A 52,142-nucleotide genomic window follows, 5' to 3' on the forward strand; every position below is an offset into this window, starting at 1 on the left:
CCATCTTTATCGTCAATAAAGGTAATGCCATAGATACGACCGCTTTCGTTCTTTCGGATTATCACACGCAAGCCCTGTCCCTCCATCCGTTGCCGAAGTTTTTCCTCAGTATCGGGAGAAGTACGCATAACTTCCAATACCTTCCTTCTAACGGTTGGTATCAGTGGCTTGATGTTTTGCTTGGACTTCTGTATTCTGTTCTGTACGGCAGTATAGCCCACACCACGACCGATGTCGGAGGCATGGATGGGTGTGCCTGCCTTGTTGCCCTTGCCATCAGTTGGAACATAGACAAGTCCGTCGTATTTCCTTCCTCGAAACTCCGTCTTCACTTCTTCCACGGCAAGATTGTATGCGGAAAGGATGGCGTTCAGCTCTCCCAATGAACAGAAGCGATAATGCTTCAGAACCGTGCGAACAACGCTTGCTACCTGCTCCTTGATATTCCCTTTACCAATATCCACCTTGGGTGTTTCTTTCATCGCCTTGTCAGTAATTTTTGAACTTGGAATAAGACCAAATCTCTTTTCCAAGGCATCGGTAATCTTCTTGCTCCTTCGCTTTTCAAATTTGTCGTTGATTTTCTTTCCTTTGGCGTCCACTCGAAGCGACACAATGTGGATATGCTCACGGGCAATGTCACTATGCTTAAAGACGATGTAGGGTTGCTTGCCATAGCCAAGTGCCTCCATATACTCCTTGGCTATCTGCGTGAGTTGCTCATCGGAGTTTTTATCGTCCGGATGCGGATTGAGCGAGCAATGGAACACCATTTTCTTTGTCCGGCATTTCTCAGGGATAAGTGCTTGCATATCGGCAAACACCTCTGCCATCGTATAAGTTCCCTCTTTGTTTTGATACAAGCCTTGGGCAAGAAGAATGCTTGCTTCCTCTTTCTCTACCTTTTTGAAGTTATAGCCGAGTGATCCTCCAAGGTTCTCCGTTGCAGAAATCTTGGCAATCATCTTTTGCGGTAGTCAATGGTTAAACGGATAGCCTGTTCTTGCAAAGCTATGATTTGAGCCGACAGTTTCTCCAACTTTTCAAGCAGAATCTGTGCGGTCTTGACCGAATGATAGCTGTTGATGGCACGCACGGTTTGGTTATACAGCACGCCAATTTTATGGATTTGTGCCGTCAGTTCAGAGAGTTTTCTGTAATATTCCACGGCGGATTTATCCACCGTTATCACCTTGAAACTCTCCCCAAGAATACGTCCACGCACGAAATCCGACTTGGTTTCTGCGCCCGAACGCTGAAACAAATCTATAGCCCTTTGCTGGTCTTTGGGGTTAGGCAACCGTACATGCCAGTTGTCCCAGCGTGGCTTTTCTGACGTTTTCCGTTCTGGACGATGTTCCTCTTTCTTATTCATATCCATTCTGTTTTCTTAATTACGACTTTGGAGTAATTCATCTCCCCTTCGGGGCAAGGGTCTTTGTGGTACAAACTGCGGTTTGTGTTACAAAGACACACCTTGCCAATATCAAGAGATGATGCAATAGAAGCATCCACCTTTCAGAGTGTCCGCTTCGGGGAGATTAGCTCCATGTTCTCTATCTGCCTGCAAAGTTACGGCAGATTTTCAAATATCTCATTATCAGAGACATTCACTCTTTTTCCTTTCATTTCCCTGTACTTCATAGGTGTCATAAAATCAGCCGAAATATCATTTATTTTGCAGTCAGAACGAGCGAACAATGGTATGATGTCACAAGCAAAAGACATATAATATTACCGCCTGCTTGCACCAAAGATGATAAGAAGGAACAATACATATTCATAACAATTTATTGTCATGACAAACTATTGTCAGTACAACAGATTGTAAGAACTCGAAATCGTTCTTTAGGACTATCGTATGAACCAAATGTAATCAAAACAAACTGTCTGCTGACAACTCTTAAGAATAAAAGAACATCCAAACATCAAATAGACAAATAATATAAACTAAGAAATTATCATTATGGAGAACAAACAACAACACCCCCTCTTTCTGGGGTTCTCCTCGCAAAAGGGAGGAGTCGGGAAAAGTACGCTTGCCGAAATCATAAGTAGCATCCTTTTCTATGAGAAGGATGTCAATCTCTTCGTGGTGGACTGCGACTTGTCACAGGATTCCTTTTACAAGCTCAGGGAGCGAGAGAAGAGTGTCATTCAGAAAAGCGAGGAACTGTCAAGGTCGATGGAAGCGTATTTTCAGACATTCGGTAAACAAGCATACCGAATTTACAAGTCCGCCCCCCGTGATGCGGTCAAAACAGCCAGTAACCATATCGAGAGACTCCATGACGAGGAGTTTCAGGTGGTAGTGTTCGACTTCCCCGGTCATGCAGGAACCTCTGAGCTGATGGAGCTGTCCCTTCAGATGGACTATATTCTTTCTCCGCTTGAAGCCGACATCCAGTCCCTGGTCTCATGTCTGGCATACGCCAAGACTATCACGGACATTGGAGTTTCTATGTCCGATTCCCGGATAAAGGACATCATACTGTTTTGGAACAAGGTGGACAGAAGGGTAAGGAACGTCATCATCGATGAATATACTAAGTTCATCAACGAGCAGCAAATCACGCTCCTTCCCGGCTATGTATATGCCATGCACCGCTTCTCCCACGAACTTTCCACATACGGGCTACGAGGAGTGTTTCGCTCCACCTATCAGCCTCCCGCTAAGGGGTTGAGAAGAGGCACAGGAGTGGATGAACTCATATCAGATTTGATACAACGTCTCAAACTAAAAACGAAATCAGAAAATGGCAACGATTGAGGAAAGAAAGCAACAGCTGAAAAACAAGCTGAAGAAAATGGCAGAGGACAACGTCGTTGTGGAACCAGCAACGACTCCCAACTCCTTCGACCCGACCGATGAAGCTGCGCCTTTGCCTGAAACATCACGAGAGGAGGAAAGAACCCAGAAAGAGGCAAAGACGCTAAAAGAGAAATTTGCAGAAGAAACCGAGGAGGAAACTGGGAAGACAAGGGATAAGGAAACAAGAAGAGAAAGTAATCCGAGAATGGAAAAGCCCATCAGGCTATCCCTTTCCATCGAGGAGTACCGTTCCCTGTACTTTCGTCCCGTCCGTTCCCAAATGCGGACAGCCTTCTCCATTAATCTGGAAACGCTGCAGAACCTGCGCAACGTGTTGCAGGACTTGGGGGAGCGTGTTTCCATAGCCGCATATATAGACAACATTCTTAGGGAACACCTGCGTGAACATTTGGAATTGCTCAACAGTGCGGCAGCAAAACAAAGACGCAAGACAACAATAACACTATGATGGAAACAATACTTTTCAGTTTTATACTGATACTCATCATCATTTGGATAATGCTGGGTATCCTGTACTTCTATATGCGGTATGTATCTCCGTATGGCATCCTTATCAAGAAAAATAAAAAGGGCAATGAGCAGACTAAGGAGAATGAAGCGACGAAGAAAAAAGACGGACAAAAAGGAGAAGGAACAGAAGATCAAGCCGAGTTTGTACTGATTGGCAAAAGCCGTTCCACTTCCCCTATTATCCCACAAGTTCCCTCTGCTTCATCATTAGAAAATTCAAAGCAGAATAGTAATAATTTTGTACCGCAAAACTCCGAAAATAAAGATGACATAAGGGAAGAGGATAACGAGATGGAGGTTAACTACGAGATGGAAAGAGAGGACGAAAACGAGGTTGCTCGCGAGGAGCTGAGTCTGCCCATTGAGTCCGCATCTGAAGATGGTGAGGTATCCAGTCAATCTATCCTCGCACGTGACTTAGGTCGCATGAGAAAGTGGCGTAAGAACAGTGATGAGGTAGATGATGCCGAAGTCAAGGAAATTGTCGGTCAACTTAAAGGCACTGACTTTATGGAGAAATACAAGGAGTATGTCGCCAAAATGCAAGGTGAGCAGTCCATCCTGCTGGATAAAATCCGAAGAGCAGAGGAAGGAGAAGAGCAGACATATGAATTGTCCACTTTCGATGCCTCCAGAAAGAACTCTTCTGACAATATGATGACGGAAACTGACGATATGGGCGAGCGTCCACTTTCATACTATCTGTAAAACTATTGTTTTTGTTCATATTGTACAGTGTTCAAGGGGTGGCTCAAAAGTAAAACAATCTGCCAATATCTGTCATACGATAAAACCGAGCTACCCCTTGCCACTTTCACCCTAAAAAGAAAATAATTTGTTTAACAACTTAAAATAAAAACAGCAATGAACAACAAAAAGAAAATCACAATGCTGCTCCTGATGGCTGCCGCCACCGCAGGAGCTTATGCACAGGGCAATGGAATGGCGGGTATCAATGAAGCCACCAAGATGGTGACCAGTTATTTCGATCCCGGTACGAAACTTATCTATGCCATCGGTGCCGTGGTGGGCTTGATCGGAGGAATCAAGGTCTATAATAAGTTCAGTTCGGGTGACCCCGATACGAGCAAGACCGCAGCCTCTTGGTTCGGTGCGTGCATCTTCCTCATCGTGGCTGCCACCATCCTACGTTCTTTCTTCCTGTAACCACTATGGCGAGTTGGGAAATCAACAAAGGTGTAGGTCGGACGGTGGAGTTCAAGGGCTTGAAGGCGCAGTACCTCTTCCTCTTTACAGGAGGCTTGCTGGCTGTCTTCATCCTCGTGGTCGTGTTCTATCTCTGTGGCATCAGTCAGATAACCTGTCTGGTCATAGGCGTAGTGGGTGCCACCCTCGTGGTGTGGCAAACGTTCTCCATGAACCGAAAGTACGGGCAGTATGGGCTGATGAAGCAGGGAGCAGTTCGTATGCACCCACGCTACCTCTTGAACCGCCGGACGGTCTTTCACCTTATCCGTAACCTTCAACCCAAAAGAAAGAAGCAATGAGAAACAACAGTAAGATAACTACCTTGGAGTCGAAGTTCCCGCTGCTCTCCGTTGAGCAGGGGTGTATGGTGAGCAAGGACGCAGATATTACGGTCGCCTTCCGTTTGGAATTACCCGAACTCTTTACCGTTACCTCAACAGAATACGAGGCAATGCACTCAGCCTGGCATAAGGCAATCAAGGTGCTACCCAATTACAGCATCGTACACAAGCAGGACTGGTTTATTAAGGAGGACTATCAAGGAAATCTCTCCGATGGCGGACTGAGCTTCCTTGCCCGTTCCTCCGAAAGGCACTTCAACGAACGTCCGTATCTCCACCACTCGGTCTATCTCTTCCTTACCAAGACGAACAAGCAGCGTATGGCACAGCAGAGTAATTTCTCTTCACTCTGCCGTGGACACCTGCTGCCCAAGGAAATCACCAACAAAGATGAGGTGATGAAGTTTATGGAAGCCGTTGACCAGTTCGAGCGTATCATCAATGATACCGAGCAGCTAAGGATTGTCCGCATGACTGAAGATGAGTTAGTTGGCACAAATGAAAAGGGCGGACTACTCGACAGGTATTTCTCTCTATCTGAAGAAGGGCATGCGTCTTTGGAGGACATCCGTCTGGGCGCAGACCTTGTGCGTGTGGGCGACAATATGCTCTGCTTACATACATTAAGCGATACAGATGATTTGCCCACAAGTGTGAGCACGGACAGCCGATATGAACGGCTTTCCACTGACCGCTCCGATTGCAGGTTGTCCTTCGCCGCTCCCGTGGGTTTGATGCTGCCGTGTAACCACATCTATAACCAGTATATCTTCATAGAGGATAGCGATGCCAACTTGGAACGCTTCGAGAAGCAGGCAAGAAACATGCACTCGCTGGCACGCTACAGCCGTAGCAACCAAATCAACGAGGAATGGATACAGGAGTATCTCAATATTGCCCACTCACAGGGACTGACCTCCATTCGTGCCCACTTCAATGTGCTGGCATGGAGTAGTGATAAGGAAGAACTTCGCCAGATCAAGAATGACGTGGGCTCTGCACTTGCTCTTATGGAATGCCACCCTCGCCACAATACCATTGATGCGGCAACGCTCTACTGGGCGGGCATTCCCGGCAATGCGGCAGACTTTCCTGCAGAAGAGTCATTCTATACTTTTATCGAGCCTGCCCTCTGCTTCTTTACGGCAGAAACAAACTATAAGGATTCGCTCTCTCCCTTCGGCATCAAGATGGCTGACCGCCTTTCTGGAAAACCTATTCATCTGGATATATCGGATTTGCCAATGAAAAAGGGAGTCATCACCAACCGTAACAAGTTTATCTTGGGTCCTTCGGGTAGTGGTAAGTCTTTCTTTACCAACCACATGGTACGCCAGTATTACGAGCAGGGAGCGCATGTCCTCTTGGTTGATACGGGAAACTCATATCAAGGCTTGTGTGAACTTATCCACCGCAAGACCAAGGGAGAGGACGGCGTGTATTTCACCTATACCAATGAAAGTCCTATATCTTTCAACCCTTTTTATACGGATGATTACTTCTTCGATGTAGAGAAAAGGGAGAGTATCTGCACATTATTACTTACACTTTGGAAAAGTGCTGATGAACATATCACCAAGACCGAAGCAGGCGAACTCGGTTCTGCCGTCAATGCCTATATCGAACTTATCAGGACGGATCATACCATCGTTCCCTGCTTCAATTCCTTCTATGAGTATCTGCGGGACGTGTACCGCAAGGATATGGAAAAGCGTGACATCAAGGTAACACTCTCGGACTTCAACATCAACAACCTCTTAACGACATTGAAGCAATACTATAAAGGTGGTCGTTATGATTTCCTGCTGAACTCGGACAAGAACATCGACCTGCTAAGTAAACACTTCATCGTCTTTGAAATTGACCAAGTGAAGGACAACAAAGACCTCTTTCCTGTGGTAACGATTATCATCATGGAAGCCTTCATCAATAAGATGCGCCGATTAAAGGGTATCCGCAAGATGATACTCATTGAGGAAGCGTGGAAAGCCATTGCTTCGGCAAACATGGCGGACTACATCAAGTATCTCTATAAGACGGTGAGAAAGTATTTCGGAGAAGCCATTGTGGTAACGCAGGAGGTGGATGACATTATTCAGTCGCCCATTGTCAAGGAGAGTATCATCAACAACTCCGACTGCAAGATACTGCTCGATCAGCGCAAGTACATGACCAAGTTCGACGGTATACAGGCGATGCTCGGTCTTTCGGAAAAGGAAAAGAGCCAGATACTCTCCATCAACCAGAACAACGACCCGAACCGACTCTACAAAGAGGTGTGGATAGGTCTGGGCGGTATGCAGAGTGCTGTCTATGCTACGGAGGTGAGCATGGAGGAATATCTCACCTACACCACGGAGGAAACCGAGAAGGTGGAGGTCATGCAGCGTGCGGAACAACTCGGTGGCGATATAGAGACCGCTATCCGACAGCTTGCCATAGAGAAAAGAAACAATAAAAAGAAATAAGTAATAAACCATCAAAACTATAGTAACAATGAAAAAGTTTTTATTTATGGCTCTCTTAGGATTGAGCCTTTCAGTTTCCAAAGCACACGCACAGTGGACGGTCTATGACCCGGGTAACTTTGCCGGCAACATTGCCAATACGGTCAAGGAGATAGCCACCGCCTCGAAGACAGTAAAGAATACCCTTGACGGATTCAAGGAGGTGGAGAAACTCTACAACGACACCAAAAAGTATTACGATGCCCTCAAGAAGGTGAATAACCTTATTGGCGATGCTTATAAGGTCAAGGAGTGTATCCTGATGGTGGGCGACATCTCGGAGGTCTATGTCACTTCCTACAAGAAGATGCTCTCGGACAAGAACTTCCGCCCGACAGAACTCGCTGCGATGGCCTCGGGCTACACCAAGCTGCTCGAGCAGAGCGGTGAGAGCCTGAAAGAACTCAAGTCCATCGTCAAGAGTAATGTCTTCTCCATGAACGACCACGAGCGCATGCAGCAGATAGACCGTATCTATACCACACTACGTGAATACCGCTCCTTGGTGTCGTACTATACAAGGAAGAATATCTCCGTAAGCTACGTGCGTGCAAGGGAGAAGAACAACCTTGCCTCTGTTAAAGCGCTCTATGGTAATACGGCAAGCAGGTATTGGTAAATCCACAGACAAAAAAGAACTTGAACGAACTTTCATAAAAAACTTTTGCTTATGGATTTTGCCAGTTTACACGAGCTGCTACGCTCAACCTATGACGAGATGATGCCGCTCTGTGCCCAGATGACGGGCATTGCCAAGGGCATTGCAGGCTTGGGTGCACTCTTTTATATTGCCCTTCGGGTATGGGCTTCCATAGCCCGTGCCGAGGCGATAGATGTTTTTCCCTTGCTGCGCCCCTTCGTGCTGGGCTTTTGTATCATGTTCTTTCCAACAGTCGTATTGGGTACGATGAATGCCGTTCTCTCACCTGTGGTGCAAGGAACGGAGATGATGGTACACCAGCAGGAAGGCAATTTGGCGGAACTGACCGCAAAAAGGGATAAGTTGCAGGAGGAAGCCTACCTCAGAAATCCTGAAACGGCTTATCTTGTATCGAACGAGAAGTTTGACCAAAAGATAGAGGAAATGGGCATCATCGGTCCGGAGGATGCCGTGACAATTGCGGGGATGTATGCCGAGCGTGCCGCCTATCAGACCAAGCAATGGGTCATGAAACTTGTTCACGATTTTTTGGAATTGCTGTTCCATGCTTCGGGACTCATCATTGACACGCTTCGCACCTTTATTCTGATTGTCCTTTCGATACTCGGACCTATCGTGTTCGGCATAGCCGTATGGGATGGTCTAGCAGGCTCACTTACGGCATGGTTCTCACGCTATATCTCTGTCTACCTGTGGCTGCCTGTCAGCTCTATTCTTACGGCACTGCTTACCAAGATACAGGTGCTGATGATGCAGAAAGACATCGATGCACTCAGCGATCCGAACTATCTGCCTGATTCGGGAACGTGGTATTACATCGTCTTCTTCCTTATCGGTATTGTAGGCTACTTCTGTGTACCTACTGTGGCAGGTTGGATTATTGAAGCTGGAGGCGGTATCGGCTCATACGGACGCAATGTTAATCAGACTGCACAGCGTGGCGCACAAGGTGCATACACTGGTGGCAAGGCTGCTATGGCAGGCGCAGGTGCTGCTGTGGGAAATATCGGTGGACGCATCAAGGGAGCGCTGCTCAGAGGAAAATAGAAATGGAGCAACTATGCTTAATTAATCAACGGGTATAAAAGAAAAAAATGGAATTCAAATCACTTAATAATATCGAGACCTCATTCAGACAGATACGGCTCTATGCCTTTGTCTTTGCCATCGTATGTGTGGTAGTAAGCGGTTATGCTGTCTATGCCTCGTACAGCTTCGCCAAGGAGCAGAGGGAGAAAATCTATGTGCTTGACCAAGGAAAGTCGCTCATGCTGGCTCTCAGTCAGGATGCAAGTCGTAATCGTCCCGTAGAGGCAAGAGAACACGTGCGTCGTTTTCATGAGCTGTTCTTTACCATTGCGCCCGACAAGGACGCCATTGAGAGGAACATGGAGCGTGCCTTCCTGCTATGCGACAAGTCGGCTTTCAATTATTATAAGGACTTGGCGGAGAAAGGCTATTATAACCGTGCCATATCGGGTAATATCAATCAGCGCATAGAGGTGGACTCTATCCACTGCAACTTTAATACTTACCCTTATGTGGTAACGACCTATGCACGGGAGTTTATCGTCCGTCAGAGTAATATTACAGAGCGCAGTCTTGTTACGACCTGCACGCTGCAGAACTCTGTTCGTTCGGACAACAACCCGCAAGGCTTCCTGATGGAGAACTTCCTCGTCAAGGAGAACAGGGACATACAGACTTATAAACGATAAGGCTATGGCAAGAAAAGTAAACTATCTGCTCGCTCACCATTATCTGCGCTTTCACCTATGGCTCCGTCATTGGTGTGAAAGGCTCACGATAAGGCAGCGCAAGGCTATCGTCTATGGGCTGAGTTTTATCTATCTCATCTGTTCCCTTTGGATGATAGCGCAGTTTTTCCTTCCTCCAAAGAAGGAAAAACTACCCATTCCCACGGGAAAGCTGACGGACAGTCCGATACGGACAGACAGCACTTTACAAGAGTTACACGGCAATTTTTACCTACAACATCACCAAACAATCAAAGAAAATGGATAATAAACAGAAAGAACAAATGAAAAAAGGCTTGGTCTTCGGAGGTCTGGGACTGCTGTTTGCCCTTTCAATGTGGTTTATCTTCGCACCGTCGGGCAAGGATAAGACAGCTGCGGAGCAGGGACTCAATGACAGCATCCCGCAGGCAACGACTGAAAAGCTCACCGAGAACAAGCTCAAAGCCTACGAATTAGGCGACAAGGCACACGAGGAAGAGCAGAGCCGCGAGGAGATGGGCAAGCTGTCGGACTATTTCGCACAGAACACCGCTCCATCAGAGGCGCAGCGTGCAGAGACAGCTGCTTCTACGGCAAAGATAGAAAACTCTATGCATCGCTATGAGGAGAATAATCGCCTTTTGAACTCCTTTTACGCTCCCGATCCAAACGAGCAGGAGCGTGAAGCCTTGCGCTCGGAGATAGATAACCTTAAAAAGGAACTCTCTGCCAAAGACAGCAGGGAGGACAATGAAGAGAAAAGACAGCTTGCACTGATGGAAAAGAGCTATCAGATGGCAGCGAAGTATCTTCCTAAGACATCATCTGTTCCTCCGTCATTGGAGAATGCTTTTACGAATGATAAGGGAAACACACCCACAATCACCGATATTGGAACAGAAAAGGAACAGGGGCAAGCCAACACTCCTATAATGGAGGTCTTGGCGGAACGCAAACAGGTGGTGTCTTCGCTCGGTCAGCCGATGAGCGATGCAGATTTCATCAAGGAGTACGGCAAGAAGGCTCGCAACTTGGGCTTTCATTCGCTTGCCAGCAGTTCTCCTTCTTTGATGCGCAACACGCTCAAAGTGGTGGTGGACAGAACGACAACGCTTAAGGAGGGTGACAATGTCGTACTCCGTCTGCTTGAAACCGCCAAGGTGCAGGGTTTGCGTATTCCTCGGCAGAGCCGCTTGATAGCACAGGCGAAGATAGAGGGCAACCGTATGCACCTGCTTATCAAAAGCATTGAGGTGGACGGACATATCATATCCGTCAAACTCTCGGCATACGACATGGACGGACAGGAGGGTGTGTATATACCTGGTTCGGAGGATATCAATGCGCTTAAGGAAGTCGGGGCGAACATCAGTGGTTCAATGGGAACCTCCTTTACCTTCGCTTCCTCTGCCAAAGACCAGATTATCTCCGAGGCTGCCCGTGGGGTGATGCAGGGTGCAAGTCAGCTGCTTCAGAAGAAACTGCGCACCGTAAAGGTAACGCTCAAAGGGGGCTATCGCCTTTTCTTGGTGCAGACAAAATAAACAATCAAGAATAACAAGTAAAACAATAACATCAAATCAACAGCAACAATGAAGAAACTTATTTTATCAATGGCTTTGCTCGCAACGATGGGAGCGACAGCCACTGCACAAGACCTCAACAACGGCACATCGCTTATGCCTAACCGTCCTCTCTCTTCGGGCGAACTCTTTCAAGGGATGAGCCGTGCCATTCCTAATGGGCGTGTCGTCCTTCCCTACGGCTTGGACGTTACCTTCGACAAGACTGTGCATCTCATTTTCCCTGCTCCCATTCGCTATGTGGACTTGGGCAGCAATAACTTGATTGCAGGCAAGGCGGAGGATGCGGAGAACGTGCTGCGCGTGAAGGCTGCCGTGAAGGATTTTGAGACGGAAACCAACATGAGCGTGATTTGCGAAGACGGCTCTTTCTATGCTTTCAACGTAAAGTATGCCGATGAGCCGGAGAAGCTCAGCATAGAGATGAAGGACTTTTTGTCACCAACAGAGGGACGACTGCCAAGCAACCGCTCTGACATTTACTTTAAGGAACTTGGCAACGAGTCGCCCGTATTAGTAAAGCTGATGATGCAGACTATCTATCAGAATGACAAGCGTACCATCAAACATATCGGTGCACAGCAGTTCGGCATGAAGTTTCTGCTTCGTGGCTTATATGCCCATAATGGCTTGCTGTATTTCCACACTAGTATGGAAAACGGTACGAATATGCCGTACTCGGTGGATTTTATCACATTCAAGGTGGTTGATAAGAAGATGGCAAAGCGCACCGCTATACAAGAACAAGTATTGCAGCCGCTTCGTGCCTATCATCAGGTGATGCAGGTGCGTGGTATGGGTAGTGAACACACTGTGTTTGCGCTCGAGCAGTTTTCTCTTACAGAAGACAAGCAGCTTGAAGTGACGCTCTATGAGAGAAATGGCGGTCGCACATTGACCTTTTATGTAACGGCAGAAGACCTGCAGATAGCAAAGAAGATTGATAACCTCAAACTGAAATGGTAATGAAGAAGAACAATATCATTCTGACAGTATGCGTTGTGGTGGCTATGACTTTCAGTCTGCCATCGCAGGCACAGCGACTGATACCCAAGCAAAGGGGCATAGAGGTCGTAGGGGGTGTTCCGCTTATCAAGGGTGAAAAGTTCTTTGGCAAGGATAACTTCGGTCTTGACATATCGCTTACCCGTTACTTGAAACGAGAGAACTACTCCTTTGTAGGAGTTGAGTATGAACAGCAGATTATGCCGTATCGGGACTATGGCGTAAAACTCAAAGATGCGCTCCTGCACTTGGGCTATATGCACCCGATACTCTCCGACAATGGCAAGAACGTGCTTCTCTATGCTGGCATATCCGCATTGGGCGGTTACGAGGAATTGAATGAGGACAAGAAGCTGCTGCCCGATGGGGCTACGCTGCTCGACCGCCCACGCTTTGTCTATGGTGGTGCCGTACATGGCTCGGTGGAGGTGTTCCTCACGGATAGGCTTCTGTTTCTTGTCAAGGCACAAGGGCGGTTCCTCTTTGGAACGAACGTGCATCGTTTCCGTCCGGCTGTTTCTGTAGGGCTAAGGTTTAACTTTTAAGTAGAAGAAAAGATGAAGAAGATATTGAATACGATTTGGGTAATGGGTGTGCTGACCCTTGCCGTGTTTTGCCTATCTGCTTGTGATAGGGAACTGGATGTGCAGCAGGCTTATCCGTTCACTATCGAGACGATGCCTGTTCAGAAGGACATCACCAAGGGACAGACGGCAGAGATACGCTGCACGCTGAAGCGGGGCGGTGAGTTTGCTGACACTCGCTATACGATACGTTATTTCCAGCCTGATGGCAAAGGAACGCTGAAGATGGACGATGGTACGGTGTTCAAGCCCAACGACCGCTATCCGCTTACAAAAGATGTGTTCCGTCTGTATTACACCTCGCTCTCCACTGACCGCCAGACGATTGACGTGTATGTGGAGGATAGTTTTGGCAAAATGCAGCAACTGACTTTCAGCTTCAATAATGAGAAGGAGGAAGAAAAGGGAAAAACCACCGCAGTAGTAACCAGAGCCTTGAACGATGCGAACGGCTAAACGCTTTGCTTTATTCTGTATAATGTGCTTGCTCTGCCAGCCGATCCTTGCCCAGCGCAGGGTACGGTTGGCAGACTTGCCTCCTTTTGAGCGCGCCGTGGTGGTCGTGAAATACTTCGAGGGGCTACACGGAAAAGGTTGCTATCCGTATGTGGGCTATGGGCATCAGCTGCAATCTGGAGAGCATTCCTCTTCCAATATGACGGAATGGCAGGCGGACTCGCTGCTCCGTGCAGACCTTTGGAAATGCTTTGAACACTTCAAAGGCTATGGTAAGGATGCGCTGTTACTGACCTTACTTGCCTATAATGTGGGTGTGGGGCGATTGCTTGGTTATGGTAAGCAATCCAAGAGCCGATTGCTGAAAAAGATAGAGGCAGGGGACAGAAACTTCTATCGGGAGTATGTTTCGTTCTGCCGATATAAGGGAAAGGTCTTGAATGGATTGGTGAAACGGAGGCAAGTGGAGTTTGCCCTTTTTTATATCTTATATTAACGTGAGTTCAATGAATTATAGGTATCTGTAAATTTGGTGATTAGCGAAATTTATTGTAACTTTATAGTACTGATTTACAAAGAATTACAAACAAAAATCGCTATAATCACCGAGGATAAAGTTACTGAAATATTTTGTATGGCAGATGACTTCTGCAATTTTTTTGATGCTATGATGGCAAAATATATGGTAAAACCGGCTAATAAGAGAAAATATCATCGTGATTGCACGATGTCAAAGGCGGAAATCATGCTTATCATGATTCTTTTCTACGACTCCGGTTATCGCTGCCTGAAACATTTCTATCTTGAAAAGGTTTGTAAGCATCTGCATCATCTGTTTCCCAAGGTTGTCTCGTACAACCGTTTTGTGGAATTGGAAAGAGAGGCTGCCATCCCCTTGGCTTTGTCTATCAAGAAAGTCCTGCTGGGCAAATGCACGGGAATCAGCTTTGTTGACAGTACGCCACTTTGCGTCTACAGAAACCAGAGAATACACATTCACAAGGTATTCAAAGGCATAGCTCAAAGAGGAAAGTGCTCAATGGGTTGGTTCTTCGGATTCAAGCTACATCTGATTTGCAATGAGAAAGGAGAGCTTCTCAACTTCATGATAACACCTGGGGATATTGATGACCGTAAGCCTCTGGAATACAAAGCGTTTTTGGAATTTATATACGGGGAACTGGTTGGTGACAAGGGGTTTCTCGGCAAGAACCTCTTTCAAAAACTCTTCGGCGACGGAATACAGCTTATCACCAAGTTGAAAAGCAATATGAAAGGCGCGTTGATGAGCGTTTCTGACAAACTTCTTATCAGAAAGAGAGCTATCATCGAAACGGTAAACGATGAGTTGAAGAACATTGCACAAGTAGAACACTCCAGGCGTAGATGCTTTGACAATTTCATCGTCAATATATTGGGAACTGTTGCTGCATATTGCTTATTCCTAAAGAAGCCGTGCATCTATGTACAAAGGACATTCGATACAAAGCTCACTTTTTTCTAAATTCGTCGAACTCACGTTATATTAAGAGATCTCTGCAAAAGTTCCCCAATAGGAAACTTTAAAAAATATAACTTGTTGATAGTCAGATATCGTATTTCTGACATAAAGGAGTTTCGCAGAAGTTTCAGAACATAGATTAGCCAACCCAGATAATGTATATCTATGCGATTGGCTCTTAGGAGTACTTAAGTAAATATAAAAAGGTATAAGATAAAAATTCACAGGGCAGTAATCGCAAATTAATACTACCTACGAAAACATAGCATCAAGTTTAGAATGGGTTTCCGCAGGGACTGTTATATTGCTCATATCATAATAGAACTTAGCGTCCACATGCCTCATAACATCTTGGGTTATCCCCATATTGTTCATTACTTGAACTCTATCCGCAGTTCCTCCTGCATTGCGTTGAGCTTGTATGCCTTGATTAATCTTTTTCTTTATATCGTTCACCATCTGCGGCTTCACAATCATATCCCACAGGTAATGTCCCCGAGTAATCTTCCATATACTATGCTGATCATAACCAAGCATTGCCAATTTTTCCTTTATTTTTTCAGAAGACTCTTTGTGAGATTCTATTGCATTGTTCAGTTCTGTCCTATAAGCAGTTTTGAACTCTGTAAAATTAACACTGTTTGCACACTTCTGAACACCAAAATGCGTTATCAACTCCCCATAATGTTTTATCGGACGAAGTTCTTCTTTTGATTCTATTGTAGCGAGATAATATACATATAAATCCCATGATGCCAAAGAAAACTGTTCGACAAGATGGATATAGTCCGTATTTTGTAACAAAATGTTTTCTATAGAATGCCACGTTGTATTAACCACAAAGGGACAATTTCTCACCATATCAGTATATCTGGAGTATTCATCAATGATTAAGTCAAAATCTGCATCGACAGCTACCACCTTCTCTTTGCAAAGTCCCTCCATCGACAACAACATGGATTTTCCATTTCCCTTGTCTGGGTTGACAGTCTTGTTTGTGACGACTTTGATGTTATACTTCGTTTGGTATGGCTTAACTGCTTCTTTCCAAAACATAACGTCAACATTGCCCTCAACGTACATTTGGACAGGAATTCTCGAGGGAGAATGTCCAAATGCTGCTGTTGCCTTTATCCATTCGCTTGTTACATTCTTGCTTAAATCACTCATATCACTCAACTTTGGTCATTAGTGATGATATGTTAGTAACGAGTTGCTCCCATCCATCTATAATAACACCGGGGGAATGGGTTGCCAATATAATCTGACAATTAGGATTCAGTTTCTTCAGGTTGTTGAGAAGTTCTCGCTGCCAGTCAATATGCATTGAGATTTCCGGTTCATCCATTATCAGTATGCTCTCCTCCTTTCGTTGTAGCAATACGGTAAGCATTACAATAAGGAACTGCTTCTCACCCGATGATAATTTCTTGTTGTTGTCAAATATTTCTCCTTCCAGTTTAAACTGGAGTTTGCTCTGCTCTGTGTCAACAACCTTTTGCGTGTTTGCAAAAGCGTGATTTACGATTTCAATAAAAAGATTATTCTGAGCATAAATACGTCGCATATCTTCTATCTCAACCTTTCCAGCTGACTTAATGATATCACTCAACTGCTTGGAGAGATCGGAAAGATAATAGGCATATTCGCTCTCCAATTTTTCCAACTGCTGATCAAGTGCACTGCCTTTTTCTGTTTTAGTTGGAACATCGAAAGTTGCTATTAGGCTGTAGTTCCTATCTTGCTTAAACGTGCTTGTGGCTATCTTATTACCGTTCTTTCGTATTGCAATGATACTCGCATTTATTGTATGGTCAGCCAGACTTTTATCGTCTTGACCATTAATATCCGCACTTATTCTTGTTGCAAGTTCATTAAGTAACTCATCCGATTCTGATTCTTTTTTCAACCGCAAGAGGCTATCTCTGAAACTTCTATATTTGACGTTAACACCGTCATACATATTTGCAGAAGCACTTTTTACTCCAAAAACTTCCGGGATATAGTCGGGCTCACAGAGTGCTGCAATAATCTTCAGCAGGGTGGTCTTGTATGATCCGTTATCACCTGCTAATATATTTACATCTTCTCGAAGTATCCATTCAAAATTGTACTTATCATACAACCGTTCTATTTTAATGCTTTTGATTTTCATGACGATTGTCTCCTATTGTTAATCCTCCAAGTTATCAAATAACGTTGGCTGACTCTCATCTATTCTTTTCTTTTTTCCTTCTAATGTCTCAGTGTAATTGTCATCATAGCCGTGACCATATACAACTAAGACCTTGTATTCGTTGTGCAGAGGATTTTCGTTTTCATCAAATGTCTCCTCAAACTGAAGTTTGCAGTCTATATACGAACCTGTTCGGAAATCTATCTCTGCATTCTGAGCCTCCATCCGGAATTGACCTGCCATCATTTCAAAATTGACATCCTGCCCTTTATAGTTGCCTTTCCATTTGATTGACTTGCCCTTTACTATTACAGGACTCACGATATACATTCTGGCATGATCCTCTATTTTAGTCTCTGGCACAAATGATTCGATATAACTGGCAAATGAAGAGGATTCAATTCGAAAATCGGTTTTGTCAAGATTGTCAAAGTCGTTATGTTTAATACCGACAGCCTTGATTTCCTTGCAAGTAGACAACTGCCTAAAGTATTCTGTCCTAGCTTTTCTGAAATGCAAATGCGAATTAAGTCGGTCAAGCTGTTTGTCATTAATGTTTAGTTTTTGAATAACTACCTTTATCCTTTCAGACTCTTGCCCTGAAAGACCGTTTGTCAAATCCTCCATCCGAACTATTTTCTTTTCGAAGAATAACCTACGGAATATAAGAACAAGAATATAGCGAATCCATTTCGTATCTTTGCCCTCATCCATGATGAACCAGAACATTTTAATAACGCTACCACGTTTCAAAGAACCTGTCTGCAAGTTATTGCTAATGCCAATTACTTTAGAAACATAGTTAAAAGCCTTGATATAGCACAATGAGGATTCAGCCTCCACTTTTGCATTCATCGCGTAAGTAGAGTTGTCTTGCAGTTCGTAGTGAACCATCAACGAGTCATCTTCAATTCTTTGCATTTATTGGTAACATTTTATTTAGAAGAGCCACACATATTAATTATGAGACTGAATCCCTTGCAAAAGTAACAAATTATTTTTATATACGCATGGAGGGGAGTTTTTTTATATAAATGGTAGGGGGCATGGAACTCGTTGTAGAGTGAACTATCAATATTTTCAACTAATAGAAAGAGGAGTTGACATAACTCCTCGCTGCCAAATTTACTATCATTTGAAAAGTACAACAGCTACCATCAGTTTCAACTCTTTGGGAGAAACTGTTTTTGGGTGTAAAATTTATAGATGTATGCTAAACTTTGATGTCTTACACACATTTTCTGTGGAGGATATCAAAACTATCACTATGTAAATCACCTAATCATATTGACCATTTTCTTCCACTTGCTGAGACGAAAAGAAACTAACACCATTGAGTTTTACCATCTTTGACGACAGTGATTCTTTGTAAATGACGATGAGTTGTTAGAGGGCATGGTTTATGATAAACCCTATTGTTGATATCTGTAATACATTTAACCATATTTCTGCATCGCTATTATTTGATTATACAGTATGATATACACCTATCCTTTTAATTTGCAAAAAGCGAAAACACTTGTCTTTTGTAATTGAAATTCTATTTCCTGCGACTTTCTTTTGCTTCTTTGCTTTGGTCGCCTGCTCGTTCAAAGACAAAGAAAAGAAGCCACGCAATTTTTCAGTTTGCGTGGCTCTTGTTCTTATTCAAGATGCTATTTCTACACTTTCGTTATTCTATCTATTCTTTTATTGGGGTGCCTGTCAAATGCCCAGTTTATCTCATCATCGGGCAAAGTGCTGTGAATACTTCCACCCATTACCAATCCGCAATTTTGCAGGACTTTCTGCCGTGCTTCCTCCTTGCTCTCTGCTACAACATCGAATACACCGTCAAAAACATATTCCGTATAGACTAAAAATCTTTGTTTCTTCATAAATTCTAATCTTAAAATTCAACCTTTAATAATCTGTACTCCTTTGGCTTTCCATTAGATAATTTGCGTAATGTGAGCCAAAAGTGATGTGCGCCATAGCCGTATGCAAAGAACTTATCAAGTTCTGTTTCTTCGGCTATTGTGTTGATAGCCGACCTTAACTCCTCTTTGTTGTCGGATAGGGTTATTGCATTGATAACCCTAATGAGTATGTGCGGTATCTCGTTCGCCCAGTTGCATACAATACTTTCTATTTCTACTTTCATATCTATGATGTTTTGTTGTTTGTTTTGTTATAATGTCGCTCTCATTCTCTGTCTTATTAGTCTGCTGTTGGCATTGACAAGGTTTACTATCTGCTCATGGTATTCTGTGTTCTTGTTGCATACCCCACGACTTTGCACCACTTCCAAAGTTCTTAATGATACTTCAATGGTTTCTATCCGTTTGCCCTCAATGGTAGCCGACAGGATGAGCGAGTCTTCTCTGAGATAGTACTCGTTGGAAAATACGCAGTGGTGCATGGTTACTCCCTCCTCCAAATGCTCACGCACGCTCTCCAATACGTGGACTTGGATTGTGCCGTCCGTGAAATGGATACCGAAAAATTTGGATTTAAGTTCTTTGAAACGTTTTTCATCTTCCATTGCCTTCTTTTGTTTCTGTTCTATTTCCTCCCTTTCACGCAATCTGAGAAGTTCCTCGTGTCTGCGGTCGTGTTCGCCTTTAAGGTCTGTTGGGCATAAATATTTTGGATTATGAATATCCTTTCCTAATCTTCTAAGTGTATCTACATAATCACTCCAAAGGGAAATATCCACAATCTCATAGCCGTTACGGACTGCAACCTTGTAGGATTGCCATAGTTCTTCAAAAGTTCTCATGTTGGCAAGAAAGTAACGTAAGTGGTCTGTACGACCTGCCTTTAGCAATGTTTCCACTCGGCTGTCTGTGAGCAATGCAGGAATAAGCTGGGTAGGCACGATGCCATAGAAATTATCCTTAAAACCATTTCTGCGAAGTATGTCTGTAACCTTGAACTTCGGAAATATCGGTGAGTAGGCAATATGCTGATAGGCTTCATTATCGTTGCGTATTGCCATAGGACTATAATAGGAAAAGGTATCAACATAGTGTCCCAATACCCTCTGTATGGCAACCACAGCTTTTCGTCCCTGCATATTCCACCAATATTGCCCAATCTCTATTATGGAAGCCTGTGCTTTGTAACCTTTCTCCATACCCACAATAAGTAGGAACATACGCAATACTTGAAATTCTCCACAAGTAGTAAGTATGGTGAAATACTGTTTCTCCTGCAACTTGCGCTCGTATGTTTCCTTGACCTGCAACTTTGCCCTGCAATGAGGGCAAGTGCAAGTTTCTCTATGTTTGTCCATTACCCAACTATACCCACAATCCATACAAGTGGTGCGACCTTTTGGCAAGCGGTAGGCGAAGTGGTCAATGCACTCACGGAATGCTCACTTACTTTGTGTCTTGGTTATCGGGCGAAGATGCTTGCTTTGTTCCAAAACTGCCTTTTCAAATTTGTTTCTTGGTTTCATAGGCTTAAAAATCAAATAAAGATGGTTGTACTTGGGTTGCTATGTTCTCGGTCTTTTTCACTCGTGCGTTACGGCTCTGTAACTTGGCAAGTTCCTCACGCTGATATTGCTTAATGGCTTCCTGCCTTGCTTCAGCTTTTTCTTCCTCTGTGAGTTCTACAATGTGATTAACGGCTACTTGGCAGGAAACAGACTTACCTACTTCTATATCGTCCTCATCGTAGTAATGAACAGCCATAGAGAAGATTTCATCATCATCAAAGCCGTTGCAACCACTTTTCTGCACTTCATTAAGAATGTAGGTGATGCACTCCTCGATATTCTTGTTAGGTTTCATTAAGTTGGGGGCAAACAAGGGGTCTGTCATAGCACGCTGATTGAGATACTCGGCTATTGTCCGTGTGAAATGTTCTGTTCCTTTCATTGTCGTATATGTTTTGATGTTATTAATACTTGGGAATTTCTACTATTTGATTGATACGTCCATATAGGTAGGCTCTTAGGCTTGTTCTGTCGGGTGCGTAATACTCTGTCCATTGTCCATACTGATTGACAAGATATTTCTTCAGTACATCAAAGAAGTCAAAGCGATAGCCTTGCAGGGGTACGGCTGTGCGGAAATAGGTATTAGAGTTTACCGCTTCACATAGCCAATTCTTTTCTTCACGGCTCATCATTTCGCCACGATTGAGTTTCATACGTAGGAGATATATTTTGCTGTTACAAAGGCTCTCCAAAGGGGGAACGTCCCATTGTACAAACTTAATTGCCAACACTTGCTCACTTTTTTCAGCCACAGGGTTAATGCGGTAATGAGAGGAGGAGCTATATCCTTTGCTGTTCATCGAAGATGTTGTATTTACCTTTTGCTTATCCATAGCGACATTTTTTTTATGCGTCCAAAGATCGGAGTATGCTGATTCCTTTTTGTAGCAAAATCAAGGTAGCGGGGCGGGCTTGCACAAGGTTTTGTCGGAAAATACTACCCGTAGGTGTGGAGATTTTCCAGACAAACCAAGCGGCACAGACCTTTTGAAAGCCACAAGCCCCATACTACCTTTGCGGATAAAAAGAAATCAGCACCGACTTATGGCACATCAAAGTGGAATAGATGGACGTGAGAGCCAGTATGGAAAACAAAAAAGGTGGCTACCTCAAGCGAGATAACCACCCATATAAGATGCATAACTATCGTTAATGAGCTGACGAAAAAAAATTGAGTACGACTACTCCTACCAAGATTAATGTGACACCGAAGATAGTCATTAAATCAAAATGCTGTTTGAAGCAGATGATACTGATAGCATTAACAAGTACCAATCCAAGACCTGCCCATGTAGAATAGACTATACCGAGAGGAATTGTTTTTAACGAAAGAGATAAGAAATAGAAACATGCCATATAAGATACGCATGTCCCAAGAACAAGCCATGGCTTTGTAAAACCATCAGAGACCTTAATGCATACAGTCCCTATAGTTTCCAAAACTATGGACAACATAAGAAATAAATAAGCCATAATAATTGGATATGTAATTTAGGCGGACTTTAACGCTGCCACCTTTCTGCGTTTGACACTGCAAAAGTACTCATTTTTTAGCAATTTCGTACTTGGTAAATACATTTTTATGGAAAAAAGTTAGGAAACGAGCACCACGTATAGAATCAGATTATTAAGAACTTATCGAAAAAACTTCTTGTTAGAGCACACAGAGCAGGATTACCAAGATGACGGCAAGCCAGAACAGCCAACGCAGGATTATAAAGGTTACTTGCAGAATAACTTTAACAATGAAGCGTAGTGTCAGGAAACCGAGAATAACTGAAACGGCGGTTACGACTTGCGGCGTAACTATCTTTGAGATGAGGTAAACCGCACCGATAACGATGGAAAGCAGAACAGCGAGTTCGATGAAGCGTGTCCAAGCGAAGCGGCGGACTTGCTTGGGAGAAGTCGGCTGCTGCTTGTTCTTATCGGTTTTGTTCGATGCGTCTGCCTTGATGAAGGCAGGTGTGTGAACGATTTCGTTAAGCCGTGAGGACAATGGAAGCTCGCTTCTATTGTCTCGGCGAGAAATCGCACTTTTAAGAACGTCTTGATTCATGATGATTGTATTCATATCGGAGCTTTTTATAGTTTCAAGAGCAGTTACAAGATGCGCAGACTACACAAAGACAAGTGTTTGAAAAAACTCTTGGCGTGTGGAGTGGAGCGTTTATCTTGGCTCTTGACACTACAAAAGCTCCAGATGGTGCTACATCAAGTCATGTTCTCACCGCCTATCGTTGGCAGACCATTGACCTCGATGAGCAGAACTATTGTTCCTGTCAGTTCGGTGTAGAGTTTCTCATACTCTGGAGTTGCGCCAAAGTCGTCTGTCAGTTCATACTTATCGAAAACGCTTTGCACAGCCTTATTCTTCAGAAGCATTGGTGTTAGTCTTTCGGGGAGTGGAGAAGGAAGTTCTTTCTCGAACTCATTCTCTAAGACAGACACAAGTGTGTCGTACTTGGAAAAGTGAAGTCCTCGATACAAGACTTCACTTGCCATGGTCTCTGCTTCAAGATGTGAGAAACTTTGCGCCACTGCATCACAGTAGGTGGTAAGGGCTTCATCGGCTCTTGCCGTTATGAATTGGTTATCACTCAGCATTTCGGGGAAATGCTCACCGAGATAGTTCTCCAACTTCAGGCGGAAGTAAGATAGTTCTTTCTTGGTTTCCATAAATCTCTTATTTTAGAATTATACATTTTATTATATTATCAAATGCCCATTGCCTTATTGAACTTGCCGAGTTTGTCAGCAAGCTGTTCCATGTCATGCTCCACTTTCTTATTGGTTATGCGGGCATAAATCTGTGTTATTCTGATGTTCGTATGTCCGAGCATCTTAGACACAGACTCCATTGGAACCCCTTTGGATATAGACATAGTGGCGAAAGTATGTCTTGCCATGTGGAAGGTGAGATTCTTCTTGATTCCACAAAGGTCGGCAATTTCTTTCAAATATGAATTGATACGTTGATTGCTCATCATTGGAAATACCTTTCCACCTTTTCTGTTAATGTCATAATACTTTCTTATGATGGCAAGGGGAATATCCAGCAGCATGACATTTTCATCTACGCTTGTCTTATACCTCTTGGTGATAAGCCACTGTCTGTCTTCGACAGTAACAATCTTATCGTAGGTAAGATTATATACGTCAATGTAGGCTAATCCTGTAAAGCAGGAAAAAATAAAAATATTCTTTACTAACTCCAGCCGTTCTATGTCAAAGTGCTTCTTCATAATACGGAGTACCTCTTCTTCTGTGAGGTAGCCACGATCTACCAATTCATAGCGCAGCTTGTGATTCGCAAATGGATCATGCATGATAAGTCCTCTGTTCCTCGCATAGTTCACGACCGTTTTCAGGTTTCTCAATTTCTTGGTGGTTGTGTTATGTACACCACCTACAACGGATGTAAGGTATAATTCGAAGTCCTGAACAACGGCACTTGTCAGTTCTGTCAGTCCAATATCCTTACGATGATACTTTGCTTGTAGGAAGCTTTGAAAGTTCTGCCTCACCACCTTGTACTTATAAAACGTCCCCTTTGTCAGTGTCTTACCAACTTGTTGCGTAATGGCGTCAATATATTTATCAAAGATAGGGAGAAAAGTTGTAAATTCCTTATCTGTTCCAAGAAACACTGACCTGATAAGATCTAAGGACAAGCTTTCAGAGGTTTCATATTTCCTATAGATCTGCATCAAAGTTGTTGTCATTGCATCTATTGATGCATTGACGGAGAGAGCATCTGCCGTTCTACCAATCATTCTGCTGGTTTTGTTGCTCCATTTAGATTTGTCCACGAAAATTTTAGTGGATCCAAGATTAGCCATTTCGCCTCCGAGATAAATTCGGAGCATTACAGGCGATTTTCCTTCTTTGTTCTCGTAGTTGGAACGTAGGTAGTAGGACACCTTGAAAGTCGTTTTCATAACGCATCATTTTTAGTGTAGCTTTCTTGGCTACAAAGTTCGACATAAATTGTTGAAAACGAGATATTTGTATGCCGTCAATTTGGTAGTCATTTTCCATTCACTGCTACATTTTTTTGCGAGCCTGCTTTTGTGTAGCAGTTTCTGTAGCAGAAAATGACCGAATGATGACTATCAAAAGGTATGGTTTGGCAGTCAAACGAATATGGATAAAAAACAAAAAATCGCTGTAAAACCTTGATTTTACAGCGATTATCCTTGTTTTGAAGGCTAAAATGACGTGTTGTTTGACATCCTCTTGAAACCTCTTTGTGGACCAGCCTGGGCTTGAACCAGGGACCTCCAGATTATGAGTCTGTTGCTCTAACCAACTGAGCTACAAGTCCGACTTATTGCTATGATGCATGATAAGTTTGCGGATGCAAAGATAGAAAATAAAATTGATATTCGATAGCTTGGTGCCTAAAATTCTATCATTTTACACACTTTTTTGTGAAAAACTGCGGTATTTAGCGAAATAAATGGAATAAAGATTGTCTTATAAACGAAGAAAATCCCTTAACCGACAAGGCGCAATCCAACAAGCACCATTAAAATTCCAAGGAAGACACTGCCTGCAATATACAAAGCTCCGTATAAAACATGTCCGTTCTGTAAAAGTGACAGACTTTCGTTTGAAAAGGTTGAAAACGTGGTAAAACCTCCACAGACGCCTGTAATCCATAACAGTTTCATGTCACCTTGAATAGCTACATTTCGTTCTGCTAATCCACAAAAGATGCCAATGAGGAAGCAACCGAGAAGATTTATGATAAAGGTTGCGAAGGGAAATACCGACAAAACACTCGATGACACGAATTTAGAAAGTAGATATCGGGCTACAGACCCCATGGCTCCACCAACGGCAACATATAACAAACTGCGGAATATATTCATGTGGCAAAGGTATAAAGAATTATGATAAAAGAGATTTCTTCTTTTAATAAAAACTTTCGTTTGGTGATTTTTCTTAAAAAAATAGTATCTTTACCAAATCATATTTATTGGTTTTCAAATGATTTAGTTATGTGGAAAATTTATTACCGAACTTATACACAGGCACTTGTATGGCTTTCCTTAGCCTTGACAACATGGGCTTTGACTTCGTGTAAGGATACTTTTGAAGAGCCAGAGCCTACACCACCAACTCTTTCGGTAGCCCCTGAACTAACCACAGATCAACTTTCAATTGCGTTTGATGTCATTAGTTACAAAGGAACATTTAAGGTTGAAGATGCCAACAGTGACGCACTCACATCGCCCAAGATAGTGATTCATGATAATCATGTCAAGGTAGAACTGAATCAGGAATTCACGACACTTAAAATTACAGATGCAACCCAACTTCCAATATACCTACAAATTCATTGTACTCATCCAGATTTAATTCCTGTCTCTCATAGTATTTACCAAGATTATGGCGTTATCTCTTATTATGCTATCAAGTATGGAGTTGGAAAAAACAAGATTATTGAAAAGACCATCCGAGGAGATGCTGCTCAAGTTTCTATCAACGAAAAAGGTTTACTCATGATTAAGAGTCTCAAGCCAGGTACGATGTCTTTTTTCTTGACAGATAGTAGGGGAGTTGTTAATTCTGTTACTGTTTCTATCCATAAGGGTTGGGACCTCACCAGCAACCATCTTGAAGTAGAAGGAAGTCCTGGAGAACACCTTTGCTTCTCAATTCTGTTTGGAGCACGACAATGGACTCTTACAGAAGAGGATAAGGAAAGTCCCTTTAATCTCGTCATTAATGATGAAAAATTAGACCATCTTATTTATCCACATCCGTGGTTACAACTCGAAGTTCCAAAGACGGATAAAGACAAAGTGGTGTATCAACTTGAGAACAAAGATGGAAATCGGGCAACCATCACCATCCATATAAAAGCGTCTTAGTATTCTTGAATATTCCGAATCGTCATGATAAAATTTCGTGAGGCAACGCTATCCGACTTCATTGGTGCGTGGAAAGTTCTCCGTACGGCTCGAGATATGATGTTGAAAGCAGGTAGACACCAGTGGACAGCGGAATATCCTTGTGCAAAAAATGTGATGGAGGATATCACGTCTCATCAGGCTTATGTACTCGACGCTGAAGGAGAAATCGTGGGATATGTTGTGATAGCAAAGAATGGAGAACCGAAATACCATGATATTCAGGGGCGTTGGCTGAGCGAACAAGATTATTTTGTGTTGCACAGATTGGCTATCAGTCCAACTGTTCGTGGGAAAGGTTTAGCCAAACAAATTTTTCATGAAGTGGAAAATTTATGCATCAGTCAAACAATACATAGCATAAAAATAGATACCAATAATGACAATGTCGAGATGCTTGGTATTTTACAGCAACTGGGGTTTACTTATTGTGGTATTATCAATTATGATAAAAATAAACAACGCCTTGCTTTTGAAAAGTTAGTATAGCCTTTGCTCTTTCTTTGTTGGATGTTGAAAAACAAAAAAGATGCTCCTGTTCATTTGCATCAACACCATCGTTGTGAAGCTGATGAAATGTCTTTTCGCACTTTCTATCAAAGACTTTCGAAAAGCAAAGCACCGCATAGGGATAACAGCTCCATCATTTTCGTCCGAAATCTGCAGGCACTTCACCCCATTTTGCTGTTTCCCATTTGATGACAGGATTTTGGTAAGCATGGGTGCGTAGCCACTGTTCGGCTCTTGTAATAATCTGATAAAGCGGTTCGGTTTGTGGGGTGCGTTTCAATTTTGTCTTACATTGTTTCTTTTTCACCCACAAAATGGCATTGTAGCTATCCGAGTAAATCGTTTTTTGTGTATCACCTTGCTTCTCTAACAATGCCAAGGCGTGTACGATAGCCAAAAACTCACCTATATTATTAGTGCCATGTAGGGGACCAAAATGAAAAACTTCAGCCCCCGTAGCCAAGTCTATCCCCCGATATTCCATTGGGCCGGGATTGCCCGAACATGCGGCATCCACAGCCCAAGCGTTTGCCTTTACCTCTAAGGGCAAGGGCAATACCGTGTCGTGTCGATAATCAGGAGGATTTACACAATTATCTTTCATCCGCCAGCTCTTTTCTACATTCTCTCTGGAACCTCGATACCTAACAATTGCATGGCATTCTTAATGGTTTTTGCCACATTCGCTGCAAGCACTAAGCGAGCTGTCTTTTCCTCTTCTGAATTGGCGTTAAGAATGCTGTAATCATGGTAGAACTGATTAAAATCTTTGGTCAGTTCGTAACAGTAGTTTGCAATACCACTTGGACTGTAGTCAGTGCCAGCCTGTTCTACCACGGCTTTATAGTCGTTCAGCTTCTGAATTAAGGCAATCTCTTTATCATTCAGAGGAGCATTTGTAGATAATTGCTGGGGCAGTTTTATGCCCTCTGCCTCGGCTTTCCGCATGATCGAACGGATACGCGCATACGTATATTGAATAAACGGTCCTGTGTTGCCGTTGAAGTCGATAGACTCTTCTGGGTTGAACAGCATGTTTTTGCGTGCATCTACTTTCAGGATAAAGTATTTGAGGGCTCCCAATCCAACAATGCGTGCAATGTCTTGTTTTTCTTGTTCGCTCATGTCATCAAACTTGCCCAACTCGTCACTGGTCTTGCGAGCATCGGCAATCATCTCTGCTATCAACTCATCGGCGTCGACAACAGTTCCCTCGCGGCTTTTCATCTTACCGTTTGGTAATTCAACCATGCCGTATGAGAAGTGTACCAACTCCTTGCCCCACTTAAATCCTAAACGGTCAAGCAAGATTGACAGCACTTGGAAATGATAATTCTGCTCGTTTCCAACCACATATATCATTTTGTCGATAGGAAAATCCTTAAAGCGCATTTCAGCTGTACCAATATCCTGCGTCATGTACACGCTGGTGCCGTCAGAACGAAGCAACAGCTTTTGGTCCAGTCCTTCTTTTGTAAGGTCTGCCCATACACTGTTGTCATCCTTTCGGAAGAACAGCCCTCTATTGAGTCCGTCTTCTACTTTAGCCTTTCCCTCGAGGTAAGTATCTGATTCGTAATATATCTTGTCAAAGCCTACGCCCAATGCCTTGTACGTCTCGTCAAAGCCAGCATAAACCCAACTATTCATTTTTTTCCATAACGTGCGTACCTCCTTGTCGCCTTGTTCCCATTTCACAAGCATGGCACGCGCCTCTTTCATCAATGCTGACTCTTCTTTTGCTTTGTTCTCTGCTGTCTCTTCGTCCAGCCCTTCGTCAGTCATATACTTGCTTTTCAGTGCTGCCAGTTCGGCTCTGTAATGCTTATCAAATGCCACATAGTAGTCGCCAATGAGGTGATCGCCTTTCTTTCCGCTCGATTCGGGTGTTTCTCCATTTCCCCATTTCTGCCATGCAAGCATGGATTTGCAAATATGGATGCCCCTGTCGTTCACGATGTTCGTCTTCACCACCTTGTTGCCGTTGGCTTCCATGATTTGTGCCAATGACCATCCCAACAAGTTGTTTCGCACATGTCCTAAGTGTAACGGTTTATTCGTGTTAGGTGACGAGTATTCTATCATCACGAGTGGCGAGTCTTCGGTTACTGGTTTTTCACCAAACTTCTCATCCGCATGAATGTCGTTCAATAGGTCTACCCATGCTTCTTTGGCAATGTTGAGGTTCAAAAAACCTTTCACTACATTGAAACTTGCCACCGCGGGACAGTCTCGAACCAATAGTTCACCGATTGCCTTTGCTGTATCTTCGGGCTTTTGTTTGGATATTTTCAAAAAGGGGAAAACCACTAAGGTGAGGTTTCCTTCAAAGTTACTCTTTGTTTTTTGTAGTTGTACCATTGACATTGGTACCTCTTGACCATAGAGTTCTTTCACTGAAGCAATGACCGAACTTGCAATTTGGTTCTCAATTTTCATGCTAATAAAAAATAAAATTTACTGACACTGAAACAATCTTCATGCTTAAAAAGCACACATATCAAACTTTTTGATGCTTTATCAATAGAAGAGTTATGCGCTGCAAAGGTACAACATTTAATTCAAAACAACTGGGTAACCGCTGTTTTTTATCCCACTTCCCACCCTCATCTCTTAAAATACAGTCAGTTGATGGTCGTACACCATGCGCTATACGCCATGCATTCGTGTGCTGACGTGCTGAACCTGCACCGTAACTTGATTCAAAAAGAATCATGCTGTTGGTTCCGAACAGCTCATTTGATCACACGATTCAAAAGGTTTCAACTCGCCCTGTTCTAAAAGATTACACCATTATGTGATGTTCGCAAACAGCAAATGGCTTGCTGTATGGCGACTATATCAAGTCTACCTCAAAGTTGGCTGCTTGTATTTGCATGTCCAATTTGCGCAGTTTCTTTGCGTATAGGTCTATTTCTTTGTTCAAATCCTTTACGTTAATGGTCGTTACGTATTTTATCTCCGACCGTGAATAGCGATCCATGCCTTGAGATGCCTGCTCAAACATATCGCGCAAAATGGAGATGCGCTTTGTGAGTACATCTCGTTCGGCTATCATATCGGTTAATGTTCGCCCATTATGCTGGGTTTGAATGTTTGTAATATTTATTTGCAACATCAACTTTTGGAGTTGAATGAGACAATCGTCCAACTCTTTTAGCAACTCGTCAGGATGCTCAGCGGGTTCATCTCCCTCTTGAATTTTAACGTTCTGTACCAACCGAGTTTTGAGTTGGTCTATCTTCTTTTGCAAATCTTTCCGAATACTTAGTGCTTCTGCTAATTTCATGTGGATGCGTTTAGATGGTTTTCATAAAAGAATTTTCGGACAACATTTCGCTGTCCTTCGTTTTGCCATGCGTTGAGCGTTTATTGATGTTGTACGTATTCAATATCTTCTACCCAACGTTTGGTATGGCGAAGATACAAAAAATAATTGAAACAGTCCTCCTTTTGGATGAACTTTCTGACTTATTCAATAAGATTTCTTTCTTGTATCAGCCGTAACTACAGTTCAAGGAATTTCTACTACCACTGCTTTTCCTGTAAACTTGTAAGGCTCGGTTGTGAGGACAGAGTTGTATTTTTCCACCTTTCTGCCATTGATATCGATGTCCTCGAGGGCAAAAATAAAGGTGGTGGTGTCCTTTTCGCTCTCTCCTTTGTGGACGACAGTAACCTTTGTTTTGTAGTCTTTACGGCAAATGACATTGAAATCGATAGCTCCACTATTGTTTACCGAACGAACACTTTTGCTCCCGTCGAACGCGAAAGGAAGGTCATTACTCAGTTGGTGCGCACGCCCATCTATATATAAGGTGATGTTTCCCTCAACAGGTAACAAAAAGCGTTGATAGTGTGAAAAGTCAGAAAAAGTACTTTCCGTGAGGTGAATCACCGCTGACGATATTCGCAGGTTGAAGTTTCTCTCTGCAAGACTACTGTCATGGGGGAGGATGAACAGCTCTCTTGTGATGCCGCCGCTCCATTTGTTTACCTTATAATCTGATTGTTGAATAATTTTGAACATCTTTTGTTGGTTTTGATGATAGAAAGATAGCTTTGTCCCAAAGTTCGAGTGAAAGCCACTTTCGCAATGAACGATGTGGCGAAGATACAAATAAAAATAAAAGGTACGCACTCTTTTCAAAGATTTTTATACGATGATGATGATGTGTTGGAAACTCTGAGTATTCACACTTGCAAAACCAAAAGTCGAAAAGGAAAAAAATATTGCACACTGCTCCGTATCTCAATTATTTGATTTATCTTTGCAGCAATCATTACACGTTATCAAACAAGGTATATATGAAAAAGACATTGCGAAATATTTTCTGCTTAGCTACTTTTGCGTTAGCGACATTATGCTCTGTTTCTTGTACGCAGAAGAAGTTCAACATCAATGGCAACATCGCACAAGCGAAAGATTCTACTTTATATTTTGAAAACATGGGGCTGAATGGTCCCAAGGTTCTCGACTCGGTGAAATTAGGCGAAGACGGTGCATTTAGTTTTAGTGAGAAAGCACCTGAGGCTCCCGAGTTTTATCGTTTGCGCATTGCTGGACAAATTATTAACCTGTCCATCGACTCTACCGAGACCGTTCAGGTAAAGGCTTCGTATCCAACGATGGCGTCACAATATGAAGTAAGCGGCTCTGACAACTGTTCGAAGATAAAAGAACTTACTTTGAAGCAAATGGGCTTGCAGGCTTTGGTGAACAACATTGCCCAAAATATCAACCTTACTTCCGAGGTCATGGACGACAGTTTGCACAAGGTCATGGCAGCTTATAAAAACGATGTTAAGCTGAACTACATTTTCAAAGAACCCATGAAAGCTTATGCGTACTTTGCCCTTTTCCAAACCATTCACTGGGGTGACGCCAATGTGTTGGTGTTCAATCCACGAACCAGTGAGGACGATATAAAGGTTTATGCAGCTGTTGCCACCAGTTGGGATACCTATTATCCACACGCAGAGCGAGGAGAGAACCTTCATAACATTGCGATTGAGGGGATGAAAGATGTGCGTATTATCCGCAACAACCAACAGAAAGTAATTGATGCCAGTAAGATGGCTACCACCGGTCTCATTGACATCGCCTTGCCCGATAACCGTGGAAACATTCGCAAGCTTAGTGATTTGAAGGGAAAAGTGGTGTTATTAGATTTTCATATTTTTGCCTCAAAGGAATCTACTCAACGTATTATGATGCTTCGAGAGCTGTATAATAAGTATCATGAGCGTGGTTTTGAGATTTATCAAGTATCGGTTGACCCCAACGAACACTTCTGGAAGACCCAAACAGCGGCATTGCCATGGATAAATGTGTATGCAGCCGAAGATGAGCAACAGCAAATACTGACCAATTATAACATACAATCCATACCTACGTTCTTTATCATTGATAAAAACAATACGTTGCAAAAGCGAGACGTACAAATCAAGAACATCAACGCAGAGATTGAATCGCTGTTATAAAATACTAAAAAGAAGGTAGAGTGTGCTCACGTATGGGGTAACTATCGCATCAACGGCAGGATGTTGATGCGCACCTTCAACACTTATAAAAGGCTATCAGACATTCCTTTGAGGAATTGATGATGGTCTTTTTTCGTTACGAAAGTTGTGAGCGATGATTTCTTTGGTCAATGTGAATCCCTTAACCTTATGGCGTCCAGAGATGTCTACCCCAGCATAATCCATCATGATGATACCCAATGCCCCTGTATGTGGAAGATTTTTTAGATAATGAATGACATACTGATTGGTGACGGAGGCGTTTTTCCTATAGCCTTCTGATGTTGCTATCCGCTCGCCTTGTACCACGACACTCTCTGCATAACCCGAAGTATGGTTAATAACAAGGGGGCAGTGCGCATTTTCTTGCTGCCTCGACATTGTAGAGAAGTCCAACAAACGCTTTATACTTTGGCATTTCAAGGCTACCGCTTGTTTCCCCTCGCTGGTGTCATAGAAGTCTTGCACATAGAGCGCACCCTGACTGTCCTCATGATATAATTCGCCTTTAGATTGCAGTGCAAAGCCGGGTTCGTGCGTCCAGCCACGTACATATGCGCCAATCGGTTTGTCCGCATACACATCTCTACTCAACAGTAAAATTTTTCCACGCATCTCGCCCAAGGTCAAATGGGGGTGATATGCAACAAACAAGTTTTCAAAAGCTGGGGCATGTAACAACTCTTTCATGAGTCCTGCCCAACGCTCATCATTCTTATCAGCACTGTTTTCGTGACGCATCAGGACAATAGCAAACTCCGATGGGTTCTTTCTCAACGAGTCGCGTAGCGTGGCAAGTGCCTCTTTCATGGAAAGACGTGTTTGCCATGTTCCATGAAAAATAACCAACGACGGATTACCAACGGAATCTATATGCACGGCAGGGCGCAAGTCAAACGCCCTAATTCCCGACTTCCATTGGTTACCCAAACTTACATCTTGAGTGAGCGCATATTGTTTGCCTGTCCTCTCGTCTTTTTCAACAAATCCGTTCCCCGTACAAGCATCGTGTGTCCCTGGAATAGACAGCTCGTAAAGAAACACATGATCGTTGATAGCGGCTAACCAATTCTCGGCAAACGCTGTCGTGGCAGTACTCAGTAAGAGCCATAGACAGCTCATAAAATATTTGTTCATGGGGCGAAACGTATGATTACAAGAAGAGTCATTAAAAACTACGTAGCCATGCTTGCAGATCCAAACGCATTTCTACGTGATATCTATACCTACTATCAAATCCATATCCATGCCCTCCAGAGGGATAAACGTGCAAAGAGGCAGGTACATCGTGGCGATATAGCTCAAAATAATAGTTCACACCATTTGCTGGTTGCACCACACTGTCATCGTCTGACAAAGCAATAAAGGCTCTGGGCGTGACACGTGTTACCTGTATGTCGTTGCTATATTCACGCTCCTCACGCTTGCTTGGCTTACGTCCCAACAAGTTGTCATGTGACTCTTTGTGGGTAAAGTCAGGCATCATCGTAATGACAGGATAAAACAAAATCTGGAAGTTTGGTTTGGCATCCCCTCTGCTATGTGTTGCAATGGTAGAAGCCAAATGACCTCCTGCCGACGACCCCATGATGCCCACATCGTTTCTGTTGATGTGCCACGACTGCGCATGCTGCCTTACCAGTCTCATGGCTTGCTCTGCATCACTGATAGGTGCTTGTGCTACCCCATTGGGTAGCCGATATTTTAGCACAATTGCCGCAATCCCCATGTCATTGAAGAATGGTGCCCATGCCGTACCTTCGTTTTCCATGGAAAGTTTGGCATAAGCTCCGCCAGGGCAAATCACTATGGCACGCCCCGTAGCACGCTTGGCATCTGGTAGATATATGCGCATCTTCGCCGTATCGGTATCCACACCAGTGGGATGGGGGACACGTCCGTTCCAGATGTTCATTTCTAAAACACGCTGTGCAGATGTGTTGATGGTGAGCGACAAGAAGAGAAAAATGGATAAAAGTTTATTTAGCTTCATGAGTGATTTTATTTTGAGCGTATGAAAGGAGTACACACAACGACAGGGGTTTGCAGGTCTTGTTAGCCTGAGTTCTATTTAGTTAAAATGGTACATCGCCCCTTGCTCCTCTCCAGAGAAAGTTATGTTTATCTTCGAGAGAAGCTTTGTGTCCACCTTTTGCAAAGATAATACGCATTCAGTTGACCTGCAAACAAAATTTCATCTTTTCACATATAAAAACGAATTGAAACAAAAAAGCAAACTTGTGTGGGTTTGCAGCTTGAGTGAAATGTATGAGGGGCTATTACATTTTAATGATGATTTGGTGAAGGCATCCGTTGCTTTTTGTCTTATTATTTTACCAAAAAACGACCATCTAAAATCTTCAAAATAGAAAAATTTAATAGGCAAACGACCAGCAAAAATGCGCTGATTTGAACAAAATAAACGTCTTTTCAGGCTGAAACATGTACTTAGCGGTCTTGGAAACACTCAATAGAGGTGTTATTCACATGCTTCAACGGCATTAAAACATGCAAATTGGACGCTTATCTCAATGCTTCAGTCGCAAAAGAGTGGTAAAATTGCAAAAAGAAAGAGATGATTTAAGTATAACAAATTCAATAACAACGGGTTACGAAACTTTCTTATATTTCGCGTATTTGCGACCAACTTTGCCCTTGGTGGATTACACGCGAGTTTTGAGAGGCACTTTGTAAAGAAAATTCAGCATTTAATTTCCTTTCATACAGCATACCAATCCTATATTACAAACGTTGTTTCGTTGGTGCCGTTCGGTGGAAAAATAGCTGTCGTTCACGAAAGAGCCGTGTGCAAAAAACTGAAAAAACATCTGATTGCTTGGGTGTGCCGTCATTTTTATTTAATTTTGCAGCCTATGGTATTGAATTATATTTGGGTAGCATTTTTCATCATTGCTTTTGTTATTGCTTTGTTGAAAATGATTTTCATGGGCGACATGGAAGTCTTTCCCGCTATGATGAACTCAACCTTTGACTCATCGAAAACCGCTTTCGAGATTTCTTTGGGCTTAACTGGAGTGTTGTCGTTGTGGCTTGGCATCATGAAGATAGGCGAGAAAGGTGGAGTGATTGCTGTCTTGTCACGCATACTTTCACCCGTGTTTACTAAACTCTTTCCCGACATCCCTAAGGGACATCCTGTTACGGGAAGTATTTTTATGAATATTGCCGCTAACATGTTAGGGCTTGATAATGCAGCCACACCGTTAGGACTCAAAGCCATGGAACAGTTGCAGACACTCAATCCCAAGAAGGACACAGCTACCAATCCCATGATTATGTTCTTGGTTCTGAACACTTCAGGACTGACATTGATACCTGTGAGTATCATGGTGTATCGGGCGCAACTGGGAGCAGCACAGCCCACAGATATCTTTATCCCTATCTTGTTAGCCACCTTCTTTTCTACTTTGGCAGGTATTGTCATCACCTCTCTTTATCAAAGAATCAATCTTCTCAATAAAGTGATGGTTGGTGTCTTAGGAGGTATGAGCGTACTCGTGGCTCTCATCATTTGGAGTTTTGGACAGATGAGTAAGGACACCATGAACGTGGTGAGTACCAGTGTGGCCAACATTCTGCTCATGACGATTATTGTGCTGTTTATCCTTGCCGGCTTGCGAAAGAGAGTGAATGTGTACGATGCTTTTATCGAAGGAGCCAAGGAGGGTTTTACAACAGCTGTACGAATCATTCCATATTTGGTAGCCATTCTCGTGGGTGTTGGTGTGTTTCGTGCATCGGGTGCTATGAACCTCTTGGTAGAAGGCATAGAGTGGTGTGTGGCATCTGTTGGCGGCGATACCGAATTTGTGGGAGCGCTACCAACAGCACTGATGAAACCGCTTTCAGGTAGTGGGGCACGTGGAATGATGGTGGATGCCATGACGACATACGGTGCAGACTCGTTTGTAGGACGTTTAAGTTGTATCTTTCAGGGGTCTACCGATACGACGTTTTACATCTTGGCAGTGTATTTCGGTAGTGTAAATATCCGTTATAGCCGTCATGCTGTGGTGTGTGGATTGCTGGCAGATTTAGCAGGAGTCATTGCGGCAATAGCCATTGCGTATCTGTTTTTTTAGTAGACAAGTTGACGAGTAGACAAGTTGACAAGTTGATGAGTTATTTAGTTTTTATGTTTTTGAGTTAAAAGTTTATAGAGAAATGAATTACATAGATTATCAATATTTCCCCATCGGCACTGAAGAAACAGCGGAATTGTCAACTTCTGAACTTGTCAACTAACCAACTAATAGACTTGTCAACTCGTCAACTTGTCAACTCGTCAACTAATAACAAAACACCATGTCAAATCTAAAGTCATTAGTAAAGGATACAGCCATTTATGGACTGAGTAGTATTGTAGGACGATTTCTCAACTACTTGCTCACACCACTCTATACCATAAAACTGGCATCTGCGAGTGGAGAATACGGCATCATGACAAATATGTATGCCATAACAGCCTTAATCCTCGTCATATTGACGTTTGGATTGGAGACTACCTTTTTTAGGTTTGCCAATAAGTCGGGGGAAAATGCGAATCGTGTGTATTCCTCTACGCTTATTACCGTGGGGGCAGGAGCTTTGGGGTTCTTCTTGTTAGTACTTTTGTTCCTTTCGCCCATTGCCTCGTTCATGGGTTATGCCCAACATCCATCCTACATTTGGGTGATGGCGCTCACGGTGGCTATCGATTCGTTCTTGTGCATTCCATTCGATTACCTTCGTTTTAAGAGTCGTCCTATCAAGTTTGCATCGATCAAAGTATTCATTATTGTTCTGAATATTTCGCTCAACTTGGTGTACTATCTGTTGTTTCCAGCCCTGTATGCTTCTCATCCTGAATTGATGTCTCATATTTATCAGCCTTCGGTAGGAGTGGGTTATGCTTTTTATATCAATTTGGCTTGTTCGGCACTCACCATACCTTTGCTCTGGAAAGAGTTGACCAGTGTGCCTTATCATTTTGATGCAGCCCTCATGCGGCGCATGCTTTCATACAGTTGGCCTATTTTAGTGTTAGGCTTGGCAGGTATATTGAATCAAACAGCTGATAAAATTTTATTCCCGCATATTTACAAGGGAGACGACAGTTTGATGCAACTGGGTATTTATGGAGCAGCCAGTAAGATAGCCATGATAATGGCGATGATCACGCAGGCTTTTCGATTTGCTTACGAACCCTTTGTGTTTGGCAAGTCTGAAGAGCAGGACAATCGAGCTACCTATGCCAAGGCAATGAAGTATTTTATTATCTTTACGCTCTTAGCTTTTTTGGTGGTTGTAGGTTATTTGGACGTGTTGCGTTATCTGATAGGAAAAGATTATTGGGCAGGATTGCAAGTGGTACCTATTGTCATGGCAGCCGAAATGATGATGGGCGTCTACTTTAATTTGTCCTTTTGGTATAAGCTGATCGACAAAACGATATGGGGGGCTTATTTCTCTGGCATTGGATGTGCGGTATTGATAGCGATAAATGTTATTTTTGTTCCTCGCTATGGCTATATCGCTTGTGCATGGGCTGGCTTTACTGGTTATGGTGTAGCCATGATTTTGTCGTATGTGGTGGGACAACGCAAATACCCAATCAACTATCCAATGAAGAGTATTTTTAAGTATGTAGCGTTAGCATTGGTATGTTTTGCTGCCATGACGGTCTTCAACCAAATGCTCCCCAGCGCAGCAGCATTGGGGGTAAACACCTTATTGATATTGTTGTTCGTCTTGTATATTGTCAAGATGGACTTCCCATTATACCAATTGCCTGTTATTGGAAAATATTTTAAGAAATCAACTAAATAAAAAGAATGAAGAAATCAACATTACTCCTTGCCGGACTTCTTGCTGCTAATGTGGCAAGTGCCGATGAAGGCATGTGGACCTTGTACAACTTGCCGCAAGCTGTGTATGAACAAATGCAAGCAGAAGGATTTCAAATGCCTTATAATGACTTGTATTTTAGTGACCATGCTATCAAGAATACCGTTGTCAACTTTTCTGGTTATTGCTCTGGCGTTGTTGTGTCGCCTAATGGTTTGGTATTTACTAATCATCATTGTGGATTTGAAGGTATTCGCAGTCACTCCACTGTAGAACACGATTATATGAAAAATGGCTTTTATGCCAAGTCATACGAAGAGGAGTTGCCAAATAAGGATATGTTTGTAAGTTTTATGATTGAGCAGAAAGACATTACCGACAGGCTGAGAAAGTTAGACTTTGACAATCTCACCACCGAGCGACAGAACGCAATACTCGACTCGATACAGAACGCCATGAGCGACTCCATCAAACGCATTGACAAGACACTGCACATAGGGATTGACGCCTTCTACGAGGGCAACACTTACTATGCCACCACTTACCAACAGTTCAATGACCTGCGACTGGTATTTGCTGTGCCCAAATCAATGGGCAAATTTGGTGGCGAAACCGATAACTGGATGTGGCCACGGCAAACTTGCGACTTCTCTGTTTTCCGTATTTATGCTGATAAAAAGACGAATGGTCCAGCCGAATATTCTAAAGATAATGTACCTTATCGACCCAAATATTGGGCTTCTGTTAGTTTGCAAGGATATAAAGACGGGGACTATTCTATGACAATTGGTTATCCCGGGTCTACCAATCGTTATCTCTCATCCTATGGTATTCGTGAACGTAGAGATGCCTTGAACACACCTCGAGCACAGGTGAGAGGTGTAAAACAAGCCATTATGACTCGTCACATGCGGGCAGATGAGGGTGTGCGCATCAAGTATGATTCGAAGTTTGCGCAGAGTGCTAATTACTGGAAGAACTCCATCGGCATGAACAAGTGTATCGACTCCATCGGAATCATCAACCAAAAGCAGCAATACGAGCAGAAAATACGCCAATGGCAGCAGGAAACAGGGTACCTGAAGGGCAAGCTCAACTTTGATACCATGGCTCGACTTTACAATCAACGCCTCGATGTCATGAAGGCTTTTATGTTTTTCCGCGAGACGTTCGGCCGCACTAACGAGTTCACCAACCGTGCCATGAAGTTGAACAATAAGGAAATACTCGGCCCCAAAAACAATCCCAAGAAGCAGTACATCCTCTTCAAGGACAACAGTGACGAGTGGGATGCAGCCTTAGATAAGGACGTATTTGCCGCACTCTTGAAGAATTATCAAGACAAAGTAGAACCGAAGTATTTGCCAAAATTCTATCAAACCATTGCTAAAAAGTTTGGTGGAGACTGCAAACGCTATGTAGAGTATCTGTATAAAAAGTCGTTCTTGATGAAGAACGGCAAGCGAATCTACACCAACAAGAAAAGCTACCAGCGTGACCCAGGTGTCGTGTACAGTCTTGATTTGCTGGAAATCATGGGGCAACTTTCTGCTGATAAGTCTCAGTACGAAGACAGTATTGCCCTACAAGAGAAGTATCTGTGTGCTGCCAAGCTGCGCATGGAGGAGGATATGCCGCATTATTCGGACGCCAACTTTACCATGCGGTTGAGTTATGGACAGGTTGGAGGCTTCTTGTTAGGCGGTAAACCTTCGGGCTATTACACTACAGCTGAAAGCATGGTGGAGAAAATGAATCGTGCCAATGAGGTGTATGAGTATCAGGCAGAACCTGTGATGAAAGAAATATTGAGTGCTGACAATTTTGGGAAATATCAAGACAAGCACACAGGTAAGATGCAATTATGTTTCCTTACCAACAATGATATAACGGGTGGAAATAGCGGAAGTCCTATGTTTGATGGAAAGGGACGGCTCATCGGACTGGCTTTCGACGGCAATTGGGACAGTCTTTCGAGTGACATCAACTTCGATACTCGCTTAGCTCGCTGTATCGGAGTAGACATTCGTTATGTGCTTTTGATGATGGATCGTTGGGGACATGCGGATCGTTTGCTTCAAGAAATCAACGCTCAGTAAAGCTATGGTGGCGTGATAGCTAGTATCTCTGTGCTTCGTCATGAACGATTTGACAGCCGCTTGTATTCAAGAAAAGGTGCATCATTCTAAAAAAGTCCTCGATATTTGTAACACAATCAGTGTTTTCTACGTCTGATAGATTAGAACACCTCAACGGTAGCGTGTCTTTGAAATCGTATAACATAAACAGTTAAAAATTAAAACGTATGAAAAAAGTGATGATGATGGCAGTGTTGGCATTCATGGCCATGTCTGTTCAAGCTCAAATGTCGGTAAACGGTTTGATGAAAAAGTACAAAAATTCGCCCAAGGCAGAATATGTACATGTGCCGAAAGTGATGATAACTCTTGCCAAGGCGATAAAGACTGGCGATGCCGATGACTATACGAAATACCTCAAGCACATTGACAGTATCAAAGTCTTGGATATGGAGGATTGCTCAAATGCTGTCAAACAACAGTTTCTTAAGGATGCCGATCAACTGAAAACAGCAGGGTATGAGGTGTTGATGACAGCAAAAGAAGCAAAAGAGCAAACCGTTATCTTGACAAAGAGAAACAAAACGGGAATTAAAGAGCTTGTCATCGTGGATTCGGATGATGACGATGCGTCGTTAATTCAAATCTTGGGGAATATCAAGAATTCAGAGATACAGAAGATTATTGCGGAGGAAAAGAAAAAATAGGTAGCTTCCCAACCCACTCAACCTTACAAGCTGTATGGATGCCTCACAATTTAAGCAGTGTTTCTTGCCATGCCATGAGCAATTGTTTCGCATGGCATGGCGACTCACAGGAAACATGCAAGCTGCCGAAGACTTAGTGCAAGAGACCTTTCTTAAATTGTGGATGAAGCGTGATGAGTTAGCTACCATCGACTCGTACGAGGGTTTTAGCGTCACCATCTTAAAGCATTTGTTTTATGATGAGCAGCGGAAACGGCGCTTGCAAACAACTCCTCAAGCATTGGAGCAATTGCAAATACCACATCCTGATGACACGGCAGGAGCGTTTGAGGAAGAAGACAGCGAACGTTTCATCATAAAATTGATACGTCAATTGCCTAAGAAACAGCAGCAAGTAATGCTGCTTAGGGATGTGGAAGGATTTGACTATCAGGAAATAGAGAAGCTAACAGGACAGAAGACGGTGCATGTTAGAGTGCTATTGAGTAGGGCACGAAAACAAATAAGACAACAACTAAAGGAGATGATGCAAAATGGAAAGTAATGAACTTAAAAAACTTGTGGAACGTTTCTATGAAGGACAAACCACCGAGCAAGAAGAACAATTGCTGCAACATTATTTCCTTGACGGTGATGTGCCACCCGAATGGGCAGTAGAACAGCAGTTGTTTAAGCAGCTGTATCAAGCGGATGTTCCTGTTCCTGAATATCTCGAACGGCAATTGTCGCAACAAATAGACGGTTGGAACAAGATAGAGAAGCTGTCTGAACGAAAAGCACGCACGTTCACTTTACGCTGGATAGTTGGCGTAGCTGCTGGCTTGTTGCTTCTTTTCTCGGTGGGTTTGTTGGTTCACTCCCAACAAAAAGAGGATGAAATAGCAGCACAACGAGAAATAGTGAACAATCCTCAAGATGCGTATGCCGAGACAGAAAAGGCACTTCTAAAGTTTTCTAATACTATCAATAAAGGCTTAAAACAATTCGAAAATGAAACAAGATAACAACTCTCTGATGCCATTAAAGCGCATCCTGTTCGTTCTTACTCTGGCAATGAGCAGCATGTATAGCGTAGCACAAGACCAATTGTTTAAACAGTTTGATGATGCCAAGGGGGTGAGTACCGTTTATATTTCGCCCACAATGTTCAGGTTAATGCCCAAGTTGGAGTTTGGGGATAAGGATATTACGAAGATTGCCTCTAAACTAACCAAACTACAAGTGTTAGAATGTGAACGCCCGTCGTTGATACCCACCATCAAGAAGCAAGCCACCAACTACTATAAGACCAATAAATACGAAGTAGTGATGAAGATTAAGGATAAAGATGAACGCACCACTATTTATCTTAAATCGTATGGAAAGAACAACAATGAGTTCATTTTGATGAACGAAGAGCCAAAAGAAATTACGATTATACAGCTCGTGGGACATATCACTTTAAGCGAAATTAAAAACATTGCCAAGTAAGCTGTAATGGTATCAATGAACATTCGTCTCTCCCGTGATATGTTTTGATACATACAGAAAATGAATGGAATTTGTTGAAAAAACACAAATAATAGGAGTTTTGTTCGTTTGTTCCCTATTATTTTTTTATCTTTGCGTGGTTTTGTAACTGTATGCGACTAACCTCATTAGTTCTGATTGCCGTCATGAGGCAATTGATTCTTTATATCATTTAGCGCATTAAGTTACAATAGAAGATGATTTTTTAGATGTTAGACAAAACAATAAAGTTTTTTATTTTTTTTAGATGAACGTAATTACGAAAACAGTTCAATTGCCTGATGGCAGAACCATCAGCATTGAAACCGGGAAAGTTGCAAAACAGGCCGATGGCTCAGCGGTAGTTCGCTTGGGTAACACGGTGCTCCTCGCAACTGTTTGTGCAGCAAAGGATGCAGTTCCCGGAACAGATTTTATGCCTTTGCAAGTTGATTATCGCGAGCAGTATAGTGCCGCAGGTCGTTTCCCCGGTGGATTCACCAAACGTGAAGGCAAGCCAAGTGACAATGAGATATTGACATCTCGATTAGTGGACCGTGCGCTTCGTCCATTATTCCCATCCAATTATCACGCAGAAGTGTATGTACAAATCATGCTCCTTTCTGCCGATGGTGTAGATCAGCCCGATGCTTTGGCTGGTTTGGCAGCGTCAGCAGCCATGGCATGTTCAGATATTCCTTTCGATTTCTATATCAGTGAAGTTCGTGTAGCACGCATCAACGGTGAATATGTGGTGAACCCAACATTTGAACAGATGAAGAGTGCGGACATGGATTTGATGGTAGGTGCCACCAAAGACAATATCATGATGGTGGAAGGTGAAATGAATGAAGTGTCTGAGCTTGACCTTATTGAGGCTTTGAAGGCGGCACATGAAGCTATTAAACCGATGTGTACCGTGCAAGAGGAGTTGAATAAGGAATTAGGTAAGGATGTGAAGCGTGAGTACGACCATGAGGTGAACGATGAAGATTTGCGTCAGCAAATGAATGATGAGTTGTACCAACCAGCCTATGATATTACCAAGCAGGCTCTGCCCAAGCAGGAACGTCACGATGCTTTCGATAAGATTATAGCCGACTTCCTTGAAAAATATGATGCAGCACATGCAGATTTGACGGAAGAAGAGTTGGAAGAGAAGCATGCGGAGGCTGCACGCTATTACGATGACGTGTTGAAAAATGCGATGCGTCGTTGTATTTTGGACGAAGGTAAGCGTTTGGATGGCCGCAAGACAGATGAGATTCGCCCGATATGGTGCGAAGTGAGTCCGCTGCCCATGCCTCACGGAAGTGCTATCTTCACTCGTGGAGAAACACAATCGTTATCAACTTGTACGTTAGGAACCAAGCTTGACGAGAAAATGGTAGACGATGTCTTGGACAAGAGTTACCAGCGTTTCTTATTACACTATAACTTCCCACCATTCTCTACTGGTGAGGCTAAGGCTCAACGTGGTGTTGGACGCCGCGAAATAGGTCATGGACACTTGGCATGGCGAGGATTGAAGGGACAAATTCCTGAAGACTTCCCTTACACGGTGCGCTTGGTGAGCCAGATTTTAGAGAGCAATGGCTCTTCTTCTATGGCGACTGTTTGTGCTGGTACATTGGCGTTGATGGATGCAGGTGTTCCTATGAAGAAGCCTGTAAGCGGTATTGCGATGGGCTTGATTAAGAACCCAGGCGAAGACAAATACGCCATTTTGAGTGATATCCTTGGAGACGAGGACCACTTGGGGGACATGGACTTTAAGACAACTGGAACAAGAGATGGCTTGACAGCTACGCAGATGGATATCAAGTGCGACGGTCTGAGCTTCGAAATCTTAGAAAAAGCATTGATGCAAGCAAAGGCTGGGCGTGAACACATCCTTGGCAAGATGCTCGAAACCATGCCTGAACCACGTCCAGAAATGAAACCTCAGGTGCCACGTATCGAAGCTTTTGAGATTCCTAAGGAGTTTATTGGTGCTATTATTGGTCCTGGTGGTAAGATTATCCAGCAGATGCAAGAAGATACTGGTGCCACGATTACCATTGATGAGGTGGATGGTGTAGGAAAAATCCAAGTGAGTGCACCTAATAAAGAAGCCATTGACTCGGCTATTGCTAAGATTAAAGGCATTGTTGCCATTCCAGAGATAGGAGAAGTTTACGAAGGAACCGTTCGCTCTATCATGCCTTATGGTTGCTTTGTGGAGATACTTCCTGGCAAAGACGGTTTGTTGCACATCTCTGAAATTGACTGGAAGCGTCTTGAAACTGTTGAAGATGCAGGCATCCATGAAGGTGACAAGATTAAGGTGAAACTGTTGGAGATTGATCCTAAGACAGGCAAATACAAACTTTCTCGCAAGGTATTGTTAGAAAAGCCCGAAGGATATGTAGAGCGCGAACGTCGCCCACGTCCTGAACGTCGAAACAATATGAACAACGAGCGTCGCCCACGACGTGATGATGACAATGGCTATCACCACCGTAACAATGGTGGATATGGCGATCGCCCACAGCGTCGATTTGAACATCATGACGATAATGTAGATTCTGTTGATAATACATCTAACGATTTTTAATAGAAGAACAATACTTCATCAAGCACATCATATATGAATATTGGTGTACTTGACGAAATGATAAAAACTAAAAATAGTAAGTAGCATCATGTTACTTACTATTTTTTTTGAGTACTATATTTAGCTACTCAATAGCTTTCCTTCACTTTTTAGGAATTGTTTTGGCGCACGACTCTTTCGTGGAAGAGCGATATTTGAACCGCAAAAACCACCCACCAAATAGTGTGTGTAGGGTTGGAGATACGCTGTTTTGGAAGATGATAAATGCTGAATTTTCTTTACAAAGTGCCTCTCATAACTCGCGTATAAACCACCAACAGTAAAGTTGGTCGCAAATACGCGAATTATGAGCAACTTTCATAACCGATTGTTATTGAGCGTGTTATATTGAAACCGTCTCTTTTCATTCCCATTTTTAGCACTTTTTGGCGACTGAAGCATTGAGATAAGCCTGCTATTTGCATGCTTTAATGCCGTTGAAGTATGTGAATAGCACCTCTATTGAGTGTTTCCAAGAGCGTAAAGTCCATGTTTCAGCTTGAAAAGACGCCTCGTTTGTGAAAATCAGCTCATTTTTGCATTTCGTTTGCCTATTAAAATTTTCTATTTTGAAGATTTTAGATGGTCGATTTTTGGTAAAATAAAAGGACAAAAACATTGTTTTGAAGGTGCATTTCCAACTGACTTACTAAGTTGAGAAATCGTAGTCATGTTACGGCAGAAATGCACAAATTATGTTTTTGTCTCCTTTATGTTGGTCGTTATTCAGTTGCTTGTTGCAGTATGTACGCATCAACGATAATGAGATTACTTGATGCGTTCGTTCCGCAAGAATTCTTCGAAGCTGTCCTGATAGCCGTTGAAAATATTGATGTCAACATCGCTTTTGATGCCTTTTACTCTCCCGTCAGGACTTAGCTGCCACATCACCAAGTGAACGTTAGGTTTGTATTCGCCATAACGTGCTATCCAAACATTGTAGTTTTTCATGAGGTCTGGTGCTTCGGGCAGGTATTTATTGACAAAAATCTGACTGATATATAAAATAGGTTTTACGCCTACATGCTTTTCTACTAATTGTAGCCATGCTCTCACCTCGTTAAACATCGCCTTTACTCCGCCCATCTTAGCGATTTGACTGGGATAAGGCTCCACATCAAGGACTGGAGGAAAGTCTCCCTTTTGAAAGAGAGTGTTGCGCAAAAAGTACTTGGCTTGCGCCTTTCCACTGGTCAGGGTAGAGAAGAAGTGATAAGCACCACAGTGGATTCCGCTTCTTTTGGCAGCCCGATAATCGCCCTTATAATATCTGTTTCGTATCGTTGTACCTTCTGTAGACTTAATATAGCAGAACGAAATGGGATAACTCACAGTGCCACGGATGTGCTTCTTGCTAATTGTTCCCAAATGAGTAATGCGGAGTTGATTCCAATAGATGGGGTAATACTTTTTGCCTATTTTGTGTTGATGGCGTGAAATGTCGATGCCATAGATGCGTTGCTCCGTATAAACCAGTCGCTCTCCAAGATAGCGGTCAGCTTTCCATTCGCCTAAACGCAACTTTTTAGGCGATGAGGCGAAGCCAAATCCGCTACGTTCGCCTTGCAACCAATAGCCATGATAATAAGTTTCGTCGGTAGATGTGTAGCTGCCAGCGCCATCGGGTTGCCCTTTCTGATTGAGTTGCCCCGTATATACGCCATCAGAATCGGTACGAGTACCATGGATTAAGGTGTTTGCTTTCCATAAACCAACGATTCGTTGACCGCAGCTATCGTAACTAACACCTTTGCCTTCTCGTTTGCCGTTGACCCACTGCCCTGCATACACGACACGACCATGATAGCGCATTTCACCATAACCCTCATATTTTCCTTTGACCAGCGTGCCACGGTAAGTATAGCCACGCTGTTGTGAAACAACTTGTACATCAGGGTGTATTCTGCTGCATGACATGCAGAGAGAAAGGACGAAAAACGTTACGAATGTGGGTAGCGATGAATGTAAGTAGAATTTCATGGCTTTCCCTCCTTGCTGAATAAGTCGAGTAATTGGGTTCGATCAATGACGTGTTTCCCTTGTGTGATGCCTATCAAACGACCGCCAGAACTAAAAACTGGAGAACCAGCACCTGCCAGCACTGTTGGTAAATTGTGTTGGCGGTCGTGGAGAACGGTTGAAATGATGCAGCAATGCGCTTTTTCTGTTGCCAATTCTGGTATGCCGAGCCCACCATAACCTACTGCCAGTGCATCTCCTTTGCTTTTCGCCTTCCACGGCATAATAGAGAAAGGAACTGCACCTGTTGGTGTTGTTTGCGTTGTTGTTTGCAGTAGCACTGTTTGCTGTTTTGCTGAGGCGTTGATTTCTACCATGTAGACATGCTGGCGTTCGTCTTTTCTGTTGTTGTAGTGAGCGGTATAGCTCGTTTTGTGGAAGATGCGAATTTGTTTGCTTTTCTGAATCGAATCAAGAATGCTCAACAGGGCTTTTGCTTGTGCTGCCCTATTTTTTATTTCGTCGGTGTATCCTGCCACCGTATTATATCCTTCGTCATGTACATTATGTATGCGGAGATAGTAATTGAGTTCTTTCAGTCGAGACTGCAAGCGGCGTATTCTCTGCTGGTTTCTCGCTTGTTCTTTTCTTATCAATGTACACGCATCGATGCCGACAGCTTTGTTGACATTGGTTTTGATAGTGACCAATCTACCATGACACGAGGGAATTACGGCATATCGGTTGAGCCAAACTCCCGTAGAGTAGGTTGTTAGGGTGGAAGAATCACGATGAACGGAAAGGCGATTCAAGCTCGAATCGGATGAGATGTCCGCAAAAAACAAAACTTTTTTGCCATTGCATACAATTTCGTACCATGACTTACTTTCAATGACAGCCACTGCACGTTTCATTTGTTGTCCAGAGGAGGGCCAACAAGTCCATGTCACCCACGTAATGACGAATAATAGTGCGATGACCAAAGCTATCAGCTTCAAGCGGCTGATGTTGCAAAGTTTCTGTTTCATGCACTGCAAAGTTACCCTAAAAAGCAGATAGTGCAAAAAGATACTTGCCTTATTTTTATTTCTTTCGTATAAAAATAGTGGCACACAACAGGACTGCACTTGATGATAAAGCAGCTGAATGTAGGCGATGCTGTTTTTATGTTCGCCCCAGTAAATAAAATGACATGGAGGGGTGAGCATCTATCTATCACACGAAGCGCATCTGCAATTAGGCAATGAAATGGTGCATTTTACTCTTTTTTATCATTTTTCAACGGCAGAAACTTCTATTTTTCAATAATTTATGGTATATTTGTAACAAAGACTTCTGATATAACATTTTAAGGAAGACTTTTCTTCTAAAGAAAAAAATCAAATATGAAAATGAAGACGAGTAGAACTTTTTTGGATGCCATTGCGCATCGTCGTAGTTATTATGCGTTAAAAAATGAGTCGCCAATCTCTGATGACGCCATCCGTGAGATAGTTGAGTGTACAATCAAGCATGTTCCTTCACCCTTTAATAGTCAGAGTACTCGGTTGGTAGTGCTACTGGGTGAGTATCACCAAAAGGTGTGGGAACTTACAAAAGACGTATTGAGAGAGCGAATCGCTCCCGAGAAGTTTGCGCAAACAGAGCAAAAGATTAACGCTTCATTCCAAAGCGGATACGGTACGATTTTGTATTATGAAGACCAATCGGTAGTGCGTGGATTGCAAGAAAAGTTCCCCTCGTATGCCGACAATTTCCCCATTTGGTCCGAACAAACGAATGGTATGCATCAGCTAACTTTGTGGACAGCACTCGAAGATGCTGGTTTCGGTGCTTCAATACAACATTATAACCCGTTGATAGACGGGGTAGTAGCCAAAGAGTTTCAGATACATCCTGATTGGAAGTTGCGCGCTCAAATGCCATTTGGTGTCCCAGCAGCAGAGCCAGAGGAGAAAACTTTTGAACCTCTTGACAAGCGACTTCGCTTCTTGAAGTAGTAGTAATAAATTGATTATCAATTACCAAAATTGTTCTGACCATTTCAGTTTCGAACAATTTTGGTTTCTTCAAGTGGACTTCTTCCCTTCTGTTGCTTCTTCGCTTAGTGCTTATTTTGTGTTCCTTTGTTCGTTACACTTTTAGCACCCGATAGAATTTGGTTATATTCTTCTTTATTTTTCAGCAGTCGTATGGCTTCTTTTGTTTGTTTGTCGTATTTTAAGCCGTTTTGAATAGCTCCGCCTTGAAAGTAATAAGCCGTTAGAATATCAGCCGATATGATTTGTTTCAGTTCATTTTTGTTCAATTCCAAATCTTTTGCAACATCATGAGTCAGTTTCTTCTTGAGTGCTGCAAATTCTGGTTTGGCGTCTTCATAGTATCCTTCAAACTTAGCTATCTTTTCCAATTCCTTTAACATCTTCTCGGTTCCTGGGTCATAAGTGAACTTATTTTTGAGAACCTGCTGCTTAAATTCGTTGAATTCAGCATCTGTTAGTTCGAATTGATTTGCGGGTGCAATCGTCTTGTGTTTGGCAATATAGTCAATCACGTAGTTGAACATCGTTTCAGTACTATCGCCATGTTGCAAATATGCCGAAATATTGGCAATGGTATCGGGCTTGATTTCTACATCTGGCATAATGCCTCCACCGTCTCTCACCTCACGACCATTTTTGGTATAAAATACCCTTGTCAGTGAATCGGGAAGTTGAGTATTGAGGGTTTTCCCTTTCTTGTGTTTGTAGTTAATGGCTTGAATACATCGACCACTGGGTATATAATAATGTGCGGTGGTCACTTTCATGTTGCCATTGTAAGGAACTTGCACCGTCATCTGTACCAAACCTTTGCCGAATGTGCGAGTTCCTACAATGACAGCTCGATCTAAATCTTGCAGACTGCCACTGGTAATCTCACTGGCACTCGCTGTCATGTTGTTTACCAAGACAACCAATGGCATGATTGTATCTACAGGCTCCATGCGTGTCTTAAAGGCATGGTTTGCACGTTTCAACTTTCCTTTGTTGGTGACGATGGTGACATCTTTTGGTACAAAGATGTTCACAAGGTCAACTGCTTCTTGTTCAGAACCGCCACCATTGCCACGCAAGTCGAGTATCATGCCTTTTGCGCCTTGCTTTTTCAGGTCAATGAAGGCTTTACGCACCTCTTTGGCGCAATCTTCGTAATATTGGAAAAGATTGATGTATCCAATGTCCGAGGTTAGCATGCCATAAAAAGGAATGACAGGCATTTGGATAGAGCGGCGTTTTACTTTGAACGTCATTATCTTTCCTGTGGAAGGTCGCTTTATCTTTAATAGGAAAGTAGAACCGGGTTCGCCTCGAAGGTGCTCACTCACATACTTCGTATCTTTACCAACCATGGTAGAATCGTCAATCTGAAGGATGATATCCCCCTTTTTTAGACCCACTTCAGCAGCTGGCATCTGTGCATAAGGCTCGTCAATAACAGCATTTTTGAGTTGTAGATGATAGCGTATCAAGGCTCCTATGCCGCCATATTTCCCTGAGATAAAGCGTTTAAGCTCCTGTGTCTCACTCGCTGGATAATACTCTGTATACGGATCTAAACGATTCAGTATCCCCTTGATGCCATCACCAATGACTTCATTGGCATCAAGCGTATCAACGTACATCAAGTCCAGATTCTTATAAACTGTATTGAAGATTTCTAAATTTTTCGCAGTTTCAAAGAGGTGATTTTTGTCTTCCTGCCCATAAGTAAGCGTGGGCAGTATGACTACCAATAAGAGAGATGTCAATATTTTTTTCATTCTACATGATTTAATGATGAGCAAAGATAATATTTTAACCTCATAATGAGGCTTTGATTCACAAAAATTTGTCCATTTTAAGGTACGACGATTATTTTTTTTCAAAAAAGTTTGCAAGTTTCAAAAAAACGTTCTACCTTTGCATCCGCAATCGAGAATACGAATTGCACAAAATGCTTCAATAGCTCAGTTGGTTAGAGCACCTGACTGTTAATCAGGGGGTCGTTGGTTCAAGCCCATCTTGAAGCGCACAGAGCGGAAGTCCTATCAAAAGGGTTTCTGCTTTTTCTTGATAAGAAAATATGGGGCCAGTGGCTACTCATTTATATATCTTCTTGCGTTAGACTTATTATTCGTCCAGCAAATAACTTTTATTTCAGTATTATTTTTCTATCTTTCCTCCAAACTCCAATTTTATTTCTTTGTGCTATTGGTCCGTAAATCACAGTTTTTATGGGTCAGTCGTAAAACCCAGTTGCACCCCTCCTCTCATGCACATAATTTCATAAGCCTGTAAAGGAAGAAAGGAATATCCGTTACTCCCCTGAACTGTGCCCTGAAGGCTTTGACTTTTGCGTTGAAGGATTCAGCATTGGCATTTGTGGCTCTGTTGACAAAGAAATTGAGTATGGTATCATAATGGTTCTTAAAGGTGTCAATCACCGTATAGAAGTTGTCCACCCCCAACTTCTCTACCTCGTTAAACCACTTAGCCAGTTTCAGCCTTGCCGCGTCCTTGATGCTTCTTGCATTATAAATATCGGTAAGTTCCATGGCCAGATCATAAGCTTTTTTGAGTTCCGGGTAGTTTTCAAAGATTATTTTCGCCCTTAGCCTTTGCGATTCCGTCCACTTGGACTTGTGTTTAGTCAGTATAAACTTCGCCCTGGCAAGTAGTTGCTTGCGTGTGTCACCGTTGCTATATCTGAATGGCTTGTAGGTTTCATTCTTGGCTTTGGCTTCCTTCATCTCCTCATTTTCTCTGTCCCTTGCCATCCACCGGTAGGCTATGCGCATGTCGTCCAAAGCGTCATAGTAAAGTTTCTGCACATGAAACCTGTCACTGGTGATGAGTGC

52 protein-coding genes, 2 tRNA genes and 1 pseudogene are annotated in these 52,142 nt (G+C 43.0%); 29 read left to right on the forward strand and 26 right to left on the reverse strand.

The window, feature by feature from the left end; translation table 11 throughout:
* Positions 1 to 965 (reverse strand): conjugal transfer protein MobB (gene mobB, locus DEM91_RS05165; protein ID WP_249858202.1); only part of this gene is annotated, 965 nt, incomplete at its 3' end.
* Entirely contained in the window at positions 962 to 1,381 is a 420-nt protein-coding gene (locus DEM91_RS05170; protein WP_249858203.1) for a hypothetical protein, read from the reverse strand. The genes DEM91_RS05170 and mobB, both read right to left, overlap by 4 nt.
* 585 nt (positions 1,382 to 1,966) lie before the next feature.
* On the opposite strand from DEM91_RS05170, the gene DEM91_RS05175 reads away from it, so the two are divergent.
* The 16 genes from DEM91_RS05175 to DEM91_RS05250 all read left to right on the forward strand — a co-directional run bounded on the left by DEM91_RS05175 (position 1,967) and on the right by DEM91_RS05250 (position 14,932).
* Positions 1,967 to 2,770, forward strand: coding sequence for a division plane positioning ATPase MipZ (locus DEM91_RS05175; protein WP_004358273.1), 804 nt, complete (start codon positions 1,967 to 1,969; stop codon positions 2,768 to 2,770).
* Positions 2,757 to 3,281, forward strand: a complete 525-nt coding sequence (locus DEM91_RS05180; RefSeq protein WP_249858204.1) for a DUF3408 domain-containing protein — start codon at positions 2,757 to 2,759, stop codon at positions 3,279 to 3,281. Before DEM91_RS05175 ends, DEM91_RS05180 begins: the two co-directional genes overlap by 14 nt.
* The gene (locus DEM91_RS05185) at positions 3,278 to 4,051 is read left to right on the forward strand and encodes a hypothetical protein (protein ID WP_249858205.1); all 774 of its coding nucleotides are present in this window, start codon (positions 3,278 to 3,280) and stop codon (positions 4,049 to 4,051) included. Before DEM91_RS05180 ends, DEM91_RS05185 begins: the two co-directional genes overlap by 4 nt.
* Positions 4,052 to 4,207: 156 nt before the next feature.
* Positions 4,208 to 4,510, forward strand: coding sequence for a DUF4134 domain-containing protein (locus DEM91_RS05190; RefSeq protein WP_004348190.1), 303 nt, complete (start codon positions 4,208 to 4,210; stop codon positions 4,508 to 4,510).
* Between the two features lie 5 nt (positions 4,511 to 4,515).
* The gene (locus DEM91_RS05195; protein WP_060940970.1) at positions 4,516 to 4,851 is read left to right on the forward strand and encodes a DUF4133 domain-containing protein; all 336 of its coding nucleotides are present in this window, start codon (positions 4,516 to 4,518) and stop codon (positions 4,849 to 4,851) included.
* Positions 4,848 to 7,361 carry a TraG family conjugative transposon ATPase gene (locus DEM91_RS05200; RefSeq protein WP_249858206.1) on the forward strand — a complete coding sequence of 838 codons (2,514 nt, stop codon included), beginning with the start codon at positions 4,848 to 4,850 and terminating at the stop codon, positions 7,359 to 7,361. Before DEM91_RS05195 ends, DEM91_RS05200 begins: the two co-directional genes overlap by 4 nt.
* Before the next feature lie 28 nt (positions 7,362 to 7,389).
* Positions 7,390 to 8,019 (forward strand): DUF4141 domain-containing protein, encoded by a 630-nt coding sequence (locus DEM91_RS05205; protein ID WP_249858207.1) that lies wholly within the window; start codon positions 7,390 to 7,392, stop codon positions 8,017 to 8,019.
* 51 nt (positions 8,020 to 8,070) lie between these two features.
* Positions 8,071 to 9,108: a conjugative transposon protein TraJ gene (traJ, locus tag DEM91_RS05210; protein ID WP_004339324.1), complete on the forward strand. Its 1,038-nt coding sequence runs from the start codon at positions 8,071 to 8,073 to the stop codon at positions 9,106 to 9,108.
* 47 nt (positions 9,109 to 9,155) lie between these two features.
* Positions 9,156 to 9,779 (forward strand): conjugative transposon protein TraK, encoded by a 624-nt coding sequence (gene traK, locus DEM91_RS05215; protein WP_004336011.1) that lies wholly within the window; start codon positions 9,156 to 9,158, stop codon positions 9,777 to 9,779.
* 4 nt (positions 9,780 to 9,783) lie between these two features.
* Positions 9,784 to 10,086 (forward strand): hypothetical protein, encoded by a 303-nt coding sequence (locus DEM91_RS05220; protein WP_040555354.1) that lies wholly within the window; start codon positions 9,784 to 9,786, stop codon positions 10,084 to 10,086.
* Positions 10,079 to 11,344, forward strand: coding sequence for a conjugative transposon protein TraM (gene traM / locus DEM91_RS05225; RefSeq protein WP_249858208.1), 1,266 nt, complete (start codon positions 10,079 to 10,081; stop codon positions 11,342 to 11,344). The genes DEM91_RS05220 and traM overlap by 8 nt, the downstream gene beginning before the upstream one ends.
* A gap of 48 nt (positions 11,345 to 11,392) precedes the next feature.
* The gene (traN, locus tag DEM91_RS05230) at positions 11,393 to 12,349 is read left to right on the forward strand and encodes a conjugative transposon protein TraN (RefSeq protein ID WP_249858209.1); all 957 of its coding nucleotides are present in this window, start codon (positions 11,393 to 11,395) and stop codon (positions 12,347 to 12,349) included.
* Complete coding sequence (locus DEM91_RS05235; protein ID WP_249858210.1) at positions 12,343 to 12,933, forward strand: conjugal transfer protein TraO; 591 nt, start codon at positions 12,343 to 12,345, stop codon at positions 12,931 to 12,933. Before traN ends, DEM91_RS05235 begins: the two co-directional genes overlap by 7 nt.
* A 12-nt stretch (positions 12,934 to 12,945) precedes the next feature.
* On the forward strand, positions 12,946 to 13,428 hold the full coding sequence (locus DEM91_RS05240; RefSeq protein WP_102285021.1) for a DUF3872 domain-containing protein: 483 nt from the start codon (positions 12,946 to 12,948) through the stop codon (positions 13,426 to 13,428).
* Entirely contained in the window at positions 13,415 to 13,924 is a 510-nt protein-coding gene (locus DEM91_RS05245; protein ID WP_249858211.1) for a glycoside hydrolase family protein, read from the forward strand. The genes DEM91_RS05240 and DEM91_RS05245 overlap by 14 nt, the downstream gene beginning before the upstream one ends.
* Before the next feature lie 102 nt (positions 13,925 to 14,026).
* Positions 14,027 to 14,932 (forward strand): IS982 family transposase, encoded by a 906-nt coding sequence (locus tag DEM91_RS05250; RefSeq protein ID WP_249858239.1) that lies wholly within the window; start codon positions 14,027 to 14,029, stop codon positions 14,930 to 14,932.
* A 249-nt stretch (positions 14,933 to 15,181) separates the two neighbouring features.
* Here the strand turns inward: DEM91_RS05250 and DEM91_RS05255 are convergent, their stop codons facing one another.
* The 14 genes and pseudogenes from DEM91_RS05255 to crcB form a co-directional block, all read right to left on the reverse strand.
* A complete protein-coding gene (locus DEM91_RS05255) occupies positions 15,182 to 16,099 on the reverse strand; it encodes a DUF4435 domain-containing protein (RefSeq protein ID WP_249858212.1) in 918 nt (305 codons plus the stop codon).
* Between the two features lies 1 nt (position 16,100).
* Positions 16,101 to 17,084 carry an AAA family ATPase gene (locus DEM91_RS05260; RefSeq protein WP_249858213.1) on the reverse strand — a complete coding sequence of 328 codons (984 nt, stop codon included), beginning with the start codon at positions 17,082 to 17,084 and terminating at the stop codon, positions 16,101 to 16,103.
* A gap of 18 nt (positions 17,085 to 17,102) precedes the next feature.
* Entirely contained in the window at positions 17,103 to 18,026 is a 924-nt protein-coding gene (locus DEM91_RS05265) for a hypothetical protein (protein ID WP_249858214.1), read from the reverse strand.
* A 740-nt stretch (positions 18,027 to 18,766) separates the two neighbouring features.
* Positions 18,767 to 18,982 carry a hypothetical protein gene (locus DEM91_RS05270; RefSeq protein WP_024990785.1) on the reverse strand — a complete coding sequence of 72 codons (216 nt, stop codon included), beginning with the start codon at positions 18,980 to 18,982 and terminating at the stop codon, positions 18,767 to 18,769.
* Between the two features lie 11 nt (positions 18,983 to 18,993).
* A complete protein-coding gene (locus DEM91_RS05275; RefSeq protein ID WP_249858215.1) occupies positions 18,994 to 19,248 on the reverse strand; it encodes a hypothetical protein in 255 nt (84 codons plus the stop codon).
* 27 nt (positions 19,249 to 19,275) lie between these two features.
* Positions 19,276 to 20,550: pseudogene (locus DEM91_RS05280) on the reverse strand (PcfJ domain-containing protein).
* Between the two features lie 4 nt (positions 20,551 to 20,554).
* Positions 20,555 to 20,974, reverse strand: a complete 420-nt coding sequence (locus DEM91_RS05285) for a PcfK-like family protein (RefSeq protein WP_249858216.1) — start codon at positions 20,972 to 20,974, stop codon at positions 20,555 to 20,557.
* Positions 20,975 to 20,996: 22 nt separating this feature from the next.
* The gene (locus tag DEM91_RS05290) at positions 20,997 to 21,428 is read right to left on the reverse strand and encodes a hypothetical protein (protein WP_249858217.1); all 432 of its coding nucleotides are present in this window, start codon (positions 21,426 to 21,428) and stop codon (positions 20,997 to 20,999) included.
* A 316-nt stretch (positions 21,429 to 21,744) separates the two neighbouring features.
* Positions 21,745 to 22,068, reverse strand: a complete 324-nt coding sequence (locus DEM91_RS05295; RefSeq protein ID WP_081942298.1) for a DMT family transporter — start codon at positions 22,066 to 22,068, stop codon at positions 21,745 to 21,747.
* A gap of 181 nt (positions 22,069 to 22,249) precedes the next feature.
* Positions 22,250 to 22,669, reverse strand: a complete 420-nt coding sequence (locus DEM91_RS05300; RefSeq protein ID WP_249858218.1) for a hypothetical protein — start codon at positions 22,667 to 22,669, stop codon at positions 22,250 to 22,252.
* A gap of 140 nt (positions 22,670 to 22,809) precedes the next feature.
* Positions 22,810 to 23,274 (reverse strand): DUF1896 domain-containing protein, encoded by a 465-nt coding sequence (locus tag DEM91_RS05305; protein ID WP_004338067.1) that lies wholly within the window; start codon positions 23,272 to 23,274, stop codon positions 22,810 to 22,812.
* A 38-nt stretch (positions 23,275 to 23,312) separates the two neighbouring features.
* A complete protein-coding gene (locus DEM91_RS05310; protein WP_249858219.1) occupies positions 23,313 to 24,536 on the reverse strand; it encodes a site-specific integrase in 1,224 nt (407 codons plus the stop codon).
* Positions 24,537 to 24,848: 312 nt separating this feature from the next.
* A tRNA-Ile gene (locus DEM91_RS05315) sits at positions 24,849 to 24,922 on the reverse strand.
* A 172-nt stretch (positions 24,923 to 25,094) separates the two neighbouring features.
* Positions 25,095 to 25,472: a fluoride efflux transporter CrcB gene (gene crcB / locus DEM91_RS05320; protein WP_249858220.1), complete on the reverse strand. Its 378-nt coding sequence runs from the start codon at positions 25,470 to 25,472 to the stop codon at positions 25,095 to 25,097.
* Between the two features lie 129 nt (positions 25,473 to 25,601).
* Here crcB and DEM91_RS05325 point away from each other — a divergent pair, with 129 nt between their 5' ends.
* On the forward strand, positions 25,602 to 26,477 hold the full coding sequence (locus tag DEM91_RS05325; RefSeq protein ID WP_249858221.1) for a hypothetical protein: 876 nt from the start codon (positions 25,602 to 25,604) through the stop codon (positions 26,475 to 26,477).
* Between the two features lie 24 nt (positions 26,478 to 26,501).
* Positions 26,502 to 27,005, forward strand: a complete 504-nt coding sequence (locus DEM91_RS05330) for a GNAT family N-acetyltransferase (RefSeq protein WP_249858222.1) — start codon at positions 26,502 to 26,504, stop codon at positions 27,003 to 27,005.
* 154 nt (positions 27,006 to 27,159) lie between these two features.
* Here DEM91_RS05330 and DEM91_RS05335 read toward each other — a convergent pair whose 3' ends face one another.
* The 4 genes from DEM91_RS05335 to DEM91_RS05350 all read right to left on the reverse strand — a co-directional run bounded on the left by DEM91_RS05335 (position 27,160) and on the right by DEM91_RS05350 (position 31,056).
* Positions 27,160 to 27,630: an RNase H family protein gene (locus tag DEM91_RS05335; protein ID WP_036927592.1), complete on the reverse strand. Its 471-nt coding sequence runs from the start codon at positions 27,628 to 27,630 to the stop codon at positions 27,160 to 27,162.
* Positions 27,631 to 27,644: 14 nt separating this feature from the next.
* Positions 27,645 to 29,465 (reverse strand): arginine--tRNA ligase, encoded by a 1,821-nt coding sequence (gene argS / locus DEM91_RS05340; RefSeq protein WP_249858223.1) that lies wholly within the window; start codon positions 29,463 to 29,465, stop codon positions 27,645 to 27,647.
* Positions 29,466 to 29,862: 397 nt separating this feature from the next.
* Positions 29,863 to 30,315: a DIP1984 family protein gene (locus DEM91_RS05345; RefSeq protein WP_249858224.1), complete on the reverse strand. Its 453-nt coding sequence runs from the start codon at positions 30,313 to 30,315 to the stop codon at positions 29,863 to 29,865.
* A 225-nt stretch (positions 30,316 to 30,540) separates the two neighbouring features.
* The gene (locus DEM91_RS05350) at positions 30,541 to 31,056 is read right to left on the reverse strand and encodes a HutD family protein (protein ID WP_249858225.1); all 516 of its coding nucleotides are present in this window, start codon (positions 31,054 to 31,056) and stop codon (positions 30,541 to 30,543) included.
* 278 nt (positions 31,057 to 31,334) lie between these two features.
* On the opposite strand from DEM91_RS05350, the gene DEM91_RS05355 reads away from it, so the two are divergent.
* Positions 31,335 to 32,510 carry a TlpA disulfide reductase family protein gene (locus tag DEM91_RS05355; RefSeq protein ID WP_195253226.1) on the forward strand — a complete coding sequence of 392 codons (1,176 nt, stop codon included), beginning with the start codon at positions 31,335 to 31,337 and terminating at the stop codon, positions 32,508 to 32,510.
* A 96-nt stretch (positions 32,511 to 32,606) separates the two neighbouring features.
* Here the strand turns inward: DEM91_RS05355 and DEM91_RS05360 are convergent, their stop codons facing one another.
* Complete coding sequence (locus tag DEM91_RS05360) at positions 32,607 to 33,686, reverse strand: phosphatidylinositol-specific phospholipase C (RefSeq protein ID WP_249858226.1); 1,080 nt, start codon at positions 33,684 to 33,686, stop codon at positions 32,607 to 32,609.
* A gap of 31 nt (positions 33,687 to 33,717) precedes the next feature.
* Positions 33,718 to 34,542 carry an alpha/beta hydrolase gene (locus DEM91_RS05365; RefSeq protein WP_249858227.1) on the reverse strand — a complete coding sequence of 275 codons (825 nt, stop codon included), beginning with the start codon at positions 34,540 to 34,542 and terminating at the stop codon, positions 33,718 to 33,720.
* A gap of 880 nt (positions 34,543 to 35,422) precedes the next feature.
* On the opposite strand from DEM91_RS05365, the gene DEM91_RS05370 reads away from it, so the two are divergent.
* The 8 genes from DEM91_RS05370 to pnp all read left to right on the forward strand — a co-directional run bounded on the left by DEM91_RS05370 (position 35,423) and on the right by pnp (position 45,265).
* Entirely contained in the window at positions 35,423 to 36,652 is a 1,230-nt protein-coding gene (locus DEM91_RS05370; RefSeq protein WP_103003574.1) for a nucleoside recognition domain-containing protein, read from the forward strand.
* A 223-nt stretch (positions 36,653 to 36,875) separates the two neighbouring features.
* Positions 36,876 to 38,378 carry a lipopolysaccharide biosynthesis protein gene (locus DEM91_RS05375; protein WP_249858228.1) on the forward strand — a complete coding sequence of 501 codons (1,503 nt, stop codon included), beginning with the start codon at positions 36,876 to 36,878 and terminating at the stop codon, positions 38,376 to 38,378.
* Positions 38,379 to 38,383: 5 nt separating this feature from the next.
* Positions 38,384 to 40,495, forward strand: a complete 2,112-nt coding sequence (locus DEM91_RS05380; protein ID WP_249858229.1) for a S46 family peptidase — start codon at positions 38,384 to 38,386, stop codon at positions 40,493 to 40,495.
* A 206-nt stretch (positions 40,496 to 40,701) separates the two neighbouring features.
* Complete coding sequence (locus tag DEM91_RS05385) at positions 40,702 to 41,181, forward strand: DUF4252 domain-containing protein (RefSeq protein WP_249858230.1); 480 nt, start codon at positions 40,702 to 40,704, stop codon at positions 41,179 to 41,181.
* A 34-nt stretch (positions 41,182 to 41,215) separates the two neighbouring features.
* Positions 41,216 to 41,725 carry an RNA polymerase sigma factor gene (locus DEM91_RS05390; RefSeq protein ID WP_249858231.1) on the forward strand — a complete coding sequence of 170 codons (510 nt, stop codon included), beginning with the start codon at positions 41,216 to 41,218 and terminating at the stop codon, positions 41,723 to 41,725.
* The gene (locus DEM91_RS05395) at positions 41,715 to 42,185 is read left to right on the forward strand and encodes a hypothetical protein (protein ID WP_249858232.1); all 471 of its coding nucleotides are present in this window, start codon (positions 41,715 to 41,717) and stop codon (positions 42,183 to 42,185) included. Before DEM91_RS05390 ends, DEM91_RS05395 begins: the two co-directional genes overlap by 11 nt.
* Positions 42,172 to 42,651 carry a DUF4252 domain-containing protein gene (locus DEM91_RS05400; RefSeq protein ID WP_249858233.1) on the forward strand — a complete coding sequence of 160 codons (480 nt, stop codon included), beginning with the start codon at positions 42,172 to 42,174 and terminating at the stop codon, positions 42,649 to 42,651. Before DEM91_RS05395 ends, DEM91_RS05400 begins: the two co-directional genes overlap by 14 nt.
* 286 nt (positions 42,652 to 42,937) lie before the next feature.
* Positions 42,938 to 45,265 carry a polyribonucleotide nucleotidyltransferase gene (gene pnp, locus DEM91_RS05405; protein WP_249858234.1) on the forward strand — a complete coding sequence of 776 codons (2,328 nt, stop codon included), beginning with the start codon at positions 42,938 to 42,940 and terminating at the stop codon, positions 45,263 to 45,265.
* Between the two features lie 807 nt (positions 45,266 to 46,072).
* Here pnp and DEM91_RS05410 read toward each other — a convergent pair.
* On the reverse strand, positions 46,073 to 47,284 hold the full coding sequence (locus DEM91_RS05410; protein WP_249858235.1) for a GH25 family lysozyme: 1,212 nt from the start codon (positions 47,282 to 47,284) through the stop codon (positions 46,073 to 46,075).
* Entirely contained in the window at positions 47,281 to 48,291 is a 1,011-nt protein-coding gene (locus tag DEM91_RS05415) for a hypothetical protein (RefSeq protein ID WP_249858236.1), read from the reverse strand. The genes DEM91_RS05410 and DEM91_RS05415 overlap by 4 nt, the downstream gene beginning before the upstream one ends.
* A 363-nt stretch (positions 48,292 to 48,654) precedes the next feature.
* Between DEM91_RS05415 and DEM91_RS05420 the strand changes: the two genes are divergently transcribed.
* Entirely contained in the window at positions 48,655 to 49,263 is a 609-nt protein-coding gene (locus tag DEM91_RS05420) for a nitroreductase family protein (RefSeq protein WP_249858241.1), read from the forward strand.
* 104 nt (positions 49,264 to 49,367) lie between these two features.
* Here the strand turns inward: DEM91_RS05420 and DEM91_RS05425 are convergent, their stop codons facing one another.
* On the reverse strand, positions 49,368 to 51,065 hold the full coding sequence (locus DEM91_RS05425) for a S41 family peptidase (protein ID WP_249858237.1): 1,698 nt from the start codon (positions 51,063 to 51,065) through the stop codon (positions 49,368 to 49,370).
* 175 nt (positions 51,066 to 51,240) lie between these two features.
* Between DEM91_RS05425 and DEM91_RS05430 the strand changes: the two genes are divergently transcribed.
* Positions 51,241 to 51,314: transfer RNA gene (locus DEM91_RS05430), tRNA-Asn, on the forward strand.
* Between the two features lie 240 nt (positions 51,315 to 51,554).
* Here the strand turns inward: DEM91_RS05430 and DEM91_RS05435 are convergent.
* Positions 51,555 to 52,142 (reverse strand): transposase (locus DEM91_RS05435; protein WP_249858238.1); only part of this gene is annotated, 588 nt, incomplete at its 5' end.

The organism is Prevotella sp. TCVGH (assembly GCF_023522295.1).
GTDB lineage: Bacteria > Bacteroidota > Bacteroidia > Bacteroidales > Bacteroidaceae > Prevotella > Prevotella timonensis.

Coding starts and splice junctions, on each gene's coding strand:
- DEM91_RS05310 (WP_249858219.1), bottom strand. CDS start 24,536: ATGAAAACGACTTTCAAGGTGTCCTACTACCTACGTTCCAACTACGAG.
- DEM91_RS05375 (WP_249858228.1), top strand. CDS start 36,876: ATGTCAAATCTAAAGTCATTAGTAAAGGATACAGCCATTTATGGACTG.
- DEM91_RS05245 (WP_249858211.1), top strand. CDS start 13,415: ATGCGAACGGCTAAACGCTTTGCTTTATTCTGTATAATGTGCTTGCTC.
- DEM91_RS05205 (WP_249858207.1), top strand. CDS start 7,390: ATGAAAAAGTTTTTATTTATGGCTCTCTTAGGATTGAGCCTTTCAGTT.
- DEM91_RS05240 (WP_102285021.1), top strand. CDS start 12,946: ATGAAGAAGATATTGAATACGATTTGGGTAATGGGTGTGCTGACCCTT.
- DEM91_RS05390 (WP_249858231.1), top strand. CDS start 41,216: ATGGATGCCTCACAATTTAAGCAGTGTTTCTTGCCATGCCATGAGCAA.
- DEM91_RS05190 (WP_004348190.1), top strand. CDS start 4,208: ATGAACAACAAAAAGAAAATCACAATGCTGCTCCTGATGGCTGCCGCC.
- DEM91_RS05415 (WP_249858236.1), bottom strand. CDS start 48,291: ATGAAACAGAAACTTTGCAACATCAGCCGCTTGAAGCTGATAGCTTTG.
- DEM91_RS05345 (WP_249858224.1), bottom strand. CDS start 30,315: ATGAAATTAGCAGAAGCACTAAGTATTCGGAAAGATTTGCAAAAGAAG.
- DEM91_RS05285 (WP_249858216.1), bottom strand. CDS start 20,974: ATGAAAGGAACAGAACATTTCACACGGACAATAGCCGAGTATCTCAAT.
- DEM91_RS05385 (WP_249858230.1), top strand. CDS start 40,702: ATGAAAAAAGTGATGATGATGGCAGTGTTGGCATTCATGGCCATGTCT.
- DEM91_RS05235 (WP_249858210.1), top strand. CDS start 12,343: ATGGTAATGAAGAAGAACAATATCATTCTGACAGTATGCGTTGTGGTG.
- DEM91_RS05255 (WP_249858212.1), bottom strand. CDS start 16,099: ATGAGTGATTTAAGCAAGAATGTAACAAGCGAATGGATAAAGGCAACA.
- DEM91_RS05425 (WP_249858237.1), bottom strand. CDS start 51,065: ATGAAAAAAATATTGACATCTCTCTTATTGGTAGTCATACTGCCCACG.
- DEM91_RS05170 (WP_249858203.1), bottom strand. CDS start 1,381: ATGGATATGAATAAGAAAGAGGAACATCGTCCAGAACGGAAAACGTCA.
- DEM91_RS05270 (WP_024990785.1), bottom strand. CDS start 18,982: ATGAAGAAACAAAGATTTTTAGTCTATACGGAATATGTTTTTGACGGT.
- DEM91_RS05175 (WP_004358273.1), top strand. CDS start 1,967: ATGGAGAACAAACAACAACACCCCCTCTTTCTGGGGTTCTCCTCGCAA.
- DEM91_RS05260 (WP_249858213.1), bottom strand. CDS start 17,084: ATGAAAATCAAAAGCATTAAAATAGAACGGTTGTATGATAAGTACAAT.
- DEM91_RS05305 (WP_004338067.1), bottom strand. CDS start 23,274: ATGGAAACCAAGAAAGAACTATCTTACTTCCGCCTGAAGTTGGAGAAC.
- DEM91_RS05410 (WP_249858235.1), bottom strand. CDS start 47,284: ATGAAATTCTACTTACATTCATCGCTACCCACATTCGTAACGTTTTTC.
- DEM91_RS05365 (WP_249858227.1), bottom strand. CDS start 34,542: ATGAAGCTAAATAAACTTTTATCCATTTTTCTCTTCTTGTCGCTCACC.
- traJ (WP_004339324.1), top strand. CDS start 8,071: ATGGATTTTGCCAGTTTACACGAGCTGCTACGCTCAACCTATGACGAG.
- pnp (WP_249858234.1), top strand. CDS start 42,938: ATGAACGTAATTACGAAAACAGTTCAATTGCCTGATGGCAGAACCATC.
- DEM91_RS05420 (WP_249858241.1), top strand. CDS start 48,655: ATGAAGACGAGTAGAACTTTTTTGGATGCCATTGCGCATCGTCGTAGT.
- DEM91_RS05370 (WP_103003574.1), top strand. CDS start 35,423: ATGGTATTGAATTATATTTGGGTAGCATTTTTCATCATTGCTTTTGTT.
- DEM91_RS05290 (WP_249858217.1), bottom strand. CDS start 21,428: ATGGATAAGCAAAAGGTAAATACAACATCTTCGATGAACAGCAAAGGA.
- DEM91_RS05380 (WP_249858229.1), top strand. CDS start 38,384: ATGAAGAAATCAACATTACTCCTTGCCGGACTTCTTGCTGCTAATGTG.
- DEM91_RS05395 (WP_249858232.1), top strand. CDS start 41,715: ATGGAAAGTAATGAACTTAAAAAACTTGTGGAACGTTTCTATGAAGGA.
- DEM91_RS05295 (WP_081942298.1), bottom strand. CDS start 22,068: ATGGCTTATTTATTTCTTATGTTGTCCATAGTTTTGGAAACTATAGGG.
- DEM91_RS05325 (WP_249858221.1), top strand. CDS start 25,602: ATGTGGAAAATTTATTACCGAACTTATACACAGGCACTTGTATGGCTT.
- DEM91_RS05300 (WP_249858218.1), bottom strand. CDS start 22,669: ATGAATACAATCATCATGAATCAAGACGTTCTTAAAAGTGCGATTTCT.
- DEM91_RS05220 (WP_040555354.1), top strand. CDS start 9,784: ATGGCAAGAAAAGTAAACTATCTGCTCGCTCACCATTATCTGCGCTTT.
- traN (WP_249858209.1), top strand. CDS start 11,393: ATGAAGAAACTTATTTTATCAATGGCTTTGCTCGCAACGATGGGAGCG.
- traK (WP_004336011.1), top strand. CDS start 9,156: ATGGAATTCAAATCACTTAATAATATCGAGACCTCATTCAGACAGATA.
- DEM91_RS05360 (WP_249858226.1), bottom strand. CDS start 33,686: ATGAACAAATATTTTATGAGCTGTCTATGGCTCTTACTGAGTACTGCC.
- DEM91_RS05335 (WP_036927592.1), bottom strand. CDS start 27,630: ATGAAAGATAATTGTGTAAATCCTCCTGATTATCGACACGACACGGTA.
- DEM91_RS05350 (WP_249858225.1), bottom strand. CDS start 31,056: ATGTTCAAAATTATTCAACAATCAGATTATAAGGTAAACAAATGGAGC.
- crcB (WP_249858220.1), bottom strand. CDS start 25,472: ATGAATATATTCCGCAGTTTGTTATATGTTGCCGTTGGTGGAGCCATG.
- DEM91_RS05275 (WP_249858215.1), bottom strand. CDS start 19,248: ATGAAAGTAGAAATAGAAAGTATTGTATGCAACTGGGCGAACGAGATA.
- DEM91_RS05355 (WP_195253226.1), top strand. CDS start 31,335: ATGAAAAAGACATTGCGAAATATTTTCTGCTTAGCTACTTTTGCGTTA.
- traM (WP_249858208.1), top strand. CDS start 10,079: ATGGATAATAAACAGAAAGAACAAATGAAAAAAGGCTTGGTCTTCGGA.
- DEM91_RS05200 (WP_249858206.1), top strand. CDS start 4,848: ATGAGAAACAACAGTAAGATAACTACCTTGGAGTCGAAGTTCCCGCTG.
- DEM91_RS05330 (WP_249858222.1), top strand. CDS start 26,502: ATGATAAAATTTCGTGAGGCAACGCTATCCGACTTCATTGGTGCGTGG.
- DEM91_RS05180 (WP_249858204.1), top strand. CDS start 2,757: ATGGCAACGATTGAGGAAAGAAAGCAACAGCTGAAAAACAAGCTGAAG.
- DEM91_RS05265 (WP_249858214.1), bottom strand. CDS start 18,026: ATGCAAAGAATTGAAGATGACTCGTTGATGGTTCACTACGAACTGCAA.
- DEM91_RS05400 (WP_249858233.1), top strand. CDS start 42,172: ATGAAACAAGATAACAACTCTCTGATGCCATTAAAGCGCATCCTGTTC.
- argS (WP_249858223.1), bottom strand. CDS start 29,465: ATGAAAATTGAGAACCAAATTGCAAGTTCGGTCATTGCTTCAGTGAAA.
- DEM91_RS05195 (WP_060940970.1), top strand. CDS start 4,516: ATGGCGAGTTGGGAAATCAACAAAGGTGTAGGTCGGACGGTGGAGTTC.
- DEM91_RS05185 (WP_249858205.1), top strand. CDS start 3,278: ATGATGGAAACAATACTTTTCAGTTTTATACTGATACTCATCATCATT.